Genomic DNA, 55,294 nt, shown 5'->3' with positions numbered 1-55,294 from the left:
AGTCGGCGATCCGGCCGCCCAGCAGCAGCAGCCCGCCGAAGGCCAGCGTGTAGGCGGTGATCACCCACTGTCGGTACTCAGCGCTGAGGCAGCCCGGCGGGCAGACGTACGGGAGGGATCGTCAGAGCTGGTGGCGGTCGTCGGCCGGCAGGCCCGGCGCCTGCGGCGGCTCCGGCGACTGGTCGGGCTGACCGAGCTGCGCGACACGGGTCGGGTCGAGGACCCGGGAGAGGAACGCGCGGGTCCGTTCGTGCTTCGGGTTGCCGAGCACCTCCTGCGGCGGCCCCTGCTCGACCACCACGCCCCCGTCCATGAACACCACCCGGTCGGCGACGTCGCGGGCGAACGCCATCTCGTGCGTGACCACCATCATCGTCATGCCGTCCTCGGCCAGCTTGCGCATGACGGTGAGCACGTCGCCGACCAACTCCGGGTCGAGCGCGGAGGTCGGCTCGTCGAAGAGCATCAGCTTCGGCTCCATCGACAGCGACCGGGCGATCGCCGCCCGCTGCTGCTGCCCGCCGGAGAGCTGCGCCGGGAACGCGTCCGCCTTGTCGGTCAGCCCGACGCGGTCGAGGTTGGCCCGAGCGATGCGCTCGGCCTCCGCCCGGCCGCGCCGCAGCACCCGGCGCTGCGCGATGGTGAGGTTGTTCAGCACGGTCAGGTGCGGGAAGAGGTTGAACGCCTGGAAGACCATGCCGATGCCGCGGCGCACCGCGTCGATCTCGACGTCCGGGTCGGTCATCTCGACCCCGTTGACCCAGATCCTGCCGGCCGTCGGCTCCTCCAGCAGGTCGACGCAGCGCAGCAGCGTCGACTTACCGGAACCGGACGGCCCGATCACGCAGACCACCTCGCCCTGGCCGACCTCGAAGTCGATGCCCTTGAGCACCTCGAGCGACCCGAAGGACTTGTGCAGGTCGCGGATCTCGACGGCCGCTTGGGGTGCAGTGCTCGTCATGCGGGTCACCGGGCCTTGGCGTAGCGGAGTTCGAGGCGGCGTACCACCTGGGACAGGGGCAGGGTGATGATCAGGTAGGCCAGACCGGCCACCAGCAGCGGCGTGGCGTTCACCCGGTCGTTCAGCATGTCCCGACCGAACTTGGTGACCTCGATGGTCTGCGCCGTCACACCCAGCACGTACGCCAGCGACGAGTCCTTGGTGAGGAGGATGAGTTCGTTCGTCAGCGGCGGGATCACGATCCGGAACGCCTGCGGAATGACGATCGTGCGCATGGCGGTGAAGTGCGACATGCCGAGGGTGCGGGCCGCCTCCATCTGCCCCTTCGGCACGGCCTGGATGCCGGCCCGGATGGTCTCCGCCATGTACGCGGCGGCGGTCAGGCCGAGACCGATCGCGATCGAGCCGAACACCCCGCCCGGAATCTCCCGCTCCGGAAAGGCGATCGGGATTCCGTACCCGACGAGGAAGAGCACAAGCAGCGCGGGCAACCCCCGGAACAGCTCGATGTACGCCGTCGCCAGCCAGCGGTACGGAGCCACCCGGGACAGCCGCATCAGCGCGAGGATGGTGCCGAACACGAGGCCGAAGGCGAACGCGCCAAGCGTGTAGAGGATGGTGTTGCGCAGCGCGACGGTGATGATCGTCGGGAACATCGACTTGATGATGTCGACGCGGAAGAACGCGTCGGCCAACCTGTCCCAGTCCGCGGCGAAGAGCACCGCGGCGATGATGGCGATGAAGACCAGGTACTGGAGCCCGAGGGACAGCCGCTCCCGCTGGCGACGTCGCAGCTTCACGTTCGCTCGTTGCCTTCCCGGAGGTTACCGACGCGCAGGGCGCGCGAGACGCGCGCCCTGCTGCTGGGAGCTTCGATCACGCGCTCGGCCGCTTGCCGATCCACTTCTCGTAGATCGTGTCGTAGGTGCCGTCCTGCTTGGCCTTGGCCAGCGCCTCGTTGATCTTCTTGAGCAGTTCCGGGTTGCCGTCCTTCTTCACCGAGAAGCCGTACTGCTCGCCGGTGTCGAACTCGGCGGCCACCTGGAAACCGCCCGGGTTCTTCTTGAGGTACTCGCTCCAGACCGGCAGGTCGTTGATGGCGGCCTCGACCTGGCCGTTGGCGACGGCCTGCTGCTGGGCGGCGAGGTCCTCGAACTCGACGAGCTTGAGGCCCTTCTCCGCCTCGAACCTCTTGGCGTAGTCCCGGCCGGTGGTGGCTGCCTGGACGCCGAGCTTCTTGCCCCGGAGGTCGTCGAGCGTCTTGTACGGCTTGCCGGTCTTCACCAGCATCGCCTGGGTGGCGTCGAAGTACGGGTCGGAGAAGTTCATCACCTTCTGCCGCTCCGCGGTGATCGTCATGCCGGCGGCTGCCGCGTCGCACTTGCCGGTGTTCAGGTCCTGACCGGACTTGATCCCCTCGAACGGGGTGTCGATGATCGTCTGCTGGACGCCCAGGTCCTTGGCCACCAGGTCCATGATCTCGACGTCGAAGCCGGTCACCGTGCCACTGGCGTCCTTGGACTGGAACGGCGGGTACGGCAGGTGGGTGCAGACGGTCAACTTGCCCGCCTCGACCAGCTTGACCCCGCTCGCCTGGACCTCACTGTCGTCCTTCTTGGCGCAACCCGCGGTCACGGCGAGGGCGGCGACCGCCACGACGAGTCCGGCCTGCCGAACAGCGCTTTGGAACCTCACGGCTGTGTCCCTCCGGTTCGGCTCACCGGTCACCGGAAGCCAGGTTGGTGCTGAGACTTGAGACAGGCGACGGTACCTGATTCAGCGCGCCGGTCCCAGATCGCGCCGGATCGCTCGACCGGTGTACCACGCACCAGCCGTTGGAGAATCCGACAGTCGAGCAGCAACAGGGCATCAACCGCCGGTGCCCTCGGCCGCCCCGTCCGGGGTGAAGGCCGCGCCTTCGGGGTCTGTGGTGAGGAACACGTGTTGATGGCCGTGGCCGGCGTCGACGCTCACCTGGTCAAGCTGGGTCGCGGCGACCGACCAGCTCGTCACGGCCTCGGCCGCCTGCCGCGCGGTGATGTCCAACAGGGCCGCACGTTGCGCCGCCGGCACGCTGGCCGCCAGCGCGTAGGAGTCGACGGCCAGGCCGGCCTGCTGGATCGCTCCGCGCAGCCCGCCTCGCGCCACGTTCGTGGCGGTGGTCCCGGAGGGCGGGTCAGCGAAGGGTTTGGCGGCTTCCCGCATGCTCTCCTGCCATCGCTTGGCCTGCTCCGGATCCGGCGCGCGGCCGGCCGACGCATCAGCCTTGAGGGCGGTCAGGATGGGAGCGATCTGGCCGCTGACCCGGCGGGCAGTCTCGGTCAGCTCGACGATCTGCTGAGCGTCCCGCTTCGCCTCGGCCTCTTTGATGGACGCGATGGACGCCTCGGTGGCGTCCGGTCGACCCACCTGGTAGCCGATCAGCCCGCCCACCAGGGCGGTGACCAGTGCGATCGCCCCGGCGACCGCCACGACGCGCGCGGTGCGGCGACGACCCACATCGGCGGAGTCGGACAGGTAGGAAGGCCGGCCGGTGCGACGCGCCATCGCATCTCCTCACATCGATGGGTCCGGGGGCAAAGGGTAACTGTCCGGTCGGACGCCCGTCGAGTGCCGAGCCATCGCCTCCACGACGGCACTCCCACGCGGTGATTCTCGGTCCCGCGAACCCGGCCGGGTAGGTGGCGGCACGCCGACGAGCCCCGGCCGATCCACTAGCGATCGACCGGGGCTCGTCGGTGTCTGACTGTCAGGCGATGTCGAACCGGTCCAGCTCCATGACCTTCGTCCAGGCGGTCACGAAGTCGGCCACGAACTTGTCGCGGGCGTCCTGGCTGGCGTAGACCTCCGCGAGGGCGCGGAGCTGCGAGTTGGACCCGAAGATGAGGTCGACCGCGGTGGCGGTCCACTTCACCTCGTCGGTGGCCAGGTCGCGGATCTCGTACACGTGCTCGTCGGACTTCGACACGCTCCACCGGGTGCCCGGGGAGAGCAGGTTGGCGAAGAAGTCGTTGGTGAGCACGCCCGGCCGGTCGGTGAGGACACCGTGCTGGCTGCCACCGGTGTTCGCGCCGAGCGACCGCAGACCGCCGACGAGGACGGTCATCTCCGGCGCGGTCAGGTTGAGCATGTAGGCGCGGTCGACGAGCAGCACCTCCGGCTGGGTCTTCTCACCCGGACGCAGGTAGTTGCGGAAACCGTCGGCCCGCGGCTCCAGCACCCGGAACGACTCGGTGTCGGTCTGCTCCTGGGTGGCGTCGGTGCGGCCCGGCCGGAACGGCACGGTCACCTCGACGCCGGCGTCACGCGCCGCCTTCTCGACGGCGGCCGACCCGGCCAGCACGATCAGGTCGGCGAGCGAGATCTTCGCGCCGCCGGCCTCGTTGAACTCCCGCTGGATGCCCTCCAGTGCGGTCAGGACGGTCGCCAACTGCTCGGGCTGGTTGACCTCCCAGTTGCGCTGCGGCTCCAGCCGGATCCGCGCCCCGTTGGCACCGCCACGCTTGTCGGTGTGGCGGAAGCTCGCGGCGGACGCCCAGGCGGTGGAGACCAACTGGGCGGTCGTGAGACCAGACTGGAGGACCTTGTCCTTGAGGGCGGCGATGTCGGCGTCACCCACCAGCTCGTGGTCCACGGCCGGCACCGGGTCCTGCCACAACTGCGGCTCGGCCACCCACGGCCCGAGGAAACGCTCGATCGGGCCCATGTCGCGGTGCAGCAGCTTGTACCACGCCTTGGCGAAGGCCAACGCGAACTCGTCGGGGTTCTCCAGGAAACGGCGGGAGATCTTCTCGTACGCCGGGTCGACGCGCAGCGACAGGTCGGTCGTGAGCATCGTCGGCTTGTACTTCTTCGCCGGGTCGAAGGGGTCCGGGATGATCGCCTCGGCGTCCTTGGCGACCCACTGCTTCGCACCACCCGGGCTGGTGGTCAGCTCCCACTCGTAGCCGAACAGGATCTCGAAGAAGCGGTTGCTCCACTGCGTCGGCACGTCGGTCCACGTCACCTCGAGACCGCTGGTGATCGTGTCGGCGCCCTTGCCGCTGCCGTGGGTGCTCAGCCAACCCAGGCCCTGGGCCTCGATCGGGGCACCCTCGGGCTCCGGGCCCACGTGGTTGTCGGCGACGGCGGCACCGTGGGTCTTGCCGAAGGTGTGACCACCGGCGATGAGAGCGACGGTCTCCTCGTCGTTCATCGCCATCCGGCCGAAGGTCTCGCGGATGAAGTGCGCCGCCGCGGCCGGGTCCGCGTTGCCGCGCGGGCCCTCCGGGTTGACGTAGATGAGACCCATCTCGGTCGACCCGACGTCGGGCGTCATCTCCTTCTCGGAGGCGTAGCGCTCATCGCCGAGCCAGGTGTCCTCCGGACCCCAGAAGATCTCCTCGGGCTCCCAGACGTCCTCGCGACCGAAGCCGAAGCCGAAGGTCTTGAAGCCCATCGACTCCAGGGCCACGTTGCCGGCGAGCACGAGCAGGTCGGCCCAGGAGATCTGCTGACCGTACTTCTGCTTGACCGGCCACAGCAGCCGCCGGGCCTTGTCCAGGTTGGCGTTGTCCGGCCAGCTGTTGAGCGGCGCGAAACGCTGACCACCATCGCCGGCCCCACCGCGACCGTCCTGGATGCGGTACGTGCCGGCGGCGTGCCAGCTCATCCGGATCATCAGGCCGCCGTAGTGGCCGAAGTCGGCCGGCCACCACTCCTGCGAGGTGGTGAGCACCTCGACGATGTCCCGCTTGAGGGCCTCGACGTCGAGCTTGGCGAACTCCTTGGCGTAGCTGAAGTTCTCCCCCAACGGGTTGCCCTTGGACGAGTGGGCGTGCAGCACCGAGAGATCGAGCTGGTTGGGCCACCAGTCCCGGTTGGTACGCGGACGACCGCCGGTCTTCGGGGTCGGCGAGTCGATCGCCGGGTTCTCGCTCTCGCTGCCGTGCGCGGTCACCGAGTCGTGCGCGACCGGGCAACCGGCGGCTGCCTTCTGGTCCACGCCCTGCGCGCTGGTGGGGCCGTTGTCCTGGGTGTCGCTCATGTGCTTCCTTCCGAGCTTGCGGATCTCTGGGGCGTGCGTTCGGTCGCGCAGTCGGGACAGATGCCCCAGTAGACGACCTCCGCCTCATCGATCACGAAGCCGTGATCGACAGAGGCGGTGAGACAGGGGGCGTGGCCGACGGCGCACTCGACGTCGGCGATCGCGCCGCAGGAGCGGCACACGACATGGTGGTGGTTGTCCGCGACCCGGGACTCGTAGCGGGCGGTCGCGCCAGCCGGCTGGATACGCCGCACCAGACCAGCGTCGGTGAGCACACGCAGCACGTCGTACACCGCTTGGTGGGAAACCGTGGGATGATCCGCCCGGACCAGCGCGATCACCGCGTCGGTGCCGACGTGCGGATGGTCGCGCAACGCCGCGAGCACCGCCAGTCGGGGCCGGGTCACGCGCAGCGAGGCGGCCCGCAGTTGCGCCTCGAAGTCGGACATCACCCGGCGAACACTAGCTCACTATTCTGGAACCAATCAAGTTTCGGCCGGTTTCCAGGCCGTCGTGTCGACCGGTTTCACCCGCGCTGCGCAGCGAGAGTAAAAATAATCCGGGCGGCCATGTCGAGAACCGGCGACCGGCTCCGTCCCCGGGGTGAACGTGGCCACGAACGGCCGCACCCGCACCGAGGAGAACACCATGGCGAAGTACCTGCTGCTCAAGCACTACCGCGGTGGCCCGACCGCGGTCAACGACGTACCCATGGACCAGTGGACGCCGGAGGAGATCTCGGCGCACGTGGCGTACATGAGAGATTTCGCGGCACGGCTCGAGCAGACCGGTGAGTTCGTCGACGGCCAGGCCCTCGCCCCCGACGGCGCCTGGGTCCGCTACGACGGCGAGGGTCGCCCGCCGGTCACCGACGGCCCGTTCGCCGAGACCAAGGACCTCATCGCCGGCTGGATGACGATCGACGTCGACAGCTACGAACGCGCCGTCGAGCTGGCCGGGGAGCTGTCCGCCGCCCCCGGCAAGGACGGCAGGCCGATCCACGAGTGGCTCGAGCTGCGCCCGTTCCTGACCGAGCCGCCCACCATCACCGAGTGAACGAGGCACTGATCCGGAGCCTCACGCCGAGCGTGCTCGGCGTCCTCGTCCGCCGCGGAGCCGACTTCGCGGCGGCCGAGGACGCCGTACAGGACGCACTGGTCGAGGCGGTCCGCGTCTGGTCGGCCGACCCGCCACGGGACCCGAAGGGCTGGCTGGTCGCCGTGGCCTGGCGCCGGTTCCTCGACGCGACCCGGGCGGACGCGGCCCGCCGCCGACGGGAGGACCTCGTCGACGAGGAACCCCCGCCCGGCCCCGCCCCGGCGGTGGACGACACGCTCCAGCTCTACTTCCTGTGCGCCCACCCGTCGCTGACGCCGTCGTCGGCGGTCGCGCTCACGCTGCGCGCCATCGGCGGGCTGACCACCCGCCAGATCGCCCAGGCCTACCTGGTCCCGGAGGCGACCATGGCGCAGCGCATCAGCCGGGCCAAGCGCACCGTCTCCGGAGTCCGGTTCGACCAACCCGGTGACGTCGCCACCGTGCTGCGTGTCCTCTACCTGGTCTTCAACGAGGGCTACTCCGGCGACGTCGACCTCGCCGCCGAGGCCATCCGGCTCACCCGGCAGCTCGCGGCCGCCATCGACCACCCCGAGGTGGCGGGGTTACTCGCCCTCATGCTGCTGCACCACGCCCGGCGCGCCGCCCGCAAGGGGCCCGACGGCAACCTGGTGCCGCTGGCCGAGCAGGACCGCGGCCGATGGCACACCGCGTCGATCGCCGAGGGCGTCGAGATCCTCCAGGCGGCCCTCGCCCGGGACCGACTTGGCGAGTTCCAGGCCCAGGCCGCCATCGCGGCCCTGCACGCCGACGCGCCCACCGCCGAGGAGACCGACTGGGTGCAGATCGTGGAGTGGTACGACGAACTCGCGCGGCTGACCGACAGCCCGATCGTCCGGCTCAATCGCGCGGTGGCCGTCGGCGAGGCCGACGGTCCGCGCGCCGGTCTCGCGGCGCTCGCGGCGCTTGACGACGCACTGCCCCGCTTCACGGCGGTCGCGGCGTACCTGCACGAGCGCGACGGCAGTGTGGCGACGGCCGCCCGGCTGTACGCCGAGGCGGCCCGGAAGGCGTCCAACCTGGCCGAGCGCGACCACCTGACCCGCCAGGCCTCGCGGCTCAACGGCCTCCGGCGCTGACCGGGCAACCGGCCGGCACGCGTCCTCCGTCCGTCGGGGGAAGCGGTCCGGAAAGTCTCCGGAAGTTTCCGGACGCAGACTTCTGGCCGCCTCGTCGAGCATCCCGATTCCCTCACCTGCGCCACGACTTCTGATCGACTACTGACCTGGCGAGACATCGCCCTGCGGCAGATCGTCGGCCACCGCGAGATTGCGGCCATGTTTCCGAAAATTGTTGACAAGTCGACGACCGGGTTAATACGGTCGCCATCGACGGGGCTCAATCGCCGTCAGCACCAGTCACCGCGACCCACTCCTCCGGTCGTCGCGCAGGACGACCGGCCCACCACCACCGCGCGGCACGACGCCGTGGCCGTTACCCGACCACCGGCAGCCTGCCGAGGCGTACCGCGCCGCTGGCCCCCGCCAGCCGTCACCAGGAGGCACAGTTACATGACCGACACCAGCCACACCAAGCCGAGAAGGCGTGGCCGCATGCGGCTGCTCCTCGGCGCCGCATGCGCCACCGTCCTGGCCGTCGCCGGCACGATGACGGCCACCAACGCGTACGCCGAGGCCGACCGGACGCTCACCTCGAGCCTCACCGGCACGCACAACGGCTACTACTTCTCCTTCTGGAAGGACGGCGGCAACGCCAGCATGACGCTGCGCGCCGACGGCCGCTACTCCAGCAGTTGGGACAGGAGCACCAACAACTGGGTCGGCGGCAAGGGCTGGGCCACCGGCTCGCGACGGACGGTCAGCTACTCGGCCAACTACAACCCGGGCAACAACAACACCTACCTCGCCCTCTACGGATGGACGCGCAACCCGCTCATCGAGTACTACGTGGTGGAGAACTTCGGCAGCTACAACCCGAGCAGCGGCGCCCAGCGGATGGGCACTGTCACCACCGACGGCGGCACCTACGACATCCTCCGCAGCCAGCGGGTCAACGCCCCGTCGATCGACGGCAACCAGACGTTCTACCAGTACTGGAGCGTCCGCCAGCAGAAGCGTTCGAGTGGCACCATCACCACCGCCAACCACTTCGACGCCTGGGCCCGCGCCGGCCTGAACCTCGGCACCAACCACAGCTACCAGATCATGGCCACCGAGGGCTACCAGAGCAGCGGCAGCTCCGACGTCACCGTCCGGGAAGGTAGTGGCGGCAACCCGACCTCCGGGCCCACCACCGGCAACCCTGGTACCGGCAATCCGGGGACCGGTAGCTGCAACGCGACGCTCTCCGCCGGTCAGCAGTGGGGTGACCGGTTCAACCTGAACGTCGCGGTCAGCGGTACCAACAACTGGGTCGTCAGCCTCGGCCTGGGCGGCGGTCAGAGCATCCAGAACAGCTGGAACGCCTCGGTCAGCGGCACCAGCGGCACCGTCACCGCGACACCGAACGGCAACGGCAACAACTTCGGGATAACGGTCATGGCCAACGGCAACTGGAACTGGCCGACGGTCACCTGCCGTACCAGTTGAGGCCGGTCGACGTCTGACGGCCCGGTCGACGTCTGACGGCACCGCACTGGCGTGGCGGCTCCGGCCGCCACGCCAGTGCGCGTCCGCGTACCGCTTGGCCGTCGACAAGGACGCATCGGCCATCCTGTTCGTGGCCGCCGCCTGTCAGCCCTGCGGCACCGTGGTCTCGCCGGCTGCCGACTCCCCCGCCCTCGGTCCCTCGGTCGGGCTCCCCGCCGCGTCCCCGGGCGGGTCCGCCGCTGGCCCCTGCGTCGACTCCTCCGCCGGTCCGCCCGTCGACTCCTCCGTCGGTGCCGCAGTCGTGTCGCCCGTCGGGTCTGCCGTCGGTTCCGCATCGGCGCTCTCCGAGGCAGCGGGCGCGGAGGTGGCGGGCCCGCTGTCGTCAGACGGCGCGGACTGGCCCGCCGGCCCCTCGCCCGCGGGACGGGAGGCCGTCGGGGTCGGGGATCCGGACGCGCGAACCGGCACGCCCCCGGAGCCGCGCGTGGCCGGTTGGCCGCCGCCACCACCGGGGCCGTGGTCCCCCGGTGGCGGCGCCACCGACGGCGACACGGCGGGAGGCGTCGAGGGTCGCCCGGTCGGGCCGGACCTCATGCCTGTGGGATCGGCGAGCACCAGTACGGCAGCCCCCGCGGCCAACGTTCCGAGCAGCACCGCGAGCCCTCGATGCCCCGCACCGGCCGTCCGGCTCGGCGCGGCACCGACACCTGGCCGCCGCCCGGCCGGGTGCTCCGCACCCGCCTCGATCGCCGGCAGCCCGACGGTCCGGACGAGCTGGTCGGACCCGCCGGCGAGGGTCTGCGCCGCGGCGGCCAGGGCCGCCGCCGTCGGGAATCGGCGGGAGGGCTGCTTGTCCATCGCGGTGGCGACCAACCGCCGTACCTCCGCCGGAATGCCGTCGGGCAGCGGCGCGGGTTCCTCTTCGAGGTGCCGCAGCGCCACCGCGACGGCGTTCTCGCCCTGGTGTGGGGGCCGACCGGCGAGGCAGTGGTAGGCGACCGCGCCCAGCGCGTAGATGTCGATCGCCGGTGTCGTCTCGTTCTTCGAGACCTGCTCCGGCGCCATGTACAGGGCCGTGCCGACGACCTGGTTCGTTCCGGTCAGGCTCGCCGCTTCCTGGGTCACCGCAACCCCGAAATCGACGAGTACGACGTGCCCGTCCGGCTCGATGATCAGATTGTTGGGCTTGACGTCGCGATGGACGACGCCGGCGTCGTGGGCGGCCTGCAGGGCACGGGCGGTCTGCGCGACGATCGACATCGTCTCGGCCACGTCCAGCGGGCCGACCTCGGCGATCCGCTCCGACAGGGGTTGCCCCTGCACGCACTCCATCACGATGTAGGCGAGCACCGGCTCTCCGGACCGGGACACCTCACCGTAGTCGTAGACCTGGGCGATTCCGGGGTGACGCAGGGCCGCCATCGCGCGCGCCTCGCGGCGGAACCGCTCGCCGAAGCCGGCGTCACTCACCAGCCGAGCCTGCAGCATCTTGACCGCCACACAGCGGTCCAGGGTTTCGTCGACAGCCCGCCAGACGTCCCCCATGCCGCCGCTGGCGATGCTCTCGACCAGGCGGTAACGGTCCCCGACAAGTTGCCCCATACTCGTCATGAGACCTCCGGTACCCCGGATTCGTTGATCCCAAGCACCCTCTCGCCGCCGCCGGCCCCGCCGCGGCGCGACGGGGCCGGGTCGACCGGTGTCGAGCCGATCAGCTGTTCAGCGTGCTGAGCAGGGCAGTTGCCATGCCCTGCTCACCCCGGGCGTTCGGGTGGAAGGGGGCGGCCGAGTTCTGTGGCACCAGCCCCTCGATCCACCGGGTGCCGCTGCTCTTGCACGCGTCGCGCCCGATGGACGGGGTGTAGACGTCGGCGTAGGTGGCGCCGTTGGCGGTCGCGGTGCTCGCCAGCATCGCGTTCAGCGACTTCTCGATGCCGCGCAGGTACGGCACGTCCTGGTAGGCGATCGGGACGACGGGCCAGCAGCCGTAACCGCTGTCCGGCAGAATCGCCGGGTACCCGAGGACCACGACCCGCGCGCCCGGCGCGGCCTGGCGGACCGCCTGCAACACGGCTGTCACCTTCGGCGTGGCGGCGGCGATCCGCGCCTGCAACTGGTCGACACCTCCGGCGGTGTACCGGTTCTTGCACGGCGACCCGAGCGGGCTGCTGAGGCTCGCCTCCGCACAGTCGCCCATGATGCCGGAGAAGCCGATGTCGTTGCCGCCGATCTGCACCGTGACCAGGGCCGTGTTGGAGGTGACCGCGTTGAGCTGCGGTGGCAGCGCGCTGCCCAACTGGCCGCTGCCACCGTAGAGGATGTCGTCGGTGGTGGCGCCGGAGCAGCTCACGTCGGCGAACGACGACGAGCCCGCTGCGGCGGCCACCAGCGAGGGGTAGTTGCGGTTGGAGCGCAGGCAGTTCAGGTCGACCTGGGTGGGGATGAGCGGACCGGCTGCGTACGAGTCGCCCAGCGCGACGTACCGGCCGGCGGGGACGGCGGCGCTGGCGGGTGTGGCGACGGTGAGCAGCACGCCGGCGGCGGCCAGGGTGAGTGCGGCCAACCGGGTGGCTGCCCGCAGGCGGGGCAGGCGGGGACGGGTCATGACGCCTCCCAGAGGGATCACGGGGGTGGTGCCGCGATCCTGTCCCCGCCGACGCCGGACGTCAATATAGATGGGCCTCACTAAATGGAGTTCCGAGCTGTGGGATGGCGCGGTGGTGCTCAGACCAGAGGCGCGTACCACTGGGCGCCGGTGACCCGGACCCGCCTGGACTGCTCGCGATTCCACTCGACCCGCATGCCGTGCCCGCGCAGCACCGGGAACACGACGTCATCCAGCAGCCGCTCCAGGTCGGCCTGGTAGCGGGCCTCCTTGTCGGTTTCGGTCAGGTCGGCGTAGGCGGCCTCGTCGAAGTCGACAGGCGGGTAGGCACCGTAACCGAGGTAGACCTCCCCGTCGTCGCTCGCGAGCAACGACTCGGTGTCCTGCTGGTGGTACCAGAGATAGCCGAGCCAGTGCCGGGAGTCGTCCCGCTCGTCGTGGATCTCGGCGCTCGCGCAGCTACCACAGCAGCTGAAATTCTCCCGGGCCACCACACCCAGCTCGTTGAGCTCGGCGAAGGCGCGGGTGAGATTGCCGCGCACCTCACCCCACCCCCGCTGCTGCGCCCGCCGAGCAGCCGACGCCTTCTCGTACGCGGCGGTGAGCTCCTCGTCGGTCGCGCCGCACCGCTCCTCGTCGTCGTCGAAGAAGTCGACGAACTCGTCGGCGTCGCTCTCACCACGAACGATCCAGGCCCAGAGCTCGTCCTCGATCGCACCGCGACCCGGCTCGGGGATCCGATCGGTCAGGAACCGGGCGCCCGCGGGGCGATCGTTGTACGTCCATCCAGTCACGACGACGATCGTCACACGGGCCTACGACGTTCCTCGCGACGGCGGCTACTGCCCGGCCGGCACCTGGTCCTTGACGTCGTCGTAGCCGGCCTTCCCGGGTGCCGCACCCGGCGCGTAGATCACGCGGAGCACACCCGTCGGGAACGCCTCGGTCGCCAGCACTCGCAGGTGGTACGCCGTGTCACCCTCGTCGAAGAGCTTGCGGCCCTTACGCGCCGCCACCGGATGCACAAGCAGGCGCAGCTCGTCGACCAGCCCCGCCGCCAGCAGTTGCTGCACGACGGAGATGGACCCGGGGATGAGGATGCCGCGCACTCCGTCATCGGCCTTGAGCGACGTGACGGCACCGACGAGGTCACCGGCGATCAGCTCGGAGTTGCGCCAGGAGAATTCCAGCGGTTGGCGCGAGACGACGACCTTGCGGACGTCCCCGAGTTGCTTGGCGAACGGCGCGTCCTCCCCACCTGCGGCCTCACGCTCGGGCCAGGCGCCGGCGAAGCTGTCGTAGGTCACGCGGCCGATGAGCAGCACGTCGGCGGCTTCATAGTCCTCGGTGACGGCGCGGCCCATGTTCTCGTCGAAGTACGGGAAGTGCCAGTCCGGGTCGATCTCGGCCACACCGTCGGCCGAGATGAACAGCGTGGAGATGACCTTTGCCATCGCGGGAATCCCTTCAGTTCAGGTGATGTCGCGGGTAGACCGGCGCATCATCCCAAACTCTCCCGCCAGCGTCCGCCCCGAGGAGAACTTCGGCGTTTCGCACTTCGTGGCGGGCGGGAGACCGCTGCGCGGCGCGCAGAACCGTGACCTAGAGGCCCTGACCGATCTCCACCAGATAGCCGTCAGGGTCGCGGAGGTAGCACCGGATCTCCGTGCCGTGGTCCTTCGGTTCGGTGATGAAATCCGCACCTCGGGATTTCCATTCCGCGTAGAGCTTCCGGATGTCTCGGACCCGGATATTCATCGCGCAGCTCAACGTGTTGGCGTCGGTCGGGGCCTTCGCCTGCACCATCGGCTTGTCGTCCGTCGGGCCACCCTCGACGTTGATGATGATGTAGCTGTTGAAGAACCTCATGATCAGCGGATTCGCGTCGTGGACGCACGTCGCCCCGAACACCCGCTCGTAATACTCTCGCGACCGGTCTATGTCACGGACGATCAGCAGGGTCGCGAGAAACATTCCGTCTTCGGGCTCGAAATAGTCGGGAGCCGGATTGGCCAGGGTCATGGTCGCCTCTTCGTCACCTGCGTCGACAGCACGGGCGGCGACGGGCTTCCCGCCAGAATTGGGCCGAAACCTCCGAGTCGGTGCCGGGCCGACGCACGGGCGGGCTCGGCGTTCGCCGAGCCCGCCCGTTTCGCGATCAGGCAGTGTTTAGCGCTGCAGGGTCAACAGACCCGGCCGGTACGGCAGGAGGCCGTAGTCGACGCCGTCGGAACTGGGCGAACGACCCTGGTAGAGCAACTGCAGGTTGCAGGCGTTCACCGTCATCGTCTGGTCCGCGCTGGTCCGCAGCAGCTCACCGTGGCTGATGTCGTTGGTCCAGGTGGCACCACTGTTGACCTTGCCCGCGAACGGGTTGCTCTGGGTCGCGGCCTGCGGCGTCCACGAACCGTTCAGGCTGGTCGCCGTGAACGAACGGAAGTAACGACCCGTCGAACCGATCGCCTCGACGATCATCAGGTACTTGTTCAGACCCTGCAGCTTGTAGACCTGCGGGGCCTCGAACAGGTTGTTCGTCGTGTCACTCATGATCGTCGTGTAGCTGCTACCGAAGCTGCCCGGGAAGTTCCCGATCGGCATACTGGCCCGGTAGATCTTGCCGTTGTCACCGGCGAAGAACAGGTACATGTTCGTGCCGTCACCGATCACCGTCTGATCGATCGGACCCGTACCCGAACCCGTGATGCTGCCACTGAACAACGTCTGCGGCGCCGACCAGCCATTCGGGTTGGTCGGATCCGTCGACGTCCGGTACGAGAACGCCGGCCCACCCCACTGGTAGGTCAGCACCCAGATGTTCTTCGGCGCGAAGTAGAACAACGACGGCGCCACAGTCCCCGAACTCATCCCGTTCTGACTCGCCGACGCCATCTGCGACCAGTTCGAGAAGAGACCGAAGTTCATCGAACCCCACGAGCTGCCGAAATCGTGCGTGGTGGCGTAGACCAACTGCTGACCGTTGTACGGGGCCACCGTGAAGTCCTTCAGCGACACCCACCCCGACTTCGGGTTAGCCAACGAGCCGGTCGACGACCAGCGGTACGTCGAGGGAAGGTCGCAGGTGCCACCCGGCGGTGGCGTCGTCGGCGGCGGCGTGGTGGGGTTGCTCCCACCGTCGACGCGCACGAGCTGCCACTGCTGGTTGGTGCCGTTCCAGTCGGCGTACTGCACGATGTTGCCGCCGTCGGCGGTCGAGGCGCCCTGCACCTCCATCACCTTGTTGCTGTTGCGGTTGATCAGCCGGACGTAGCCGCTGTCCGAGTCGGCCAACCGGAACTGCTGGTTGGTGCCGTTGTTGTCGGCCCACTGCACGATCGCCGCGCCGTCGGCGGTGGAGCGGCCCGAGACGTCCAGCACCTTGCCGGACAGCCGCGACTTCACCCGGTAGTTGCCACTCCCGGAGTCGACGAACTGCCACTGCTGCTGGTTGCCGTTGTTACGGGTCCACTGGGTGATCCGGGCACCGTCGTTCGTGGCCAGGTTGTACACGTCCAGGGCCTTGCCGCTGTTGCGGTTGATCAACACGTACCACGCGCTCGTGTCGACAGTCGCCGCGGCGGCGGGTGACGACACCACCGCTACGGCAGCACCGCCGACCAGCACCGCCGCCGCGCCGGCGGCGAGAACGCGGGGCAACCACCAACGCCGCCGCCGCGACGGCGGCGCGATCGATGGAGACCTATCGAGGGCAGACATGATCCTCCTTCAATGACCAGAGCCGAACGGCCTGCCCGAGGGTGGGCGCACCGCGACACGTGCCCGGACGATGCGTCGGGAAAGTTAGCGCTAACAACACGCCGACACGCCCTGGCGCACGACCGATTCGAGGGTCGACGAAGCAGGCTTCCCCGGTAAGCCATAGATGCCGTCGCCCTTAGCCATCGACTGTGAGCGATAACATGCCGTTCGTCAAGACGTAACGTGCTGGGAACATCAGGCGGTGACGGGTCGAGGCCCAGGGACCCACCGCTCCCGGTCAGCCCGCCGCAGGCATCGCCTCGGCACGCCGCCGCGGACCGCAGCGGGCGCTCTTGAGGAGCCGCCGCGTTGGCGCTAACATCGACGTTTGCCCATTGTTCGCGGCAACCCGAGGTGGGCTCAGTCGGGGGTACGCCCGCCTCAGACCGCGCCCCGGTCGACCAGGCTGAAGGTGGTGTCGAGCGGGGCGTCACCCAGAAACTCGACGTAGATCTCCCTCTTGGTCGGGCTCCACTGCACCGGGCCGTACTCGTCGTTGAGGATGGCGTAGGAGGTGCGCCCCTTGTCGTCCCTGCCCTCGCGGGATATCGCGAACAGGGTCGCCTTGGTCGGCCGGCAGTCGGCCCCCACAAGCGACTTGTTCCCCTCCGCATCCCTCTTGACTCCGAGGCACGGCCGGTGGGCGATCTCCGGGTTCACCGATTTGATCATGAAGTCGACGCCGACCGGTTCGAGCACGAAGAGCGCGTCCTTGCCGGTCCCGTCGCCGACCTCAAGCTCACCGTGAGACGGCAGCGACAGGTCACGGTCGATCTCCACCACGTGCAGCAGGATTCGCCGCTGGCCGGCCAGTATGGCGTCGGTAGGGTCCGCGGCGGCCGTCGGCGTAGCCGGTGCCGGCGTGGACGCGGCGACCGACGCCCCGCCCGCTGCCGGGCTGCCAGCCGCCGTCGAGCCGGTCGGGTCCGGTTTGGCCTGGTCGTCGAGCAGATCCGGGCCGAACAGGTAGGCGGGCACCAGCACCGCGATCACCACGGCGAACGACCCCATAGCGATGAGCCGGCCCCGCCGGCCTGAGCCCGCGCGATCGGCCGTGACCCGACCCCGCCCCTGCTCAGCACCAGCGCCGGCCTGCGCCGCACGCGCCGCCGGCAGCTCGGCCAGGCGTTGGGCCGGCCCGGCAGCACCCCCCTGATCCGCTGCGGTCAACAGTCCGTCGAGTAGTTCCCGGGCGGTGGGCCGGGCAGCGGGATCCTTCTCCAACGCCCGGGAGACCAGATCCCGCAGCGCACCGCCGAGGCCGGTCAGGTCCGGCGGTTGGGTGAGGATCCGCATGGCGGTGGCGGTAGCGGAGTCGCCCCCGAACGGGTTGCGGCCGGTCGCGGCGTGCGCGACGAGCGCACCCCAGGCGAAGATGTCCGCGGCCGGGCCCACCGGGTGGCCGGACGTCGCGTCGAACCGCTCCGGGGCCATGTACGAGACGGTCCCGACCAACTGGTTGGTCCGGGTGTGCTGGCTCGTCGCCTCGAAAGCTCGGGCGATGCCGAAGTCGATGACCTTGATCCCACCCGGTGCGACCAGGACGTTGGCCGGCTTCAGGTCCCGGTGGATCACCCCGGCGCCATGGATGGCGGTGAGCGCGGTAGCCACCCCGACCGCGATGCTGTGCAGTTGCGCGGCCCCCAGCGGCCCCTGATCCCTGATCACCTGGGCCAGGCTGGGGCCCTCGACGTACTCCACCACCAGGTACGGCGGGTTGTGGTCCGGGTCGGCGTCCAGCACCTCGGCCGTGCAGAACGGTGGAACCTGGCGGGCACGGTTCACCTCACTACGGAACCGGCCACGGAACTCCTCGTCATGCGAGAGCTCCGGACGGACGACCTTGACGGCCACCCGCCGGCCCTGCGGTGACCGGGCCAGGAAGACAGTGCCCATGCCCCCGTCGCCGAGCCGGTCGAGCACGTCGTACCCACCGAGGTGGGTCGGGTCCCCCGGGCGCAACCCGTTGTTCACGCCGGCTGCCCGCAGACCGCGATCACCGCGCGAACCGATCCGCCTGTCACCCGTTCCCCTTAGGTCACTCGAACGCCGCCCGCAGCCTATCGTCCGCCCACCCACCTCCGTCGATGCCGTCCACGCGTCGGGGTGACCCGTCGGCGCCCTCGGCCATCGGGGACCGTCACCACGCCCCGGTGGACGAGTTCCGTTCCTGGCACTGGTCGCGAGGATCCCCGAAAAGGTGCCGTCCGGTCCGGTTCGGGGTGCCGGCCCGGGGTAGGGCCACATGCTGACAGGGATGGTCGAGACGAGGAGGCGGCGGTGGCGGACACGACCGTGTCGGACCTGGTGGTGGCCCGACTGGCGGACTGGGGCGTGAACCGGGTCTTCGGCTACTCCGGGGACGGCATCGACGGGGTGATGGGCGCGTTGCGGCGGGCCGGGCGGCCGGAGTTCGTGCAGGCCCGCCACGAGGAGACGGCCGCGTTCATGGCGTGCGGACACGCCAAGTACACAGGTGGGCTGGGCATGTGCCTGTCGACTCAGGGGCCGGGCGCGGTGCATCTGCTCAACGGCCTCTACGACGCCCGACTGGACTCCCAACCGGTGCTCGCCCTGGTCGGTCAGCAGGTGACGTCGGTGCTGGGCAGCGGCTACCAGCAGGAGATCGACCTGGTACGCCTCTACGGCGACGTGTGTGCGCAGTTCGTGCAGACCGCGTACACCCCGGAGCAGCTACCGATGCTGCTGGACCGGGCGATCCGCACGGCCCTGGCGACCCGCAGCCCGACCTGCGTGATCCTGCCGCACGACGTGCAGACCGCCCCGGCCCCGGACCTCGGTGCGCACCAGCACGGGATCATGGTGACCAACCCCGGCCTGCCGGTGCCGGAGATGCGACCCCGCGCCGAGGACCTGCGGGCCGCCGCCGACCTGCTCGACGCCGGGCAGCGGGTGGCGATCCTGGTGGGGCAGGGTGCCCGCGCCGCCGCCGACGAGGTGATCGAGTTGGCCGAGGCGCTCGGCGCGGGGGTGACCGCGTCGCTGCTCGGCAAGCCGGTGCTTGACGAGGCGCTGCCCTTCCACACCGGGGTGATGGGTCACCTGGGCAGCACCGCGAGCAGCACGCTGATGAGCGAGTGCGACACCCTGGTGATCGTCGGCAGCAACGATCCCTGGTCGGAGTTCTACCCGCAGCCGGGGCAGGCCCGGGCCGTGCAGATCGACATCGACGGCCGCCGGCTGGGCATGCGCTACCCGGTGGAGGTGCCGCTGCTCGGCGACGCCGCCGAGACCATCCGGGCACTGCTTCCGCTGCTCGCCGACCGGCCCGACCGGAGCTGGCGGCAGCGCGTCGAGGGCGAGGTGACCCGCTGGCGGGACATCGCCCACCAGCGGGCCACCGCCGAGGCCGAGCCGCTCAACCCGCAGTACGCGCTGCACGCGCTCACCGACCGGCTGCCCGCCGACGCACGGGTGTCGGTGGACGTCGGGTCGGTGACCTACTGGTACGCGCGGCACCTGCGGCTGCCCGTCGCCGTCGACGCACACCTGTCGAGCACCCTGGCCTCGATGGGTTCGGCGCTGCCGTACGGGCTGGCCGCGAAACTCGACACGCCGCACCGACCGGTGGTGGCGCTGGCCGGGGACGGGGCGATGCAGATGAACGGGCTGGCCGAGCTGCTCACCGTCGCGCACCGCTGGCGGGGCTGGGCGGACCCCCGGTTCGTGGTGCTGGTGCTGCACAACCGCGACCTGGCCGAGGTGAGCTGGGAACAACGGGAGATGGAGGGTGACCCCCGGTTCGTCGACTCGCAGCGCCTGCCGGACGCGCCGTACGCCCGCTGGGCCGAGCTGCTGGGCCTGCACGGCGTCCGGGTGACCACCCCCGCCGAGGTCGACTCCGCCTGGGACCGGGCCCTGTCGGCGGACCGGCCGACGCTGATCGAGGCGGTGGTGGACCCGGCGATCCCCCTGCTGCCGCCCGCGCAGCCGTACGAGAAGGTCGCCACGATGTACGAGGCGCTGGGCCGGGAGGGCACCGACCTGGGCCGGCGGGCGCTGGCGCACCTGCGCCGGGAGCGGGCCACCGAGGGTTTCGACGACCCGCAGTAACGGCAGGCAGGTTGTACGGACGGGTGCCGGGCGGCACCCGAGCAGTCCTCGGAAGGAGAGCGCGATGGTGGACCGGATCGCCGACCCATGGGGTGAGCGCACCCCGTACGGGCCGGGGCAGGAGTGGCCGGTGCGGGTGGACCGTTTCCTCGACGGTGGCCGCGGCGAGGCGGACGTGGACCGGTGGGTGCAGTCGGCGTCGGTGCTGCACTCCAACGGCGACGCCATGGACATCGCGGTCGCCGACGGCAAGATCGTCGGCGTACGTGGTCGTGCGGTGGACCGGATCAACCGGGGCCGGCTCGACCCCAAGGACCTGTACGGCTGGCAGGCCAACCACAGCCCGGACCGGCTGACCCGACCGCTGGTGCGGGACGGCGGCCGCCTCGTCGAGACGGACTGGGACACCGCGATGGGCCGCATCGTGACCCGTTCCCAGCAGTTGTTGGACGAGCCCGGTGGGTGGGGCCACTTCGGCTTCTACACGACCGGGCAGCTCTTCCTGGAGGAGTACTACACGCTCGGCGTGATCGGCAAGGCCGGGCTGGGCACGCCGCACATGGACGGCAACACCCGACTGTGCACGGCGACCGCGGCGGCGGCGTTGAAGGCCAGCTTCGGCACCGACGGCCAGCCCGGGTCGTACACCGACGTGGACCACTGCGACGCGATCGCGCTGTGGGGCCACAACGTCGCCGAGACCCAGACGGTGCTGTGGATGCGGATGCTCGACCGTCGGCGCGGCCCGAACCCACCGGCGATGCTGGCCGTGGACCCGCGCGCCACCCCGGTCGCCCGGGAGGCCGACCTGCATCTCGCAATCCGCAACGGCACGAACATGGCGCTGCTGAACGGCCTGCTCCGCGAAATCATCAGGCGCGGCTGGTACGACCGCGACTACGTCGACGCACACACCCTCGGCTTCGACGAGCTGTGCCGGATCGTCGACGGCTACCCACCACGGCGGGTCGCCGACATCTGTGACGTGCCGGCCGCCGACGTGGAACGCGCCGCCGAGCTGCTCGGCTCGGCGCAGCGGCTGCTGTCGACCGTCTTGCAGGGCTTCTACCAGTCGAACCAGGCGACCGCCGCCGCCTGCGCGGTCAACAACCTGCACCTGATCCGGGGCATGATCGGCCGCCCCGGCGCCGGGATCTACCAGATGAACGGCCAGCCCACCGCCCAGAACACCCGGGAGGCCGGCGCCGACGGAGACCTGCCCGGCCTGCGCAACTGGGACAACACCGCGCACATCGAGGAACTGGCCCGGCTCTGGAACGTCGAGGTCGACACGATCCCGCACTGGGCGCCACCGACGCACGCCATGCAGATCTTCCGGTACGCGGAGCAGGGCTCGATCAAGCTGCTGTGGATCAGCGCCACCAATCCGGCCGTCTCGTTGCCGGACCTGTCCCGGATCCGGCGGATCCTGGCCAAGCCGGACCTGCTGGTGGTGGTGCAGGATCTCTTCCTCACCGAGACCGCCGAACTGGCGGACGTGGTGCTGCCCGGTGCCACGTGGGGTGAGAAGACCGGCACGTTCACAAGCGTCGACCGGACCGTGCACATCTCCGACAAAGCCGTCGACCCGCCGGGCGAGGCGAAGCCGGACCTGGACATCTTCCTCGACTACGCCCGGCGGATGGACTTCCGCGACCGCGACGGCAACCCGCTGATCCCGTGGACCAGGCCGGAGGAGGTGTTCGAGGCGTGGAAGAAGTGCACGCGGGGTCGGCCCTGCGACTACACCGGTATCAGCTACGACAAGCTGCGCGGCGGCTCCGGCATCCAGTGGCCCTGCACCCCGGAGCATCCGGACGGCACCGAGCGCCTCTACACCGACGGGATCTTCAACACCGACCCGGACTACTGCGAAACCTTCGGTCAGGACCTGGCGACCGGCGCGGAGTTCACCGAGCCCGAATACCGGGCGAAGGAGCCGCGCGGCCGGGCGTTCCTGCACACCGTCGACTACCAACCCTCGCCCGAGGTGCCCGACGACGACCACCCGATGCTGCTCGCCACCGGCCGCACCGTCTACCAGTTCCACACCCGCACCAAGACCGGCCGCGCCCCACAGCTCAACCGGGCGGCCCCGGACGTGTGGGTGGAACTCAACCCGGCCGACGGCGAGCGGCTCGGCATCGCCGAGGGCGACCTGGTCGGCGTCTCCTCGGCGCGCGGCGCCATCCAGGCCCGCGCCCGGCTCTGCGGCATCCGACCCGGCGTGGTGTTCCTGCCCTTCCACTACGGCAGCTTCGACCAGGATCCCGCCGACCGCACCCCCCGGGCGGCGAACGAGCTGACCATCACCGCCTGGGACCCGGTCTCCAAGCAGCCCCTCTTCAAGGTCGCCGCCGTCGCCGTGACGAAACTCGCCGACGGGCGGGGCGAACCCTCGCCGGCACCCACGATCGGCGGCAGCGCGCCGCCGGCGGACGCACACGTGCCGCCCACCGTCGGCGGGCCGGCAGCCGAAGCCACGAGCGGGAAGGAGTGAGCCGTGCACCTCGCGCACTATCTCGGTCTGCTGCACCGCGCGCAGATCAACCTCGCTGACGCGTTCCGCCAGGTGGCCGACGCGCACGCCGAGGAACCTGACGTCCAGCACCTCTGCCAGCAGCAGGCGAAGCGTTGCGACACGTACGCCGAACAGCTGCACCCGTTCATCGCCCGTTACTCCGAGGACGCCCCCGACGAACCCGACCGGCTGCACTCCCAACTGTTCACCGGCACCCGCACCGGCAGCATCGGCCTCCTGCGGGACCTCCAGGATCTGTACCTGATGGCCGCCGAGTGCGACATCACCTGGACCGTCGTCGGCCAGGCCGCCTACGGTGTCCGCGACGAGGACCTGCTCGCGGTCGTGCGGCGCTGCGAGGGCGAGACGGCGATCCAGCTCAAGTGGCTGCGTACCCGGATGAAGGCCGCCGCGCCCCAGGCGCTCGTCGTCGCCGACTGACGGCCGGGAGTATCGTCGGGTACCTGTAGTTCACATCCGTCGTACCGGATGTGGCGAATCGGCGTCGAGCACCCGGCGTTGGTCCCGGCTCCGCCCAATGAGGGTCCGTGCAGCGGTCCGCGACTTTCGCGGGCTGCCATCCGCGCGCCCGCCCGGGCCATTCGTCTGGTTTCCCGACGGGCACGCCGGTCGTGAGGACCCGACGCGATGACCCGCTCACCGATGGACCCGATCGACGCCTTCGCCGAACTCGGCCGCATCAAGCTCGGCGAAACCGGCCTCGACGACGTGCTGCAACACGTCGCGGAACTGGCCCAACGGGTGCTGCCGGTGCCGGTGGAGGTGTCGGTCACGCTGATCCGCGGCGAGACCGGGCAGACCGCGGCGTTCACCGGCGACCTGGCCTTCGACCTGGACGAGCGGCAGTACGCCCAGGGGAGCGGCCCCTGTCTGGACGCCGCCACCGGCGGTGGCGTCCTCTCCGTGCCCGATCTCAGCACCGAGGACCGCTGGCCCGACTGGGTCGAGCGAGGCAGGAGCATCGGAGTGGGCAGCTCGGTGTCGATCGGCATGCCCGTCCGGGAGGCGGTCGTCGGCGCGCTCAACCTCTACGCCCGCACCCCGCACGCCTTCGACGACGACACCGTCACCGTGCTGGAAACCTTCGCCGCGTACGCCGCCGTGGCCCTGGCCAACGCGCGGCTCTCGGACAGCACGATCAGCCTGGCCCGGCAGGTGCACGAGGCGACCGCCAGCCGCGCGTTCATCGCCCAGGCCAGGGAGACGGGCGCCTCCTACTTCCCGTCGGGCAGACCGTACTGAGTTTCCACGGGCACAGCCGGGCTGCCGCTCCCCGGCTCCGACGCCGTCGGTGGGGGTGCTCGCGCTGTTCGGTCAACAAGAGGAACAACCGTGACCGCCGTACTAGTAACGCTCGACCTGGTCCGACACCCGGAACGTGCTACCGCACTGGGTGCAGGTGGCGCGGCCGAACACGTAGGTGACCGCTTCGGCGACGGACTGCTGTCCCGCATCGGTGCTCATGCGATGCAGTCGCAGGCCGACATCGTCAAGATCAACGGGTGTGGCCGGCAGCAACGGCGTCTGCGCGACATTCGGCTTCGTCGCGTAGTCCTCGTGCGTGGCGAAGTGACCTCGATCGCCGAACACTATGAACAGTGAAGCCTCACACTGCGGGCACTCGACTTCGACCTCGTCGTGGATGAGCCGTTCGAGTTCTTCGCCCCAGAGCATGTCGCCCTCCAGAGCCATGACCGCGCGGAGACGGTAGATGAACGACTGCGCGTCGGTCGGCGTCGGCAACCAGTCGGTGGTCAGGTGACGTAGCTGAGCCAGGGCGTCGGCGTGCCGGCGCTGAGATTGCTCATCCATGTCGACAGCCAGTTTCCCGGCGAGTATCAGCACCTCGTCACGATCGGCGGGCACGAACTCAGAAGCGAGTTCCGCCAGCCGCGCGATGAGCAGCGCCTCTTCGGGTTCGTGGAAGCCCTCCTGGCAGGCCTGCTCATACAACACGTTCCACGCTGCGGCACGCGGGTCCGCCGCCGCCTCGGCCAACAACTCCTCAACCTTCGTCACGGCGTGATCTAACCAGCAGGCACTGCTCCGTGGCGCGGTAGCGCTCGGAGCAACGGGCGGCCCGGCCGCGCAGGCCGGACCGCCCGGGTGTCGCCGGAACGACGTCGACGAATGTCAGCAGGATTCGATCCAGCGTGACCGCACGCCCGCGTTCAGCGTCACCTCGTCACCAGTGGCCACGGTGACCCAGTCGGTGTAGCCGTAGTTGGCGCCGCCGGTCTCGTTCCAGTAGTAGATCAAGTCCGAGTCGACGGAGTCGATGAACTCGTGCGGGTCGTACACGTGGAACTGCACCCGGTAGGTGCCCGAGCGGACGTACGCGGTGAAGGTGCCGTCGGGGTTGATGGTGGTCAGCCCGCCGGAGCCAGACTGGCCCGGGGCCGTCGCCACCTCGATGCGGAAGATGCCCTCGGAGCCGACCGGGGCGCCCACCTCGCATGTGTCCCATGCGCGGTTGTTGTTGCCGTCCACCCAGACGGTGCCGCGGATGATGGCCCCCTGTTCGACGGTGACGGTGTGCCGCGCGGTGTTGTTGTCCAGGGTGGTCTCCGGCACGGTCGTCGCGGCGGTCGCCTCCACGGTCACGACGTCGCCGACAGTGGTGGCGCTGAGCATCCCGCCGTAGTACAACTGCTCGCTGGTCTGGCCTGGCTGCAGCGGGCCGTGCACGCAGCGCCAGCCGGTCTGGCCGTCGGCCACGCCGTCGCCGAACGCGCAGTCCCACCCCTCGCTCGATGTCTCCGAGCCCTGCAACCCGGCAGGTACCGGGATGGTGACGGTCACCTCGCCCGAGGGCGAGTTCCCGGTGTTCCGGACCGACGCCGCAACATTCACATACTCGTTCGGGAGCAGTTGCTGACTACCTCCGGCGGGCACGAACTCGAGGTCCACGATGCTGGGCACGTAACGCACGCTCGCCCGGCCGGTGTTGTTGGTGGTCGTCGAGTCCGTACGGGTCGACGCCGTGGCGGTGACGGCCAGCGTGTCGCCGGCGGTACCGGCCGGGAGCCCGAACGGGATGTTCAGCGCGTCGGCGACCTCCCCGGCGGCCAGGGGAGCGTGGGTGCAGGTCGCGGAGCCCGTCAGGTCGCAGTGCCAGCTCGGCGGAATCAGCACCCCGTCGGTGGGGAACCAGGCTCCCGCCGGCAGCGTGAATGCCACCGTCACATCCTGGCTGGCCCTGGTGCCGGAATTGCGCACGTCGAGCGTCAGGGTCGACCAGCCACCGCTGGCCGGCACCTCGACCGGCCCGACGGACGCGGCGACCACCAGGTCCGCCCGGGAGGCGGCAGCGCCGGCCGGAGCGGCGGGAAGCAGACCGGCACCGAGACCGACCAGCGCGCCGACCAGGAGACCGCTACGGAGCAGGTGACGTCGGGTGGAGGGGAAACGAACGGACATCAGGTCCTAACGTCGGAGGGATCGACCGAGCCAGCCGGCCCGGATCGTCGGGATCGTCGGCGTCCCTCGGTTTGAGCGCGAAGATCGTGTTCACCGTTACGTCCGCGCCGTCGTCCGTTCCGGCTCTCGTCCGACACAGGCACACGCCCAGCTCCCGGCCCCCGGTCGGCGGGCCGCACACCGAGACTGGCGTCCCTGCCCCTCCGGGGACTTCTCCAAGCCGCCTGTCGTCCTGAGGGCGGCCGGGTCACGCCGCCGGAGGGGTGGTCGTCACTTCAGGTGGGCGGCGAGCGGGATGTTCTGCGCCCTGAGGGCGGTGGCGATCAGGCCGGCGATCTGTCTGGCGCCGGCGGCCTCGAAGTGGGTGTGGTCGTTGCAGAAGAACGCACCGACCGCGCCCGTCGAATAGTCACCGTTGTTCGGGCACAGCCTGAGCTGGTTGTAGAGCGCCACGCTCTTCGCGTGCAGGTCGATGACCGGTACGCCGTTGGCGGCGGCCGCAGCCGTCGTCTCGGCGACGAAGCCGCGATTGCCGACGGCGGTGCCGCCGCTGCAGGTGATTGCCGCCACCGGGGTGACGAAGATGGGCTTCACGCCCCTGGCTTTGGCAGCCGTCGCCATGACGCCGAGCAGTTCCTTGAAGCGGTTGGTGCCAACGTGTCGCGGACAGGCCGAGTCACCGTCGTTGATGCCGAACTGGATGATCAGATAGTCACCGCTCTTGAAGCCGCTGCCGCTGTCCAGCATTGCCGACCACCGCGCGCTGTAGGCAGTCGAGCTGAGCGTGCACTCGCCGGCCGAGTTCTTGGTGGAGGTCACATTGCCCTCGTACAGCCACGTCTGGATGCTGCGACCGCCGACGGCACTGTTCTGCACGGTGACGTCCGACGTGAGGTAGGACGCGAACTGGCTGCCCCAACCGATCGGACAGGAACTGGCATTCATCATCGTGGAATCGCCGGCCATCCACACCTTGATCGGCGCGGGGGCCGAAGACGCGGAAGGGGTCGCTGACGGCGTGCTCGGGCCGGTGCAGGGCGTCGGCATCGGCGTCGGTGCGGTGGGGGTCGCTGCCGGTGGGCCGGCGCAGGTGGTGCCGTTGAACGTGAACGACGACGGCACCGGGTTGCTGCCGCTCCACGAGCCGGTGAAGCCGAAGCTGACCGAGGCGCCAGAGCCGATAGCACCGTTGTAGCTCACGTTGGTGGCGGTCACCGCCGAACCGGTGACCGTGACTGTGGCATTCCACGCCTGCGTCACGCCCTGCCCGGGGGCGAGGTTCCAACCCACGGCCCAGCTGGTCACCGCGTCACCGAGATTGGTGACGACGACATCGGCTCCGAACCCGCCGGTCCACTGGCTGGTGACCCGGTAGGCGACACCGCACGCCGGGGTGGCGGCCTGGGCGGTGGCGATGCCGAGCCCGCCGGCCACGACGGTCAGGACCGTTGCCGCCAGGACCACGAGACGCGATCGGCGAAGCTTCATCGGGTTACTCCTGCCTTGATCGGAGACGCTCGCCCTCACGTGACGGCGGCGCACGGGGAGCCGTTGAGGGCGAAACCGGTCGCTCCGTCGAGCGGGTTGTCGGTGACAAATCCGAAGCTTGTCGAACCGGCGGCCGGGATCACCGCGTTCCAGGAGGCGTTCACCGCCGTGGCCGCACTGCCGGACTGGGTGACAGTGGAATTCCAGGACTGCGTGATCCGCTGACCGCTTGGCAGGGACCAGGTCAGTGTCCAGCCGTCGACCGGGACGGCGGAGGTGTTGCTGAGCGTCACGTCGAACTGGGCACCCGTACCCCAGTCACCGGTCTTGCGGTAGGTGACGGCGCAGGCCCCGCCCGCGGGAGTCGTCGGCGCGGCAGTGGTCGGCGCGGCCGTGGGGGACGGGGTCGTGGTCAGTGCTGCGCTGAGGAGCGGGGCCAGCCTTTCGGTGATGGCCTGGTGGCCCGCGTCGTTCGGGTGCACCGAGTCGCTCAGGCCGCCGGACGGCAACCAGCCGGTGGTGTCCACGTAGAACACGTTGGCGTCACCCGCGGCGTTGCGTGCCCGCACCGCCGCCTCCGTCTCCGCAGCGTAACGACCGATGAACGTCCGCATGGCGAAGAGCTTGGCGTTCGGAAACCTGGCCCGGACCCTCGTGAGGAAGGTGGTGTACGTCGCCTGGAAGGTCGCGGCGCTCACGCCGTGGCTCTTGTCGTTGGTCCCCAGGTTGATCACCACGCCGTCGGCCGTGTAGCGGGAGAAGTCCCACTGGTCGGTGCCGGCCTGGCCGCCGGACGACATCCAGTAGCGCGTCTCCTGCGCCCAGCATCCATCGGTCGTCTCGGCCAGACACATGCCACCGATCGCGATCTGGGTGTGGTCGTAGCCGAGCCTCTCACCGACCTTGAAGGCGTAGTCGGTCACGGCAAGCTGGCTGCTCGTGGCACCTGCGGTGATCGAGTCACCGACGAACTCGACAAGCTTCGGGCGGGCCGGCGGCCTGAACGTGCCCGCGCCCGACTCCAGGATCAGCCCCTGGAAGACCGCGTCACCGGTGTAGGAGCCGGCCACCTGCCGGTAACTGACGATCAACGTGTGGTTGCCGGCCGCCAGCGCGGTCGGCGTCAGGTTGATCGTGCCGGAGCCGGTGAAGGACGTGAACGCCCTACCGTCGATGCTTGCCCAGAGCTGGATGGTGTTGCGCTGCCTGAGCTTCACCGTCCTGCCGGTGAAGCCGACCCGCAGGTACGCGCCGGCCCAGTAGGGCACGTAGGCCGAGGCGTTCGTCTTGTTCCACCGGCCGACGAAGCTGATGTTCGAGTCGGCAGGTGTGCCGTCACCGACCGCAGCCTGCGCGCTGAGGGCCGGCAGACCTGCGGCGAGCACCCCGGTGGCGACGGCGATGAGGGCCACGGTACGCGTCTTCGCCAATGCGTTCGTGAGTGTCCCGAGTCGGGTGCGCCGGCCCACGAGACGGTGACCTTGTTCGAGGGAACGAATCGTCGTCATCGGATGGGGTTCCAGCCGTCGTTACCCGCCAGGTAGGCGGTGGGTGTGTACTGGGTGGCGGTGGAGGCGCTCATCTGCGGCCGGTTGGCGTTGATGACGGCGCCGGCCCCGGTGCTGCTGTACTCCGCGAACCGGGCGGTCCTCCACGAGAAGCCGGACATGTCGGTCCAGGGATCGGTGCGGATGTGTGCGCCCATCGCGACGCCCCGGTAGAGCACCTGACCGCGGGCGTTGACGTCGCCGCTGGGATGCCAGGGCCGGCCCAGATAGACGGTCCTGGCGGGAGCGTTGCTGGTCAGTGTGGTTCCCCAGAACAGGAAGCCGAACTTGTTGTTGATGTCGGTGGCCGCAGCGGTGATGTAGCCGTTGTTCGACGACGAGCCCCGGGTGAGCGAGTGCACGGTGCCGTTCTGGAAGACCATGGTGCCCCGCCCGAAGATGAAGTCGACGTCACCGTCCACGTAGGAGTTACGGACGTAGAGACGCCGGACCGAGCTGACACTGGGTGCGTTGACGAGCAGAGTGTCCTGGTTGCCGAGGATTCGGACGTTGTCGAATTGCACCCGGTCGCCGGAGGTGTTGACAGCGACGGCCTGCTCGGCGTCGAGGGTGTTGGCGGCCTCGTTGAAGTCGTTCGACATGGTCAGGTTCTTGATCGTGGTGTCGTTGGCGTTGACGAAGACCGCGGCACTGCCGGACGTGCCGTACGTACCGCCACCGGGCTTGGTCTGGCCGGACGCGTGCCCTTCGACGATCACCACCTGGGCGGCCGAGCCGCCGGCGCCGGCCAACGTGAGGTGGGGCTTGTTGGCGGGAATGGTGACCACGCCCCGGTAGGTGCCGGGTTTGATGGTGATGGTGACCGGAACGCCGTTGTCCGCCGCGACACTGTCGATCGCGGCCTGCACGGTCGTGTAGGTGCCGCTGCCGTCTGCGGCCACGGTGATGGTCGCGGACGCGGACGCGGCAGAAGCCATCGAGACCGCGGCGGCGAGAGCGCACACCGTCACCAGCGCCACCGAGCGCACACGAAGAGTCCCGCCGGATGTGGTCACAAGCGTTCTCCGATCCCACAGGGCCTCCACCGAAGATCATCTCGATCGGCAGACGGCAACGCGGAGTTAACGCTAACATCGACAAACTGAAATATAAAGAGGTGCAACCACGGGGGTGAGCCGCAGATCTCGACCCCACCGCTGCCATGGTCGGTGACCAGGGCGCTCGCGGAGCGAGTCTCAGTCGTAGTCAGGGCGGGTCGAACCGGCGCCGATTGCCCGCAGGTGTGCAAGTCCCTGCGCCCAGGACTGGATCAGAGTGGTTTCGTGATAGGCGATGCCGTGTTCGGTGCAGAACTGGCGGATCAGCGGCTGGGCGTGGCGCAGGTTCGGTTGGGGCATGCTGGGGAAGAGGTGGTGTTCGATCTGATAGTTGAGTCCGCCGAGGAGTGCGTCGAGGAGCCGGCCGCCTCGCACGTTGCGAGAGGTGAGGACCTGTCGGCGTAGGTAGTCGAGGTCGTCGGCCTCGGTCAGGATGGGCATCCCCTTGTGGTTCGGGGCGAAGGAGCAGCCCAGGTAGAGGCCGAAGAGAGCCTGGTTGACCAGGATGAATACGATCGCCTGCGGCACTCTCAGGACCAGGAACACGGCCGTGAGGTAACCGGCGAAGTGCAGGACGAGCAGACCGGCCTCCACTGGTCGATGCCTGAGTCCGCTGCGGACGGCGACCGCCCGGACGCTGGCGGCATGCAGATGCAGACCCTCCATCAGCAGCAGGGGGAAGAACAGCGCCGCCTGGTGCCGGACGAACAGGGCGCGCAGACCGCGCCGTGTCGCGGCCTGACCCGGGGTGAAGGACAGCGGAGCCACCGCGATGTCGGGGTCGCGGCCTTCGGTGTTTGGGTGCGCGTGGTGGCGGTTGTGCTTGTCAACCCACCAGCCGTAACTGATGCCGGTCAGCAGGTTTCCGCAGACCAGGCCGACCACGTCGTTCGCCCGGCGGGAGCGGAAGATCTGCCGATGCCCGGCGTCATGACCGAGAAACGCTAGTTGCGCGAACAGCACCGCGACGGCGGCGGCGGCGGCCGTCTGCCACCACGACGGCCCGAGCCGGACGAACACCACGCCCATCACCGCGAGGCCGCCCAGCACCGCCGTGACCCGTATCGCGTAGTGGCGGGACCGGCGGTCGAGAAGACCCGCGCCTCGGACCAGGCGGGACAGGTCGGCGTACTCACTGCCCCGGTCACTGCGGGCGCCAAGATCCGTATCACTCACCGTCGCCACTCCTCGTCAGCCACGCCGGTCCGCTCACCTGCTCCGCCGTCAGCCATGACCAGGCAGGGCGCGATCCATCCGCGGTGCCATAGAGCCCGAAGAGGCGAGCCGCCGCTTATGGTTCCAGTCTTCCTCACGGCCGGGCCCCCGCAGGAAGAAAACGTCACCTCACGAAGACCACCACGCAAAGGTGTTCGCCTTCATGCAAGTCCGCCGATTAGATGCATGACCTCGACCGCCGAGTCCGACAATCAGGACTATGCAGACACGTTGGATTCAGAGGGCAGCGATGGCACGCAAGAGGAAGTCCACCGCGCGGCAAGCGCTCATCCTTGCCTTCGCGGCTGGGGCGGTTGCCGGAGCGGCGGGCACGCTCACGCTGCGACGTGGCCGCCATGATGGCGGCTTCTCGACGGGTGACGCCGCCGGCCAGCTCGACGAAAGCGCTGCTCCGCGGCTCGGCGGGCGCATCGACGCCTCGCCTCAGGGGCCTGTGAGCATGCCCGCGGCGCAGCACCGGTGACCCCGGGCAGCGCCCCGAGCCACTCCCCTGTGCGAAAGGATTGAGAGTACTGATGCCAGAACAATCCAGCGGCGGCGCCGGTGCTGCGTCTGCTGACACGCCGGTCGCTGAGTTGGTGCAGCGCGCCAGTGAGCAGATCACCCGGCTGGTGCGCGACGAGTTGACGATGGCGCGGGCGGAGATGACCGCGAAGGGCAAGCGCGCGGGCGTCGGCGCGGGACTGCTCGGCGGCGGTGCCATGCTCGGGCTCTTCGCCGGCGCGACCGCCGTTGCCACGATCGTGCTAGCCCTGGCTGCGATCATGCCCGACGCCGTGGCCGCCCTTATCGTCACGGTGATCCTTGCCATCGCCGCCGCGATCGCGGCCCAACGCGGTAAGAAGCAGGTCAGCAAGGCCATGCCCGTCACACCCACAGCGACCAGGGACAGTGTGCTGGCCGACGCCGAGACGATCCGTAGCGCAGCGAGTCGGAGGCAGCCATGAGCACGCCATCCGGAAGCAGCAACCCGGACCAGACCCGACGCGACATCCAGCAGACACGCGCCGACCTCGGCGAAACCGTAGCCGCACTGACCGCCAAGACCGACGTCAAGACCCGGGCACGCACCAAAACGACCTCCGCCGTCGGCGGACTCCGACAACGGATCACCCAGGCCGCCCAGCCGGCGAAGACCAGAGTGACCCAGCTGGCGCACACAGTGACCCAGAAGGCCTCCCAGCGCACCAAGCCGGTCGTTCAGAAAGCCCAACAGGCCACCACGGCGGTACGCGACTCGGCGAAAGCCGGCGCGCAGACCACCGGCAAGGCCGAGTCGACCCTGGTCAGCTCCGCCCGTGCCGCGACTACCAATATCGGAAGCTCGGTGCGCACGAAACCGTTACCGATCCTCGCTGCCACCGGCACCGCGGTCGCCCTCGCGATCATGACCTACCGACGCCGCCGGTCCCGATAGGCACTCCGCAGCCGTTCGGCAACGTCCGCGCATCCCCGGTCGCCGCTCGCTCGGCAGTTGGATCGGTCCGGGCTCGTCCGGCTCCGTTCGCCCCGATGGCTCCCATGTATGGCTGCCAAGCCAGAGCATCTGATCCGTAGCTTCGGCGAGGCCGTCCGAGCTCGTGCGTTGCACTGTCGGCACCGGCCTTTCCTCGTCTAGGGCTGGACGTCGTTGGAAAGGTTGATCCGGATCTCCGTGTTGCGGTATCCGGCGCGACCGAAAGCGGCCGCCATGGGCGCGTTGCCCATGTCGGTGGTGGCGGTGATGCGCGATTCCCCGTTGGTCGCGTGAAGGCGGGTGATCTCGGCGAGCACCTCGTCCACGTAGCCGCGCCCGCGGAACTCCGGCACCACCCCGAGATAGCCCACGTTCACGTTGTACGGAGTCGCGGAGGGAATCGCCATGCCCGCCACCTCGCCCTCGCGCGTGTAGGCGATCCGCCACCACTCCCGCTTGCCCGGCGCCCTCAGATAGAAGTCCATGTCTTCGCGCGCGGTCGCGTCCACGCCCTTGGCGGCCAGGTTCGCACGTGTCTGGGCATCCAGGCTGCCCTCGGCGATTCTCCTGAACACCGCGAGGAACTCCTCGTCGGAGGCCTCGGTGAACCGCAGCCTGCCGGCCGCGGGGGGCACCCCGTCGGCGGGTTCCCACTCGAACTGCAGCCGCTCCACCTCCCGGGTGAGGCCCGCCGCATGCGCCGCCGCCCGCCGCCACTCCACGGCCGCCAAGGTGGCCGGATCGTCACGCCAGCCACCGGCGACCTTGATCATGTACTGCACCGGCTCCGGGAACCCGGCCAGCGCGGCCCTGATCAGCTCGGCGGCGACGGCGGCACGGTCGCCCACGGCTGGATCCACGTCGAGGCAGTCGAGCGCGACCGGATGCGGGCTGCCCTTCGGCCCCCACCACAATGCCCGTCCCACGACCTCGCCGTCGTGCTCGGCGATCCATGTCCATTCCGGCCGGTACATGTCGTCGGCCAGTTCGGCCAGGTAACGGTCGGCGGGGATCCACCCAACGGGCTCGGTCACGATCCACGGAGTCACGCGGTCGAGGTCCGCGGGGGCGGTAGCGCGGTAGGAGATCACGTGCCGAGGCTAGCGAAGCTCAGCACCATGATTCGCGCGTGCCGAGGGGCTCCTCTCGCTCGACTACAGCAAGAATCCAGTGCCTGCGGCTCAAGTCCCTGCGGACTCGAACTTCGGCATTCTGGGGCATCGCTCATGCTCGCCCAGGGCACCCCGCCGCATGTGGTGTCGGAAGTCCTTGGGCATTCCCACCGCCGCTCGAAGCCTGATTCCGGCGGACATGAAAGAACCCCCGACCTTGCCGTTTTGGCTGGTCGGGGGCTTTCCTTGCTCTGTGCGCCCGAAGGGACTCGAACCCCTAACCTTCTGATCCGTAGTCAGATGCTCTATCCATTGAGCTACGGGCGCTCGTGCTCAGCCAGTCTACACACCCGGCTTTCGCGCGGAGACTCCGGGATTCGAACCCGGGAGGGGCTTTAAGACCCCAACCGCATTAGCAGTGCGGCGCCATAGACCAGACTAGGCGAAGTCTCCCCGGTGATCCGCAGACCACCGCGCCCGAGAATACAGGTCGCGACCCGCCGGGAGCAAAACGACTTCCGGGGTACGCCCACCAGGGCCGCCCGCCCCCGTGTTTCAGCGCTGTGCGGCGGCGTGATCCGGACTACGCTCCATCGATATGCAGGAGCAGCCGCCCAGCGAGTCGACCCGTCGAGAGCCTGCTGAAAGAGCGCGCCGGCGCTCCCCGCGGCCCACCTTCACACCGCCGACCGCCGCCGAGCAGCCCGGGGAGACGGTGCCACCGCCGGCAGCCGCTCCGGCGAGCCCGCGTCCGCGACGGGCCAAGCCCGCCCCGGCGGTGATCTTCCAGCCTCCGGAGCCGGACCGCCCCCTGCCTCGGCAGCCGGTCCGCTCGTCCCCCGCACCGAGCGCCCCACCCGAGGACGCCGCACCCGAGGACGCCGCACCCGCCCCAGACCTGGCCGGCCCGGAGAAGGCCCGACCTGCCGCGGACCAGGCCGGCTCGCCGGTAAAGGCCGCACCCGCCGCAGACCTGGCCGGCCCACCCGAGAAAGCCGCACTCGCCACTGACCAGGCCGGCCCACCCGAGAAAGCCGCACTCGCCACTGACCAGGCCGACCCACCCAGGGAAGCCACAACCGCCGCAGACCAGGCCGGCCCGCCGACGGAGCCCAGGCCCGCAGCCAACCGAACCGGCCCGCCCGAGGAGTCCGCACCGGCCGCCGACCAGCCCGACCGACCCGCAGGCGGCCGGCAACCCTCCGCCGCGAAGTCGGCACGCACGCCGACGGCCCGTAGCACCCCCCGGAAGGCCACCGCCCCGAAGGCCACCGCCCGGAAGGCCACGAAGTCGTCAGCCACAGCCCCGGCCGTGCCCGCTGCGACCAGCACGACGGACAGCCCGACCAGCCAGACACCGACCCCGGCCAGCCCGACCAGCCAGGCGTCGACCCCGGCCAGCACGACCGCGCCGACCAGGAAAGCCGCCGCGACCAAGAAGGCCGCTCCTGCTGAGAAGGCGGCCAACCCGACCACGCAAGCCACCACCCCGGCCAGGCGCACTGCCTCCCCGGCCAAGGACGCGGCGACCCCGCGCCGGGCCACGGAAATCGCCCCGGCACCGCAGCCCGTTGCGGTAGGAGCGCAGGTCAGCAACACGGCGCCGGCTCTGGGGCGTACCCCGGAATCGGAGCTGCGGGCGGTCGCCGCGCGCGTGCTCGATCACCCGGGCTTCGCGCCCGAGTTGTTGGCGCTGGCGGCGGTGCGGTCGCTCGGGCCCGGCGCGGCCGACTGGGCCGCGCGGCTGCGCGACAGGTATCCGGACGCTCCGGCGGACGGTCTGGCCCGGCTGGTGACCCGGCGGTACGTGCGGGCGGCGGGCGCGGGTGGGGCGACCGCGGCGCTTGCTGGTTTCTTCGCGCCGCTGGCCGAGTTGGCCTCGGTGTTGTGGACGCAGGCGAACCTCGTGTTGCACCTGGCGGCGGTGTACGGCAAGGACCCGGCGCATTTCGACCGGGCCGTCGAGCTGCTGGTGCTGACCCAGGTACACCCGGATTCGGCGAGCGCGCGGGAGGCCCTGACTGCGGCGCAGACGGCGGGTGATCCGGTCGAGGGCGCCTGGCCTCGGGCGGCGGAGGCGGCCTGGCGGTTGGCCGCGCCGCTCACCGCGCAGGCCGGCGGTTGGGTGGCGTTGCGGCTGGTGGCCCGGCTGCTGCCGGGCGCGGCGGTGCTGGCGGCGGCGCTTGGTGACGCGGCGGCGGCCGACCGGCTCGCCGCTCGGACGGTGGCCGCCTACCGGCGCTGACCCGTCAGAGCCAGTCGAACCATTCCTTGGGCAGCGACGCGTAGCCGACGAAGGCGACCACGTCGAGCAGGGTGTGGGCGATGATCAGCGGCAGCACCCGCCGGGTACGCAGGTAGAAGAGGCTGAAGATCACGCCCATCACCGCGTTGCCGACGAACGCGCCAAAGCCCTGGTAGAGGTGGTACGAGCCGCGCAGCAGCGCACTGGCCGCGATGATCGCGGCGAGCCGCCACTGGAGCTGGCGCAGCCGGGTGACCAGGTAGCCGACCACGATCACCTCTTCCAGCACGGCGTTCTGCACGGCGGCGAGGATCAGCACCGGGACCGCCCACCAGACCGGCGGCAGCGCGGCCGGCACCAGCGTGGCGTTGAGGCCGAGCTGGGCCGCGACGAAGAACAGGGCCAGTCCGGGCAGGCCGATCAGCGCGGCCAGACCGGCGCCGCGGGCCAGGTCCTGGCCGGGCCGCCGGGCGTCCACGCCGAGGGTCCGCGCCGGGTCGCCGGGGTCACGGCTGAGCAGGTGTACGGCGAGCAGCACCGGTAGCAGCGCGAAAACGATGCCGAGGAGCTGGTAGGTGAGGTCCAGCCAGGGCCGGGGCGATGCCGACGTGTTCAGCGAGGCGGTCTGTTTGGAGAGCGGACCCTCGGCGGTCAGCTTCGCGATGATCGAGACCACGGCGTAGACCGCCGACTGGCCGAGGGACAGGCCGAGGACCAGCAGCGTTTCGGTGCCCAGCAGGCGGCGGGACACCGGGCGGGTCAGCTCAACGGTCACCGCACCACTCTGCCCGACGGGCGACGTCGGTGGCACGGCCGACCGGCCAGCATGAGCCGATCGCACATTCTGTGCGACCAGTCGACACTCTCCGTGGAGATTCTATGGGCGCCCGATCCGCTGCCGACTGGAGGAGGAGCGCCCCGTGGACAACCTGGCACGGTTGCTGAAGGAGAGCTGGACCTTGGTCGAGGACGATCGGGCCCGCCTGACCGGGCACTTCTACGCGCGGATGTTCCTGCTCGACCCCGCCCTGCGGCACCTCTTCCCGGTGCAGATGACCGGCCAGGGCGACCGGCTGCTGGAAGCGATCATCACGGCGATCCACACGGTCGACGACCCGGAGAGCTTCGCCGAGTTCCTGCGGTCGCTGGGTCGCGACCACCGGAAGTACCACGTCGACGATCGGCACTACGCGACGATGGGCACGGCGCTGCTGGACGCGCTGCGCCGCGTCGCCGGCGAAGGCTGGAACCTGGAGTACGACCAGGCGTGGCGGGAGGCGTACGAGGCGGTCGCCGCCCTGATGGTGGCCGGGGCGGCGGACGACGACGGCCCGCCGTTCTGGCACGCCGAGGTGCTGACCCACAAGCGCTACGGCCCGGACACCGCCGTGTTGACCTGCCAGGCGTTGCAGCATCCACTGCGTTGGCAGGCTGGGCAGTACGTCAGCCTGGAGGTGCCGCGCCACCGCCCCCGGGAGTGGCGGAACTACTCGGTGGCGAACGCGCCGAACGACGACAACGTGCTGGAGTTCCACGTCCGGTCGCCGGGAGCCGGTTGGGTGTCCGGTGCGCTGGTGCGTCGGGTGCGCCCGGGTGACCTGCTCCGCCTGGCGGCGCCGATGGGGTCGATGACCCTGGACCGCTCCTCGGAACGGGACATCCTCTGCGTGGCCGGCGGGGTCGGCCTGGCACCGATCAAGGCGCTGGTCGAGGAGTTGACCACCTTCAACCGCACCCGGTGGGTGCATGTCTTCTACGGTGCCCGGCAGGCGGCGGACCTGTACGGCCTGGCCGGGTTGCAGGAGTTGGTCGCCGCACACCCCTGGTTGTCGGTCACCGCGGCGTGCAGCGACGAGCCGGACTTCGACGGTGAGCTGGGCGACATCCCGGAGGTGGTGGCCCGGTACGGCCCGTGGACCGGGCACGACTGCTACGTCTCCGGCTCGGCCCGGATGGTCCGGTCCACGCTGCGGGTGCTCGCCGCGGACGAGGTGCCGCCGCCGCACATCCGCTACGACACCTTCGGTGACCTCTAGACGTTCCTCCCCCCACACCGGGGCGCGTGCCCCTGCCCCCTGGGGCACGCGCCCCGGTCCCTCGCCTGTCAGTAGCGCCAGGGGTGGCCGGTCTCGCGGTATTCCTCGACCGGCACCAGCGGCACGCCGGGTGCCATCCGGTCGACGTAGAGCCGGCCCTCCAGGTGGTCGATCTCGTGCGCGACGAGCCGAGCCATGCCGAACTCGAACGAGGTGATGATCCGGCTGCCGTCCCACTGGGCGTGCTCCACGTCCAGCCGCAGCGGCCGGGGCACCAGACCTCGGTGATCGAAGAAAGACAGGCAGCCCTCGTACTGCTCGTCGGTGTCCGGGTCGGCGTCGACGACTCGGGGGTTGAGCAGCACTACCGGTTCCGCCGACCGGTCGGGGGGCCGCACCACGGCAGCCGCCCGGCCGATGCCGAGTTGCGGGGCGGCGACGCCCACCCCCTTGCTGAACGGGTGCAGTTCGTCGAGTCGGGCCAGCGTCGTGGTGAGCCGGTCGACCAGGTCGCGCGCGACCTGCTCCTCCGCCGGCAGGTCGAACGGGCGGACGCGCTGACGGAGCAGGTCGTCGCCGCGCTGCACGATGCCGAGGCCGCGCATGCGGTCGCTGGGTCGCACCCGGACAGCGCCGGGCGCGTTGTCCGGTTCGGTTTCCGGTCGGGCGCGAAAGCGCCACTGCATCCGGTAGCGGGCGTTCAGCGGCGGGTCGTCGGTCTGCCACTCGTAGATCGCCCGGTCACCCTCGTCGTGGCGCTGCGGTGCCGTCCGCAGCGGGCCCTCCTCCGCGGAGAGCGAGGTTTCCTCGCCCCAGACCTGCGGGTCGAGCGCCACGGGCAGGTCCAGCCGTACGGCGAGTTGTCGGGTGGGTAGCCGGACGGCCCGCTGGAACCAGGGGCCCCACTTCTCGTGCCCGACGCTGTACGCGTACTCGATGGTGGCCCGGTCGCCCGGATAGAGCGGGAAGCGCCGTTCCCCGTTCTCGAAGAGCAGCCAGATTTCCTTGAACGCGTCCCGGTCGTGTTTGGCCCGCCAGTGCATCGGCTCCGGGTCGCCGCTGCCGTCGTCTCGGCGGCCCTGTAGTTGCAGCTCGGCGAAGGTGAGTTGGTGCTCGCGGTGGTGCCGGTTGGAGCGGCCGGGATCGTTCGGGTAGCGGTCGACGGCGACCCGGATCAGGTAACGGGTAACCGGCTCGGTCCCGGCGTTGTACAGCTCACGGTGGATCATGCAGCGGTAACCCTCGTCGGTGTGGGTGAGGGTGGCGAGTTCCCGTTCCACGACGAGGCCGGTGCCGGGCGGCAGCCACTGTCCGGGCAGGTGCTGCTCGCGGTGCGGCTGGCCGGCGCGGGCGTGCCGCAGGTCGTCGTACTCCCGGAAGCGCTGCCAGATCGCGCCGTTGGCCTCCAGGACCGCCTCGGCCCGGCGGGCGAAGTCCTCGGTGGGGCGGTGCCGGCGCCCTTCGACGTGGCTCACGTACGACGGGTCGAACCCCATGAGGACGGCCAGTTGTTTCTTGGACAGCCCGCGCCCGGTCCGTTGCCTGGCGAGTTCGGCCGCGAAGGAGTCGGCAGCCCGTTCGAGGGGTGAGGTCGTCATCAGCTTCCTCGCGGCCGGGGTATTAAGTTTCACGTTCTGTGCGTGAGCACACACGCAAGTGGCATCTTTTCGACACACTGCTTGACAATCCACCGACCACCGTCAATCGTGCGGCGCTGTTTCTCGGCACTCACGGCGGGTAGTAGGCGGAACGCGGAGCGCCCGCGCACCGATAGCCGGTGACCTGGGCCTCCCCGGTCAGACCAAGGTGAGGCTTCCCTTAGACCTGCGACTCTGGTTAGGCTAGCCTTAGCTCAGGACGGCGCTGGCCGTCCGCCGGGGTACGTTCCCGGTCACGCGGACGGGGGATGACTCAGGTGACAGCGGTGATGCCGAGGCGCGATGCCGTCACCACGCCGCTCGCCCCCGTCACCGCGGCGCTCCGGGCCATGTTCGGCACCGACGACGTTCCCGGGCTCGCCCGGGGCCTGGTGGTCGACGACGAGTTCGGCTGGGCGCCGGCCACCACCCTGATCGACGGCAGTCGGCTGCCGGAGTTGCTGCGCGGCGCCGCCGTCCGCTGGGGTGGCACCCCGCACGCGTGCGCGGCGCTTGCCTGGAAGTCGTACAGCTACTGGACGTCGCTGCCGGTCGTGCTCGGCTGGGCCTCCGCCCGACGGGTGCCGCTTGTCGATCCGTCCGACGTGCTGATCCACTTCGAGGACCACCGGCCGTTGCTCACCATGGGCCTGCGTCGCGGGACCACCGTCGCGGTGCTGCCCAACGACCCGTTGGCGCTCGCCGGCCTGCCGGAGGTGCGGGTCGTCGCCGACGAGGCGGAGCTGCTGGCCGCGCTGCGCGCCGCACTGCTCGACGCGCACCTCGCACCGCTCATCACGGCGATCCAGTCGGAGGTCCGGGTGGGCACCCGGACGCTGCTCGGCTCGGTCGCCTCCGGCATCGCGCACGGCATCCTGCGGGCCGCCGACGGCCTGCCCGGCTCGACGGTGCAGAGCATCGACACGCTGCTCGGCGCGCTCGACCTGGCCGACCTGGTCGAGCTGGTGCCGGGGCCGACGGGTGAGCCGAGCGTGCAGCGGCGCACCTGCTGCCTGGCCTTCACCCTGCCCCGCCCGAAGGTCTGCCAGGGCTGCTGCGTCCGTTAGAGCTTCGTCGGCTCAGTCGGTGAACGACCGGACGTCCCACACCCACACACCCCCGGTCAGGACCGGCTGGATCCCGGTCAGCTCGGTCATCCCCCGACGCAACGCGGTCTCGTGCTCGTGCGGCCCGAGGATGACCACCCCCGCCCGCCAGAAGCGCAGGTCGTCGACAGCGCGGACCCGCGCCTGCGGGGTGATCGGCGGCACGGCCCCGGTACGCCTGATGGTGGCGAAGAAGCTGCTGGTGGGCCGGGGCGGCGCACCGAACAACGCGACGCGCGGGGGATCGGCGCTCGGGCGGGTGTCCGGACCGAGGAAGTAGCCACGGGCCAGCGGCATGTCCAGCCGGGTCTCCGCCGCCCACCGCAGCGGCTCGGCGTACGTGGTGTCCGGCAACGGCAGGGTCACCACGCTGCGCCCACCTGCCACGTACGGACGCCAGGCCCCACTCGTCACGAAGGTGGGGACCGGATCGAGGTGGGCCACGGGCAGCGGAGTGGGGACGATCGGCAACAGGGCCATCGTGAGCACTGTCGCGGTGACGAAACGGACCTGCCCCCTGGCGCCCGGGTGGGAGCCGGCCAGTTCGCGGGCACGTTCGGCGCCGTAGGCGAGGAGCAACCCGATGATCGGGGTGATCGCCAACGCCCACCGGGTCGGCACCACCGAGTGCAGGATCGGCAGGTTCTCCAGCGCCGCCCAGGGGCCCGGCACCCCCGTACCCCGGTTGTCGAAGCGGACCTCCCGGCCCAGCGAGAGCACCGCGAAGAGCAGCCCGAGCGCCGCCAGCGCGAGCACCACGACCGAGCGCCGCAACCACCAGACCAGGGCGACCACCAGCACCACCAACGCCCAGCCGAAGAAGCTGTTCTCCTCGGTCGGGTTCTTGGCCAGGCCCGCGGCGGTGCGCGGGCTACCGGCGAGTGACTCCCGGGAGTACGCGACGAACGACGCCAGGTCGCTTGAGTAGCCGCGGATCAGCCGGGACAGCCCGGAGTACGCGTCCGGTCCGAAGAACTGCACGTACAGGGGGTACGCCAGCAGCAGCGCGGCGACGCCGGCGGCGACGGCGAGGCCGGCGAGGAAGGACCGGGCCCGCGAGCGTAGCTCGGCACGACCGAGGGCGAGCACGCCGACGACCACGCCGAGCCCGATCGCGGTCATCAGCAGGATCTCCAGGTTGAGGAACGCCTGCCAGACGATCACGAGCGCGAGGAGCACCCCGTTGCGCAGCCAGCGGCCCGGTTCGCCGAGCCGCAGGGTCCGCCAGATGATCAACGGGACGACGAACTGCGACACGATGTTCGGGTGCCCGTTGGCGTGCGACACCATGGCCGGCGCGAACGCGCAGAAGCCACCACCCAGCCACGCCGGCCCGCGGCTGCCGATCAGGACCCGGGAGAGCACGAAATACCAGGCGGTGGCGGTGGCAATCATGCCGGCGGTGAGAAAGACCAGGAACGCCACTCTCGGCCCCAGGAGCAGGGTGACGGGCGTCAGTGGCAACGAAATGGATAATACGGACGTATTAGCCATCAGATTGACGCCGTCCGGGACGTTCATCTGATTGGAATGGAACGGATACGCAAACTGTGTGACGACTCGCGCACCGTGCGCCATCATCCATTCGAACTGCGACTGATCGGACCGGTTGTCCCGTACGCCACTGCCCGGGTCCAACCAGAGGCGAGCGGTAACCCACAGGCCGACAACCACGAAGCTCGACACGGCAACCAGATCGGCCCACTTCCCCCAACGGGAAGACTGAACACGACCCTGCTCCTCCTGCGCCGACGGCGCGACAGCCGGACCGTCGCTGCCGCTGGGCGGATCCGGCTCAGGAGTAGTCATGACAATTCACAGGGTAGTCAGGGCATGGCGCTGCCGTGACATGTTTCGGGGTACTGCCGTACTATGTGCCGGGTTCGCCGACCGCCGATCACGAACCTACCCCCGACCACAATTCGGCCACCCCCGATGCCCCGATTCTTCTGCCGTCCCAGCGGATGATTCACTCTGTCGGTCCAGGCACGGGTCGAGTTCATATCGTGAGGAATCGACGCATGGCAGAAATCACTGGGGATCAGCGCGTTCAGTCCGAGGTGTTGGAAGGCCTGGCGACCGCTGTCAACCACCGTCGCTGGTTCATCGAGCTGGCCGTGCCGTACCTCGGCGACGACCCGATCGAGATCGGCAGCGGCCTCGGTGACTACGCGCTGGAGTGGTCCGAGCTGCTGCCCCGGTTCACCGCGACCGAGGCCGACCCGGACCGGCTGGTGCAGCTCAAGGAGCGCCTCGCCGACCGGCCGAACATCGACGTCCGGCAGATGCTGCTGCCGCACAACGACCGGGGCGACTACAGCGCCGCGGTCTCGTACAACGTCCTGGAGCACATCGAGGACCACGTGGGCGCGCTGAGCAGCATGCGCGACCTGGTCCGACCCGGCGGTGCCGTGGTCATCATCGTGCCGGCGTTCCAGTTCGCGATGGGCCCGGCCGACATCGCCACCGGGCACGTGCGCCGCTACACGAAGAAGACCCTGCACGCGGCGATGACCGAGGCCGGCCTGACCGTCGAGAAGATGCACTACGCCAACGCGCTGGGGCTGATCGGCTACTTCATGGCGACCAAGGTCTTCCGGCTGATGCCGAAGGAGGGCCCGATGGTCAAGGTGTACGACACCGTCGTCCTGCCCGCCACCAAGGCCGCCGAGCAGCTCGTCCGCCCCCCGTTCGGCCAGTCGGTCTTCGCCGTGGCCCGCGTCCCGTCCTGACCCGACCACCCCGCGATCTTGCACTCACCCTCATGGTCAAGCGCAAGATCGCGGGGTACGGATCACTCCTTGATCTGGTAGGTCGGGCGGATCACCGCTCGGGCCAGGGTGTGGAACGTGAGGTTGAAGCCGACGTAGGCGGGGCTGGCGTCCGGGGTGAGGTCCAGCCGGTCGACGTCCACCGCGTGTACCGCGAAGACGTACCGGTGCGGGCGGTCGCCGGGCGGCGGAGCCGCCCCGCCGTAACCCTGCTCGCCGTAGTCGTTGCGGACCGAGAACGCCCCACCGAGGTCCGTGCCGGCCGCGCCACCGGCACCGCTCGGCAACTGCGTGACCTCGACCGGCACGTTCACGAGCACCCAGTGCCAGAAACCGCTGCCGGTCGGTGCGTCGGGGTCGTAACAGGTCACCGCGAAGCTCTTCGTCTCGGCGGGGAAATCCGACCAGGTGAGCTGCGGCGAGACGTTGTCACCCCCGGTGCTGCCATGCGCGTGCCGGGCGTCCATCGGCTCACCGTTCTGCACGTCGTCACTCGTCAGCGTGAACGAGGGCAACGTCGGCAGCAGCTCGTACGGGTCCGGGGCGATCGGTCGTTCCAGGGTCATCAGAACGCGTCCTTCCGGTGTGCGGAGATATCAGCCCCTTCTTACCCCGTTCCGGGGCTGCCGACGACCGGTTGGGGCACTGTCCGGAGTCGCCCGCGCGGATATGATCATCGCCGCGACGTCCACGGGGGAAATTCTTGAACATCTGGCGCGACTTCCTGGTCGCCGTCGTCACCGCGCTCCGCAAGCCGGACGAGCAGTCGCTCGCCCGGGAACGCCGACGCGCGGTCGAGCGACTGGCCGAAGAGACGATCCGCGAGGACCGGCGGGCCGCAGACCCGCCGGAGTGACCGGGGCGCTCAACGCGCCCACCGTACAAAGCGCTCGAACAGTTCGGCCGCAGGGACGGCGGGCAATTCGGTCACCGCCACCACGTGCAAACTGCCCAGGTACATGGACAGGCCAACCCGGTCACCGCCGTACGCCTCGGACAGCCGCACTCGGGCGGGAGCGCAGGGCCACGGCGTGTCCTGCTCGCAACTACGACATGTCCACTCGGGCCGACGCGGGATGTGTTGGTCGGCGAGGCGGCTCGCCAAGACGGCGGCAGCCCGTTGGCACTGCACTGATCGGGCATCCACGGCCGCTCTGACAGTGGTGGGGACCTCGCCCATCATCGACCAGTACCGCCGTCGCGATTGCCGGCGGAGTGACGCCGAGCTTGAGCCAACAACCGGTCCCGGGCAGCTTCCTGCTCCGCGCGTTGGATCGCCGGGCCGGTAGCACCGAGCGGTACGGAAGCCGCCAGTCGCCTAGCTTGCCGACGGAGCAGGTTGAACGGCCAGATCATTGCTGCGCCCTCCCGTCTCGCGGCGGCTAGCGCCCCAACCGGAGGCGATAGCCGCACACTTACTGCGATCGTGGGAACACGCTAGGCAGCGATGGGGGGCGTGCAGGGTACGCGGCGTACCCAGCGACAGGAGGTACCCCTACAGCTCTGGCACCGCGATCCTGCTCTCCAGTTGGATCGCCTCGGCGCGGATGGCGGCCGGCGCCTCCCTGGACAGCCGGCCCGCCAACTCCTGAGCCGCTGGTGAGTATCGGACCGTCTCGGGAGAGGTGGACTCCGCGAGGCCCAAAAGGTGAAGCGTCGCCTCCGGTGCCCCTTCCAGGTCGGCAGAGCGAGCCAACTCCACGTAGTGCCGGCCCCGCCGTTCAGTCGACGGGATCGACGCCGGGTCGAGCGAGTGCGCCCGCCGTTGCGCCTCGTCAGGATCGCCCAGGTCGACCGCGCACATGACCGCGTACACGTCGACCAACGGCCGCGACACCCGGGTACGAAGACCGACGAAACCGGTCGGTAGGGCCTGCTCCACCACTCGACGGGCGGTATCCCAGTCGGACCAGGCGCCCTGGTCGCCGGTACGAGCCCGCGTCAGTGCCATACACAGATGCAGGTCGGCCAGCATCTCGGCCCACTCGCTGCCACCATCGGCGACTCGGGGCTCGATCAGGCCGCGAGCCTCCCGCAGACGCTCCAACGCCTCGTCGCCCCGGCCGACGGCGCGCAGCAGGTGCGCCGCGTACCAGGTGGACTGGGCGATGGCGAGGGGGTCGTCAGCGTCGAGGGCCGCTGCCATACCGCGGTCGACGGTCAGCCAACACAGCTCGCGGTCACCGTGCCAGGCAAGGTAAGCCTGCGCGAGGTGATGCGCCTGGGCGAGCAGAGCGAGGCTGTCACGCCGGTCGTCGCCGGTATGCAGCCGGGCCGCTCGCTGAGTGGCTTCGAGCAGCCCGGGCAGGATGACGCTGACCTCGGTGCGCTGATGCCGAGAGGTGTGCCAGGTCTGCCACGCGGAGTCGACAGCGCCGCGCAGATAGTCGGGGGATTCCGGCTCACCAGAGACGGAGATGTGCCAGGAGGTCAACGCCCGACGGACATCGCCGATCGCGGGGTGGCTGGGTCGGCCATCGAGGGAGAGGGTCACCTGCGGCCCGAACAAATCACCAAGGTCACGTACGCCGAGGTGCGGAGCGACCTGCTGGGCGGCCCGCAGCGTCAAGCTCCGACGCCCGTTCTCCACGAACTTGATGGTGGTTGGCGACAGTCCGGCAAGGCCGGCGAGCTGTTCGCGAGACAGGCCGGCGGCTCGACGAAGCCGCTCGACGCGCTGGCCGGGAGTGAGTTGCTGATCCGCCATGAGGCACCTCGCCGTGTCGGGTACATCGTGTACCCCGACCGTACGCCGCAATGAGGCACCCGTCGATGCCCGCGCCGCCCGCCGCGCAGCCTCGACGCAGATGATCGACTCGCGTTCAGTGATATCGGGGCATCCCTGAACACAGGACACCCCGACTTCCGGGAAGCCGAGCGGATTACGCTCGGCGTCGCTCGTAGCCGCTTGACCAGCACGAACGGTCATCCTGCTTGGCCGGATGCCGCTGATTTGCCGAAACGGCCTGCGGAGCAGCAGAGATCTACCCTGGCGGCTCTGCGGACCCGCACTGTCAGCTTAGGAACCGTACAAGATCAGCTCGCAGTCAGCACTGTTACCAGCCCGGCAACCGTTCTCGTAGCCTGGAGTGACCTGGCCCGGCCGCGCGTAATGGCCCGCTAATGGCGCACCGGCGCAGGGCGGGTGCACCGGGCCGCGCACGTCCTGCTCAAGGTCTACGCCTTATCCATCAACGGTCGAGACGAGGCGGCCTGGAGGTGGTTCAGGATGCGAAAGCGACTCCCGACCCACCAAGAACGCCTGACCGATCCGGCGAGGGCTGGCGCGACGAGGGCGGTAGTCGCCCTAGACCCTCCGCCTACTTATTGCGCTCCTGCCGGCCGCACTGCACTGTAAAGCAGTGACTAGATCCGTGACATGGAGTAGCTCAGACAATGCGCTGGTTACCCCACATGGCGTTATTGAACCGTTCAACAAGAAAAATCACGAGTTCGAGTGCGGATTTGACGCTGCCAAGGATATTGTGATGAGCGATCTTGCCGAGGCATTCGCCGAGATCAACCAAACCCTCTCCTACGCTCCACAAGGGGAGGTCAGCCTGACGGTCCAATCTGAATACGATCAGCCGAACGCTTGGCGGCCCTTTTCGACCCGGTATGACACCTTCGCGTATTGGGAAAAGTGGGGCTTGATCTTTGACCCGCAATACCAGTATCCGGCGTCGACTGACAGGGCGAAATCGCTCACAGCGATCGAACCTCTTCTGAAATCCCATGGCGGCAAACTGCTAGAGATTGCGTACCACGGAGGCGTTGGCGACGAACCACCCTGGCTGGACTTCAGGGCGACCTTCCCGAATGACAACAGAGTTGGTCAACTTATCGCACTTAGCCGCATATTCGAAAACCTGATCGCCAACGACGCAATCACACCAAGCTCACCTGCCGGCGCATTTGCGCTCGTGGTATCCGGCATGCCTGACGCCTTGCTTGGTCAACCGGAGTCGCAGTGGCTTGAGGTGAAGCAGAAGGGATACGGACTCGAAAATGATCGCCAAAAACATGAGCTCGCACTTGATCTTGCAGCTTTTGCGAACTCTGAAACTGGAGGCTTGCTGGTTGTTGGTCTCTCAACACGCAAGGACAGCGGGGGGCAGGATACGATTTCCGCGTGCCATGGCTGCACTCCTGGCTCCCTGAATGTCGACTCATACACGGAAGTAGTCAAGCACCGAGTAGTACCCGCCATCGAGGGCCTTGATATTCGTGTTGTAGCCCATAAGGACCGTCATTTGCTCGCAGCGCTCGTGCCACCTCAACCACAACAGTTTCAGCCATTTCTAGTCCGAGGTGGTCTTATTAGTGGAGATCGAGTGAGCGGGGCAGCATTCACGATTCCGCGCAGAATGGGCAGTGAGAAGTGGAACATGTCGGCCGAGGCCGTACATTCGCAGCTCGTCGCAGCACGCATCGCACTCCGTGGAGAGGGCGGCTAAGAAAGCGCAGAGGGCGAGCACATGGCTGGCTTATAACCATCGGCATCGGCGGTAGCGCCAAGATTCAGCTCGGCGGCTGCGGTGTCGCTCTGGCTGAACGCTGGTGTACCGGCTACCCAGGTCGCCGAGTGGGCAGGGCACAGCGTGCACGTCCTGCTCAAGGTCTACGCCTCGTGCATCTGGTCAGGACGAGGCGGCACGGAAGCGGATCGAGGCGGCGCTAGCCACTCCCGACCAGCAGGAGAGCGGTCGACCGGCCGACGAAACTTTGCCGCCCATTTGCCACGACGAGTGAGACGCGGCGGCCCCGAACGGGACGAAGTGAGACTGACTCGCCATTCGCAGAAGCGCCCCCCGCCAGCGTTCGCGCTGGTCAGGGGGCGTTTTTGCTGTCCAGAGGGCGGAGGGTGTGGGATTCGAACCCACGAAGACATCGCTGCCTTACCGGTTTTCAAGACCAGCGCCATCGGCCACTAGGCGAACCCTCCTGGGCCGCCACCCGCGGGCGTACGGCCACGCATAGTCTGCCACGGCTCCCGTCGGACGGCCCGGCGTCCCTCCCCGAACGCGGCGACCAGGCCATTCGGGCTGTCCACTGTGGGCTGCCGGGTGCGCCTGCGACAGCCGACGAGATCGGGAAGACTGGGCCCATGCGAGCCATCACCATTCCCGAGCCCGGTGGACCCGACGCGCTGGTGTGGGCCGAGGTGCCCGACCCCGAGCCGGGCCCCGACGAGGTGATCGTGGATGTGCGGGCCAGCGGGGTCAACCGCGCCGACCTGCTGCAACGGCAGGGGCACTACCCGCCGCCGCCGGGCGCACCCGCGTACCCCGGGTTGGAGTGCTCCGGGGTGATCACCGAGGTCGGGTCGGAGGTCGCCGGGTGGGCGGTCGGCCAGCAGGTGTGCGCGCTGCTGGCCGGCGGGGGGTACGCCGAGCGGGTCGCGGTCCCGGCCGGGCAGTTGCTGCCGGTGCCGGCCTGCGACCCGGTGGACGCCGGGGCGCTGCCGGAAGTGGCCTGCACGGTCTGGTCGAACCTGATCCAGGTGGGTCGGCTCGGCGCGGGTGACACGCTGCTGGTGCACGGCGGGGGCAGTGGGATCGGCACCTTCGCGGTCCAGTTCGGGGCGGCCCTCGGCGCGACGGTCCTGACCACCGCCCGGGAGGCCAAGCACTCCCGGCTACGTGAGCTGGGCGCGTCCCTCACGATCGACTACCGGGAGCAGGACTTCGTCGAGGAGGTCCGACGGGCCACCGACGGTCGGGGCGCGGACGTCATCCTGGACATCATGGGCGCGTCCTACCTGGGCCGGAACGTCTCCGCGCTGGGCACCGGCGGCCGTCTGGTGGTGATCGGGATGCAGGGTGGGCGGAAGGCCGAGTTGGATCTCGGCGCGCTGCTGACCAAGCGGGCGAGTGTCGCTGCGACGTCGCTCCGCTCCCGGCCGATCGCCGAGAAGGCGGAGATCGTCCAGGGCGTACGGGACGAGGTGTGGCCGTTGATCGAGGCCGGCACGGTGCGGCCGATCGTGGACCGGCGGGTGCCGATGAGCGAGGCGCCGACGGCGCACCGGCTCGTCGAGTCGAACGACCACTTCGGCAAGGTGCTGCTCACGCGCGGGTGAGAGGGCGGGCCGCCGGCCGAGCGCGCCGACAGTCAGACGAGCGTGTCGTCCGTCGGCCGGGGCAGCATCAGGCGCGCGCCCGGCCCCTCGCCGGCCAGCGCGTCACCCGGGTTGTTGAGCGTGCAGCGTTGCAGGGACAGGCAGCCACAGCCGATGCAGCCGTCCAGGTCGTCGCGGAGGTTGGTGAGCAGCCGGATCTTCTCGTTTAACCGGGCACGCCAGGTCGCGGAGAGCCGCGCCCAGTCCTGCGGGCTGGGCGTGCGGGCCTCGGGGAGCGACTCCAACGCCGCCCGGATCTCGTCGAGCGAGACGCCGACCTGCTGGGCGATGCGGATGAAGGCGACCCGGCGCAGCTCGGCGCGGGCGTACCGGCGCTGGTTGCCGCCGGTACGGTCGGCGCGGATCAGCCCGAGTCGCTCGTAGTAGCGCAGCGCCGACGGTGCCACGCCGGAGCGGGCGGACAGCTCGCCGATCGTCAGTAGATCCTGCATCACCAGGTCCTTGAGTTGAAGTGCACTTCAAGTCACACAGTAGTGGCATGACCACCACACTGCGCACCGACACGGGGTCCCGGCTCCCCGGGCTGATCCGACGACTGACCGGCGACGAGAAACACGCACCGAGCGCGCACTCCACCATCGACGTGCTCCAGGTGCTCTACGACCGGGTGCTGCGGGTCACCCCCGACACCGTCGACGACCCGGAGCGGGACCGGTTCCTGCTCTCCAAGGGCCACGGGCCGGCCGCCTACTACGCGGTGCTCGCCGCGCACGGCTTCATCCCGGACGCCTGGCTCGACGACCTGGCCGGGCCGGACAGCCGGCTCGGCCACCACCCGGACCGGCGGCTGGTGCCCGGGGTCGAGATCGGCTCCGGTTCGCTCGGTCACGGGCTCGGACTGGCCGTCGGCACCGCCCTCGGCCTGCGGGCCCAGGGGCTGCTCACACCCCGGGTGTACGTGCTGCTCGGCGACGCCGAACTGGACGAGGGATCCAACCACGAGGCGATCGCGTACGCCGGGGCGACCGGCCTGGAGAGCCTCACCGCGGTCGTGGTCGACAACTCCTCGGCCACCCACGGCTGGTCCGGTGGCATCGCCAGCCGTTTCACTGTCAACGGCTGGACCGCCGACACCGTCGACGGCCGGGACCACACCGCCCTGCACCGGGCGCTGACCGGGCACCGCCCACGGCGGCCACACCTGGTGGTCGCCCGCATCGAGAGCGAGGGATGACCGCCATGCGTGCCGCCTTCACCGACAGCACCACGGCGCTTCTCGACGAGGACCCGCGTACCGCACTTGTCGTGGCCGACATCTCGGCCAGGCAGTTCGCTCCGGCGAGTCGACGGCACCCGGACCGGGTGCTCAACGTCGGTATCCGGGAACAACTGATGATCGGTGTGGCCGGTGGGCTCGCCCTGACCGGCCTGCGCCCGATCGTGCACTCGTACGCGACGTTCCTGGTGGACCGGGCGTACGAGCAGATCAAGTTGGATCTCGGCCATCAGGGCGTGGGCGCGGTCCTGGTGAGCATCGGCGCGTCGTACGACGGGTCGGCGGAGGGTCGGACCCACCAGTCACCCGGGGACGTGGCGCTCTTCGACTCTCTCGGCGACGGCTGGACGGTGCGGGTGCCCGGCCACCCGGACGAGGTCGCGCCGCTGCTCCGGCACGCCGCGACAAGTGACGACCGGGTCTACCTGCGACTCAGTGAGCAGCGCAACGCCGAGGCGCACCCGGACGCGGGCCGGCTACGGGTGCTGCGGCAGGGCGGGATCAACGCGCCACTTGTGGTGGCCGTCGGGCCGATGCTCGACGCCACGTTGGCGGCGACCGAGGCGATGGACGTGACCGTCGCGTACACCCACACGCCCCGGCCGTTCGACACCGCAGGGCTACGGGCGCTCGCCGGGACCGAGGTGGTGCTCGTCGAGCCGTACCTGGCGGGCACGTCGAGCGCCGTCGTCTGCCGGGCGATGGCGGACCTGCCGCACCGGCTGCTCGCGCTCGGAGTGGGTCAGACGGACCTGCGACGGTACGGCAGCCCGGCCGACCACACCCGGTGGCACGGCCTGGACGCCGCCGGTCTGCGGCTGTCGATCAGCGCGTTCCTGGGCTCAACGCGCGGATGAGGTGGCGGGACGGCGACGTGCGCGCTCGCGACCGAGGATCCAGATCGCCTCGACGCCGTCCTTCCAGGTGATCTTCTTGCCCTCTTCCCGGCCACGTGCCCGGTAGCTGATCGGCACTTCGTACGGCCGGATCCGGCGGCGCAGCAGCTTGCCGGTCACCTCGGCCTCCATGCCGAAGCCGCGCGAGCGCACCTCGAGCGACCGGTAGAGCGCCACCGGCATCAGCTTGAAGCAGGTCTCCAGGTCACCGATGTACGAGTTGAACAGCACGTTGGCCGCCATCGTGACGCCCTTGTTGCCCATCACGTACCAGAAGCTGTAGGCGCTGTGGCTGCCGAAGGTGCGATTGCCGTAGACGACCGTGGCGCGCCCGTCGAGCACCGGGTCGAGCAGCTTGGGTATGTCCTGCGGGTCGTACTCCAGGTCGGCGTCGAGGATGACCATGTAGTCGCCCTCCGCGCTGTCGACGGCCGTCTTGATGGCGGCACCCTTACCGGCGTTGCGCTGGTGGGTGATGACCCGGAGGCGTGCGTCGTCGGCGCGACCGAGGACCTCGCCGGTGCCGTCCCGGCTCCCGTCGTCGACGACGACAAGCTCGATCTCGCAGGGATAGTCCACCGCCAATGCCTGCTTGAGGGCATCCGCGATGCGTTCTTCCTCGTTGAAGACCGGCATCAGGATCGAGAGCTTCACGGGAATCTCCACGGTGGCGACGACACGTCGGGCATAGCCTAGCCTGGCTGGTCAGCCCGACGTATGCCGCCACCGACGGGCAGTCGGCGTGGCGGTCCCAGACCAATGGTGTTTACTTCCCGCCATGTCGGCTGCCGGCTCCCTGCTCGCGGTGGTACCCGCCGCCGCGGTGCTCCTGCTCACCGTCGTGACGAGGCCGCGCAGGGCCGCCGGGGTGGCGCCGCTGCGGCTCGCCGTGGTGCGCGCCGCCCTGCTCAGCGGGGCGTACGCGGTGCTCGTCGTCGAGGTGCTCGGCGCGGCGCACGCGCTGACCCGGCCGGCGTTCGTCACCGCCTGGCTGCTCTTCCTGCTCGCGTGCGCGGCGGCGGCGTGGCTGCGCCGGCGCCGCGACGCCGCTCCCGCGCACCAGGCCGCGGCGGCGCCCCGGCCGGTGCCGGTCGGCGCGGCGGTGCCCGCCGGCGTCGGCCCGGAGCCGTCCGCGCCGACCGCCGTCGTCGGCCGGGCCGGGCCCGACCCGGACCAGGTCGGTCGGGTACGCGGCGGCCTGCTCGCCAGGGCGGTCGACGCCTGGCGTACGGCGGGTCGGGGTGAACGCCTGCTCGCCGGCACGGTCGGCGGGCTGGTCCTGGTGGAGTTGCTTGTCGCGCTGCTGGCCGAGCCGAACAACTTCGACTCGCAGACGTACCACCTGCCGAAGGTGGAGCACTGGGTGGCCCAGGGCGACCTGGACTTCTGGCCGACCGCCATCCACCGGCAGGTGACCATCCCGCCCGGTGCCGAGTATCTGCTGCTGCACCTACGCCTCCTGACCGGCGGGGACCACCTGTACAACCTGGTGCAGTGGGCCGCCGGGGTGCTCTGCCTGCTGGTGGCCGCACGGATCACCGCACAGCTCGGCGGCGGCCGGCGGGCCCAGTTGATCACCGCGTTCGTGCTGGCGACCACGCCGATGGTGGTGCTGCAGGCGACAAGCACGCAGACCGATCTGGTCTGTGCGGCATGGGTGGCCTGCGCGGCGACACTGGTGCTCGACGGGCTGCGCCAGCGGACCGGTTGGGGTGCCCTGCTCGGGTTGGGTGCGGCTACCGGGCTGACCGCGGTGACGAAGACCAGTGGCCTGATCGCGGTGGGTCCGTTGCTTGTGCTCTGGGGGTTGGCGCAGCTTCGGCTGGCCCTGACCACCAGGGCACCGGCCGGCGAGGTGCCGACTGTTCACCCCGACCCGGCCGGCGAGGTGCGCACGTCCCGACCGGTCGCCCAGGTGGGGCGCGTTCTCTGCGGTTCGGTGCTGATCATGCTGGTGGCGGCCGTGGTGGTCGGCCCGTTCCTGGCTCGGGTGACCGCCGAGTTCGGGCATCCGCTGGGCCCGCCCCGGTTGCGTGAGTCGATCCCGATGGAGCGGCACGATCCGCCGTCGATCCTGGTCAATGCGCTGCGGATCGGGCACACCGCGTTCGACACGCCGCTGGCGCCGCTGCGTCAGCTCGGCGGGAAGGCGATCATCGGCGGGGCGGACGCGATAGGCGTCGACCCCCAGGACCGGGCGATCACCTTCGGCCGGGAGAACTTCCCGGAACCGGCCTGGTACCCCGACGAGGACCGGGTGGCGTTCCCGGTCGCCGGGGCGCTGGCGTTGATCGGTGCGGTGGTCGCGTTGGCCCGGCCACGCCGGATCGACAGCGATCAGGCGGGGCCGCTGCGCGCGTACGCGGTGGTGGTGCTGGCTACCGTCCTGCTGCACGCCTCGATGATCAAGTGGCAGCCGTGGGGCAACCGGCTGCTGCTCTACGCCCTGGTGCTTGCCGTGCCGCTCGCCGGGCTGTGGCTGGACGCGCTCCTGCGCCGCCACGCCAGCCGCACAACGGGCACGGCTGGCCCTCGGCGACGGTCGGTGGCTGCTGGGGCGGTGGTCGTCGTGTTGGCCACCTCGGCGTTGGCCGGGGTGCTCGCGCTGTCGTACGGCTTCCCGCGCCGGCTCGTCGGCTCCGGCTCGGTCTTCACCACCTCGGACTGGGACACCCGGTTCCTGCGCCGCCCGCAGTGGGCGGACGAGTTCCGGTGGGCCGCGGCGGCGGTCCGTGACAGCGGTGCCCGGCGGATCGGGCTGGTGGAGCAGAACGACAACTGGGAGTACCCGTGGTGGCTGGTGCTGCGCCAGCCGGACGGCGGCTCGCCGGAGCTGGTGTCGTTGCAGTCGGTCCTGCCCGAACGGCCGCCGGCCGATCCCACCTCGGTGGACGCGATCGTCTGCACCGGTAGTCGGCCCGCCTGCGCCAAGCTGGTGCCGGCCGGCTGGCGGTTGGAGTTCCGCGGCTACGTGGGCTACGCCCTGCCGCCCGGCCGCTGACCTCGCGCCCGGATCGTCCGATCCGGGCGGTTCTGCAGCCCGCGCGCAAGGATCCGAGGCGCATTCACATCCATTGATCCGCACGTTACCGTCTGGTAACTCAGTCGACGTCCCGCGGCTGAGCCGAAAGGAGTGCGTCGATGCCTGCAATCCCCGCCAGGCCCGAACGCGCGACCCGACGACGGGCCAGCACCGTCGCCGTCGCCGTCGCCGCTCTCGTCCTACCGATGCTCGCCGGACCGGCCACCCCCGCCACCGCCGCCGACCGGCCGGCCATCCAGCCGCTCCCCGCCAACCT

General features: G+C 69.8%; 48 protein-coding genes, 3 tRNA genes and 1 pseudogene (1 of these 52 only partly in view). 22 read left to right on the top strand and 30 right to left on the bottom strand.

Annotated elements, in window-relative coordinates; translation table 11 throughout:
- Positions 1-121: 121 nt before the first annotated feature.
- From AB0F61_RS14840 to AB0F61_RS14815, 6 genes are all read right to left on the bottom strand, one after another.
- A complete protein-coding gene (locus AB0F61_RS14840) occupies positions 122-961 on the bottom strand; it encodes an amino acid ABC transporter ATP-binding protein (protein ID WP_357808965.1) in 840 nt (279 codons plus the stop codon).
- Between the two features lie 5 nt (positions 962-966).
- Positions 967-1,761, bottom strand: coding sequence for an amino acid ABC transporter permease (locus AB0F61_RS14835; RefSeq protein ID WP_355031342.1), 795 nt, complete (start codon positions 1,759-1,761; stop codon positions 967-969).
- A gap of 76 nt (positions 1,762-1,837) precedes the next feature.
- Positions 1,838-2,656 (bottom strand): basic amino acid ABC transporter substrate-binding protein, encoded by an 819-nt coding sequence (locus AB0F61_RS14830; protein ID WP_357808962.1) that lies wholly within the window; start codon positions 2,654-2,656, stop codon positions 1,838-1,840.
- 174 nt (positions 2,657-2,830) lie between these two features.
- A complete protein-coding gene (locus tag AB0F61_RS14825) occupies positions 2,831-3,508 on the bottom strand; it encodes a hypothetical protein (RefSeq protein WP_357808959.1) in 678 nt (225 codons plus the stop codon).
- A gap of 202 nt (positions 3,509-3,710) precedes the next feature.
- The gene (katG, locus tag AB0F61_RS14820; RefSeq protein ID WP_357808956.1) at positions 3,711-5,987 is read right to left on the bottom strand and encodes a catalase/peroxidase HPI; all 2,277 of its coding nucleotides are present in this window, start codon (positions 5,985-5,987) and stop codon (positions 3,711-3,713) included.
- Positions 5,984-6,439, bottom strand: coding sequence for a Fur family transcriptional regulator (locus AB0F61_RS14815; RefSeq protein WP_357808953.1), 456 nt, complete (start codon positions 6,437-6,439; stop codon positions 5,984-5,986). Before AB0F61_RS14815 ends, katG begins: the two co-directional genes overlap by 4 nt.
- Before the next feature lie 196 nt (positions 6,440-6,635).
- Between AB0F61_RS14815 and AB0F61_RS14810 the strand changes: the two genes are divergently transcribed.
- From AB0F61_RS14810 to AB0F61_RS14800, 3 genes are all read left to right on the top strand, one after another.
- Positions 6,636-7,043, top strand: a complete 408-nt coding sequence (locus tag AB0F61_RS14810) for a YciI family protein (RefSeq protein ID WP_357809003.1) — start codon at positions 6,636-6,638, stop codon at positions 7,041-7,043.
- A complete protein-coding gene (locus tag AB0F61_RS14805; RefSeq protein ID WP_357808951.1) occupies positions 7,040-8,182 on the top strand; it encodes a sigma-70 family RNA polymerase sigma factor in 1,143 nt (380 codons plus the stop codon). The genes AB0F61_RS14810 and AB0F61_RS14805 overlap by 4 nt, the downstream gene beginning before the upstream one ends.
- Positions 8,183-8,614: 432 nt before the next feature.
- The gene (locus tag AB0F61_RS14800) at positions 8,615-9,652 is read left to right on the top strand and encodes a glycoside hydrolase family 11 protein (RefSeq protein ID WP_357808948.1); all 1,038 of its coding nucleotides are present in this window, start codon (positions 8,615-8,617) and stop codon (positions 9,650-9,652) included.
- A gap of 144 nt (positions 9,653-9,796) precedes the next feature.
- On the opposite strand, the gene AB0F61_RS14795 is transcribed toward AB0F61_RS14800, so the two are convergent.
- The 7 genes from AB0F61_RS14795 to AB0F61_RS14765 form a co-directional block, all read right to left on the bottom strand.
- A complete protein-coding gene (locus AB0F61_RS14795) occupies positions 9,797-11,263 on the bottom strand; it encodes a protein kinase (RefSeq protein WP_357808946.1) in 1,467 nt (488 codons plus the stop codon).
- A gap of 100 nt (positions 11,264-11,363) precedes the next feature.
- Positions 11,364-12,257: an SGNH/GDSL hydrolase family protein gene (locus tag AB0F61_RS14790; RefSeq protein ID WP_357808944.1), complete on the bottom strand. Its 894-nt coding sequence runs from the start codon at positions 12,255-12,257 to the stop codon at positions 11,364-11,366.
- Positions 12,258-12,376: 119 nt separating this feature from the next.
- Positions 12,377-13,051 (bottom strand): hypothetical protein, encoded by a 675-nt coding sequence (locus AB0F61_RS14785; protein ID WP_357808941.1) that lies wholly within the window; start codon positions 13,049-13,051, stop codon positions 12,377-12,379.
- 45 nt (positions 13,052-13,096) lie between these two features.
- Positions 13,097-13,711: a dihydrofolate reductase family protein gene (locus AB0F61_RS14780; protein WP_357808938.1), complete on the bottom strand. Its 615-nt coding sequence runs from the start codon at positions 13,709-13,711 to the stop codon at positions 13,097-13,099.
- A 148-nt stretch (positions 13,712-13,859) separates the two neighbouring features.
- Entirely contained in the window at positions 13,860-14,279 is a 420-nt protein-coding gene (locus AB0F61_RS14775; RefSeq protein WP_357808935.1) for a VOC family protein, read from the bottom strand.
- 147 nt (positions 14,280-14,426) lie between these two features.
- Positions 14,427-15,971 (bottom strand): non-reducing end alpha-L-arabinofuranosidase family hydrolase, encoded by a 1,545-nt coding sequence (locus AB0F61_RS14770; protein WP_357808932.1) that lies wholly within the window; start codon positions 15,969-15,971, stop codon positions 14,427-14,429.
- Positions 15,972-16,394: 423 nt separating this feature from the next.
- The gene (locus tag AB0F61_RS14765; protein WP_357808929.1) at positions 16,395-17,987 is read right to left on the bottom strand and encodes a serine/threonine-protein kinase; all 1,593 of its coding nucleotides are present in this window, start codon (positions 17,985-17,987) and stop codon (positions 16,395-16,397) included.
- Positions 17,988-18,293: 306 nt separating this feature from the next.
- On the opposite strand from AB0F61_RS14765, the gene AB0F61_RS14760 reads away from it, so the two are divergent.
- From AB0F61_RS14760 to AB0F61_RS14745, 4 genes are all read left to right on the top strand, one after another.
- Positions 18,294-20,087, top strand: a complete 1,794-nt coding sequence (locus tag AB0F61_RS14760) for a thiamine pyrophosphate-requiring protein (RefSeq protein ID WP_357808926.1) — start codon at positions 18,294-18,296, stop codon at positions 20,085-20,087.
- A 64-nt stretch (positions 20,088-20,151) separates the two neighbouring features.
- Positions 20,152-22,587 carry a nitrate reductase gene (locus tag AB0F61_RS14755; RefSeq protein WP_357808923.1) on the top strand — a complete coding sequence of 812 codons (2,436 nt, stop codon included), beginning with the start codon at positions 20,152-20,154 and terminating at the stop codon, positions 22,585-22,587.
- A gap of 3 nt (positions 22,588-22,590) precedes the next feature.
- The gene (locus AB0F61_RS14750; protein ID WP_357808920.1) at positions 22,591-23,049 is read left to right on the top strand and encodes a hypothetical protein; all 459 of its coding nucleotides are present in this window, start codon (positions 22,591-22,593) and stop codon (positions 23,047-23,049) included.
- Positions 23,050-23,256: 207 nt separating this feature from the next.
- On the top strand, positions 23,257-23,871 hold the full coding sequence (locus tag AB0F61_RS14745; protein WP_357808917.1) for a GAF domain-containing protein: 615 nt from the start codon (positions 23,257-23,259) through the stop codon (positions 23,869-23,871).
- Positions 23,872-23,973: 102 nt separating this feature from the next.
- On the opposite strand, the gene AB0F61_RS14740 is transcribed toward AB0F61_RS14745, so the two are convergent.
- The 6 genes from AB0F61_RS14740 to AB0F61_RS14715 form a co-directional block, all read right to left on the bottom strand.
- Positions 23,974-24,648 carry a hypothetical protein gene (locus AB0F61_RS14740; protein WP_357808915.1) on the bottom strand — a complete coding sequence of 225 codons (675 nt, stop codon included), beginning with the start codon at positions 24,646-24,648 and terminating at the stop codon, positions 23,974-23,976.
- Between the two features lie 114 nt (positions 24,649-24,762).
- Positions 24,763-26,049: a hypothetical protein gene (locus AB0F61_RS14735; protein ID WP_357808912.1), complete on the bottom strand. Its 1,287-nt coding sequence runs from the start codon at positions 26,047-26,049 to the stop codon at positions 24,763-24,765.
- Positions 26,050-26,319: 270 nt separating this feature from the next.
- Positions 26,320-27,537 carry a cellulose binding domain-containing protein gene (locus AB0F61_RS14730; RefSeq protein WP_357808909.1) on the bottom strand — a complete coding sequence of 406 codons (1,218 nt, stop codon included), beginning with the start codon at positions 27,535-27,537 and terminating at the stop codon, positions 26,320-26,322.
- A gap of 35 nt (positions 27,538-27,572) precedes the next feature.
- Positions 27,573-28,949 (bottom strand): cellulose binding domain-containing protein, encoded by a 1,377-nt coding sequence (locus tag AB0F61_RS14725; RefSeq protein ID WP_357808906.1) that lies wholly within the window; start codon positions 28,947-28,949, stop codon positions 27,573-27,575.
- Positions 28,950-29,041: 92 nt separating this feature from the next.
- A complete protein-coding gene (locus AB0F61_RS14720; RefSeq protein ID WP_357808903.1) occupies positions 29,042-30,100 on the bottom strand; it encodes a pectinesterase family protein in 1,059 nt (352 codons plus the stop codon).
- A gap of 180 nt (positions 30,101-30,280) precedes the next feature.
- Positions 30,281-31,192: an acyl-CoA desaturase gene (locus AB0F61_RS14715; protein ID WP_357808901.1), complete on the bottom strand. Its 912-nt coding sequence runs from the start codon at positions 31,190-31,192 to the stop codon at positions 30,281-30,283.
- A 415-nt stretch (positions 31,193-31,607) separates the two neighbouring features.
- On the opposite strand from AB0F61_RS14715, the gene AB0F61_RS14710 reads away from it, so the two are divergent.
- The 3 genes from AB0F61_RS14710 to AB0F61_RS14700 are packed head-to-tail and all read left to right on the top strand — an operon-like array spanning position 31,608 to position 32,795.
- Positions 31,608-31,841, top strand: a complete 234-nt coding sequence (locus AB0F61_RS14710) for a hypothetical protein (RefSeq protein WP_357808898.1) — start codon at positions 31,608-31,610, stop codon at positions 31,839-31,841.
- A 52-nt stretch (positions 31,842-31,893) separates the two neighbouring features.
- Positions 31,894-32,325 carry a phage holin family protein gene (locus tag AB0F61_RS14705; protein WP_357808895.1) on the top strand — a complete coding sequence of 144 codons (432 nt, stop codon included), beginning with the start codon at positions 31,894-31,896 and terminating at the stop codon, positions 32,323-32,325.
- Complete coding sequence (locus tag AB0F61_RS14700; protein WP_357808892.1) at positions 32,322-32,795, top strand: DUF3618 domain-containing protein; 474 nt, start codon at positions 32,322-32,324, stop codon at positions 32,793-32,795. Before AB0F61_RS14705 ends, AB0F61_RS14700 begins: the two co-directional genes overlap by 4 nt.
- 197 nt (positions 32,796-32,992) lie before the next feature.
- Here AB0F61_RS14700 and AB0F61_RS14695 read toward each other — a convergent pair whose 3' ends face one another.
- From AB0F61_RS14695 to AB0F61_RS14685, 3 genes are all read right to left on the bottom strand, one after another.
- On the bottom strand, positions 32,993-33,925 hold the full coding sequence (locus AB0F61_RS14695; protein WP_357808889.1) for a GNAT family N-acetyltransferase: 933 nt from the start codon (positions 33,923-33,925) through the stop codon (positions 32,993-32,995).
- A gap of 275 nt (positions 33,926-34,200) precedes the next feature.
- Positions 34,201-34,273: transfer RNA gene (locus AB0F61_RS14690), tRNA-Arg, on the bottom strand.
- 35 nt (positions 34,274-34,308) lie between these two features.
- Positions 34,309-34,399, bottom strand: a tRNA-Ser gene (locus tag AB0F61_RS14685).
- 145 nt (positions 34,400-34,544) lie between these two features.
- Between AB0F61_RS14685 and AB0F61_RS14680 the strand changes: the two genes are divergently transcribed.
- On the top strand, positions 34,545-36,191 hold the full coding sequence (locus AB0F61_RS14680) for a hypothetical protein (RefSeq protein WP_357808886.1): 1,647 nt from the start codon (positions 34,545-34,547) through the stop codon (positions 36,189-36,191).
- A 4-nt stretch (positions 36,192-36,195) separates the two neighbouring features.
- On the opposite strand, the gene AB0F61_RS14675 is transcribed toward AB0F61_RS14680, so the two are convergent.
- Positions 36,196-36,966, bottom strand: coding sequence for a CPBP family intramembrane glutamic endopeptidase (locus AB0F61_RS14675; RefSeq protein WP_357808883.1), 771 nt, complete (start codon positions 36,964-36,966; stop codon positions 36,196-36,198).
- Between the two features lie 145 nt (positions 36,967-37,111).
- Between AB0F61_RS14675 and AB0F61_RS14670 the strand changes: the two genes are divergently transcribed.
- Positions 37,112-38,227, top strand: a complete 1,116-nt coding sequence (locus AB0F61_RS14670; protein WP_357808879.1) for a globin domain-containing protein — start codon at positions 37,112-37,114, stop codon at positions 38,225-38,227.
- 68 nt (positions 38,228-38,295) lie between these two features.
- Here AB0F61_RS14670 and AB0F61_RS14665 read toward each other — a convergent pair whose 3' ends face one another.
- Positions 38,296-39,825, bottom strand: a complete 1,530-nt coding sequence (locus AB0F61_RS14665; RefSeq protein ID WP_357808876.1) for a peptide deformylase — start codon at positions 39,823-39,825, stop codon at positions 38,296-38,298.
- Positions 39,826-40,154: 329 nt separating this feature from the next.
- Between AB0F61_RS14665 and AB0F61_RS14660 the strand changes: the two genes are divergently transcribed.
- A complete protein-coding gene (locus tag AB0F61_RS14660; protein WP_357809000.1) occupies positions 40,155-40,931 on the top strand; it encodes an IucA/IucC family C-terminal-domain containing protein in 777 nt (258 codons plus the stop codon).
- Between the two features lie 12 nt (positions 40,932-40,943).
- On the opposite strand, the gene AB0F61_RS14655 is transcribed toward AB0F61_RS14660, so the two are convergent.
- Complete coding sequence (locus tag AB0F61_RS14655; RefSeq protein WP_357808873.1) at positions 40,944-42,779, bottom strand: hypothetical protein; 1,836 nt, start codon at positions 42,777-42,779, stop codon at positions 40,944-40,946.
- Between the two features lie 212 nt (positions 42,780-42,991).
- Between AB0F61_RS14655 and AB0F61_RS14650 the strand changes: the two genes are divergently transcribed.
- The gene (locus tag AB0F61_RS14650; protein ID WP_357808870.1) at positions 42,992-43,702 is read left to right on the top strand and encodes a class I SAM-dependent methyltransferase; all 711 of its coding nucleotides are present in this window, start codon (positions 42,992-42,994) and stop codon (positions 43,700-43,702) included.
- A gap of 62 nt (positions 43,703-43,764) precedes the next feature.
- Here the strand turns inward: AB0F61_RS14650 and AB0F61_RS14645 are convergent, their stop codons facing one another.
- The gene (locus AB0F61_RS14645) at positions 43,765-44,307 is read right to left on the bottom strand and encodes a YbhB/YbcL family Raf kinase inhibitor-like protein (RefSeq protein ID WP_357808867.1); all 543 of its coding nucleotides are present in this window, start codon (positions 44,305-44,307) and stop codon (positions 43,765-43,767) included.
- A gap of 137 nt (positions 44,308-44,444) precedes the next feature.
- Between AB0F61_RS14645 and AB0F61_RS14640 the strand changes: the two genes are divergently transcribed.
- Complete coding sequence (locus AB0F61_RS14640; RefSeq protein ID WP_357808864.1) at positions 44,445-44,597, top strand: hypothetical protein; 153 nt, start codon at positions 44,445-44,447, stop codon at positions 44,595-44,597.
- A gap of 639 nt (positions 44,598-45,236) precedes the next feature.
- Here AB0F61_RS14640 and AB0F61_RS14635 read toward each other — a convergent pair.
- Positions 45,237-46,448, bottom strand: coding sequence for a helix-turn-helix transcriptional regulator (locus AB0F61_RS14635; RefSeq protein ID WP_357808861.1), 1,212 nt, complete (start codon positions 46,446-46,448; stop codon positions 45,237-45,239).
- A 667-nt stretch (positions 46,449-47,115) separates the two neighbouring features.
- Between AB0F61_RS14635 and AB0F61_RS14630 the strand changes: the two genes are divergently transcribed.
- On the top strand, positions 47,116-48,198 hold the full coding sequence (locus AB0F61_RS14630) for a hypothetical protein (protein WP_357808858.1): 1,083 nt from the start codon (positions 47,116-47,118) through the stop codon (positions 48,196-48,198).
- A gap of 75 nt (positions 48,199-48,273) precedes the next feature.
- Positions 48,274-48,493, top strand: a pseudogene (locus AB0F61_RS14625) (integrase); the annotation flags it as partial.
- 106 nt (positions 48,494-48,599) lie between these two features.
- Here the strand turns inward: AB0F61_RS14625 and AB0F61_RS14620 are convergent.
- Positions 48,600-48,686: transfer RNA gene (locus AB0F61_RS14620), tRNA-Ser, on the bottom strand.
- A 162-nt stretch (positions 48,687-48,848) separates the two neighbouring features.
- Here AB0F61_RS14620 and AB0F61_RS14615 point away from each other — a divergent pair.
- Positions 48,849-49,823, top strand: a complete 975-nt coding sequence (locus AB0F61_RS14615) for an NAD(P)H-quinone oxidoreductase (protein WP_357808855.1) — start codon at positions 48,849-48,851, stop codon at positions 49,821-49,823.
- A 32-nt stretch (positions 49,824-49,855) separates the two neighbouring features.
- Here the strand turns inward: AB0F61_RS14615 and soxR are convergent, their stop codons facing one another.
- Positions 49,856-50,314, bottom strand: coding sequence for a redox-sensitive transcriptional activator SoxR (gene soxR / locus AB0F61_RS14610; RefSeq protein ID WP_357808852.1), 459 nt, complete (start codon positions 50,312-50,314; stop codon positions 49,856-49,858).
- Between the two features lie 47 nt (positions 50,315-50,361).
- Here soxR and AB0F61_RS14605 point away from each other — a divergent pair, with 47 nt between their 5' ends.
- Positions 50,362-51,057: a transketolase gene (locus AB0F61_RS14605; protein WP_357808849.1), complete on the top strand. Its 696-nt coding sequence runs from the start codon at positions 50,362-50,364 to the stop codon at positions 51,055-51,057.
- Between the two features lie 5 nt (positions 51,058-51,062).
- On the top strand, positions 51,063-51,956 hold the full coding sequence (locus AB0F61_RS14600; RefSeq protein WP_357808997.1) for a transketolase: 894 nt from the start codon (positions 51,063-51,065) through the stop codon (positions 51,954-51,956).
- Here the strand turns inward: AB0F61_RS14600 and AB0F61_RS14595 are convergent.
- Positions 51,942-52,649, bottom strand: coding sequence for a glycosyltransferase family 2 protein (locus AB0F61_RS14595; protein ID WP_357808846.1), 708 nt, complete (start codon positions 52,647-52,649; stop codon positions 51,942-51,944). The genes AB0F61_RS14600 and AB0F61_RS14595 overlap by 15 nt on opposite strands.
- A 124-nt stretch (positions 52,650-52,773) precedes the next feature.
- On the opposite strand from AB0F61_RS14595, the gene AB0F61_RS14590 reads away from it, so the two are divergent.
- Positions 52,774-54,996, top strand: a complete 2,223-nt coding sequence (locus AB0F61_RS14590) for a glycosyltransferase family 39 protein (protein WP_357808843.1) — start codon at positions 52,774-52,776, stop codon at positions 54,994-54,996.
- Positions 54,997-55,136: 140 nt separating this feature from the next.
- Positions 55,137-55,294, top strand: partial view of a ricin-type beta-trefoil lectin domain protein gene (locus AB0F61_RS14585; RefSeq protein WP_357808840.1) — the 5' portion only. Its footprint extends 1,444 nt past the window's final position; the window shows 158 of its 1,602 coding nt (coding positions 1-158); its start codon is at positions 55,137-55,139; the stop codon falls past the right edge of the window.

The sequence above is a fragment of the Micromonospora sp. NPDC023888 genome (genome assembly GCF_040639415.1).
In the GTDB taxonomy this organism is placed as follows: Bacteria; Actinomycetota; Actinomycetes; order Mycobacteriales; family Micromonosporaceae; genus Micromonospora.
This window is presented reverse-complemented; position numbering and strand designations above follow the sequence as displayed.

What these genes read in the sequence shown, in the direction of transcription:
- AB0F61_RS14840 (WP_357808965.1), bottom strand. Translation starts at nt 961, where the DNA reads ATGACGAGCACTGCACCCCAAGCGGCCGTCGAGATCCGCGACCTGCAC.
- AB0F61_RS14825 (WP_357808959.1), bottom strand. Translation starts at nt 3,508, where the DNA reads ATGGCGCGTCGCACCGGCCGGCCTTCCTACCTGTCCGACTCCGCCGAT.
- katG (WP_357808956.1), bottom strand. Translation starts at nt 5,987, where the DNA reads ATGAGCGACACCCAGGACAACGGCCCCACCAGCGCGCAGGGCGTGGAC.
- AB0F61_RS14810 (WP_357809003.1), top strand. Translation starts at nt 6,636, where the DNA reads ATGGCGAAGTACCTGCTGCTCAAGCACTACCGCGGTGGCCCGACCGCG.
- AB0F61_RS14800 (WP_357808948.1), top strand. Translation starts at nt 8,615, where the DNA reads ATGACCGACACCAGCCACACCAAGCCGAGAAGGCGTGGCCGCATGCGG.
- AB0F61_RS14795 (WP_357808946.1), bottom strand. Translation starts at nt 11,263, where the DNA reads ATGACGAGTATGGGGCAACTTGTCGGGGACCGTTACCGCCTGGTCGAG.
- AB0F61_RS14790 (WP_357808944.1), bottom strand. Translation starts at nt 12,257, where the DNA reads ATGACCCGTCCCCGCCTGCCCCGCCTGCGGGCAGCCACCCGGTTGGCC.
- AB0F61_RS14780 (WP_357808938.1), bottom strand. Translation starts at nt 13,711, where the DNA reads ATGGCAAAGGTCATCTCCACGCTGTTCATCTCGGCCGACGGTGTGGCC.
- AB0F61_RS14775 (WP_357808935.1), bottom strand. Translation starts at nt 14,279, where the DNA reads ATGACCCTGGCCAATCCGGCTCCCGACTATTTCGAGCCCGAAGACGGA.
- AB0F61_RS14770 (WP_357808932.1), bottom strand. Translation starts at nt 15,971, where the DNA reads ATGTCTGCCCTCGATAGGTCTCCATCGATCGCGCCGCCGTCGCGGCGG.
- AB0F61_RS14755 (WP_357808923.1), top strand. Translation starts at nt 20,152, where the DNA reads ATGGTGGACCGGATCGCCGACCCATGGGGTGAGCGCACCCCGTACGGG.
- AB0F61_RS14745 (WP_357808917.1), top strand. Translation starts at nt 23,257, where the DNA reads ATGACCCGCTCACCGATGGACCCGATCGACGCCTTCGCCGAACTCGGC.
- AB0F61_RS14735 (WP_357808912.1), bottom strand. Translation starts at nt 26,049, where the DNA reads ATGTCCGTTCGTTTCCCCTCCACCCGACGTCACCTGCTCCGTAGCGGT.
- AB0F61_RS14730 (WP_357808909.1), bottom strand. Translation starts at nt 27,537, where the DNA reads ATGAAGCTTCGCCGATCGCGTCTCGTGGTCCTGGCGGCAACGGTCCTG.
- AB0F61_RS14710 (WP_357808898.1), top strand. Translation starts at nt 31,608, where the DNA reads ATGGCACGCAAGAGGAAGTCCACCGCGCGGCAAGCGCTCATCCTTGCC.
- AB0F61_RS14705 (WP_357808895.1), top strand. Translation starts at nt 31,894, where the DNA reads ATGCCAGAACAATCCAGCGGCGGCGCCGGTGCTGCGTCTGCTGACACG.
- AB0F61_RS14700 (WP_357808892.1), top strand. Translation starts at nt 32,322, where the DNA reads ATGAGCACGCCATCCGGAAGCAGCAACCCGGACCAGACCCGACGCGAC.
- AB0F61_RS14680 (WP_357808886.1), top strand. Translation starts at nt 34,545, where the DNA reads ATGCAGGAGCAGCCGCCCAGCGAGTCGACCCGTCGAGAGCCTGCTGAA.
- AB0F61_RS14665 (WP_357808876.1), bottom strand. Translation starts at nt 39,825, where the DNA reads ATGACGACCTCACCCCTCGAACGGGCTGCCGACTCCTTCGCGGCCGAA.
- AB0F61_RS14660 (WP_357809000.1), top strand. Translation starts at nt 40,155, where the DNA reads ATGCCGAGGCGCGATGCCGTCACCACGCCGCTCGCCCCCGTCACCGCG.
- AB0F61_RS14655 (WP_357808873.1), bottom strand. Translation starts at nt 42,779, where the DNA reads ATGACTACTCCTGAGCCGGATCCGCCCAGCGGCAGCGACGGTCCGGCT.
- AB0F61_RS14650 (WP_357808870.1), top strand. Translation starts at nt 42,992, where the DNA reads ATGGCAGAAATCACTGGGGATCAGCGCGTTCAGTCCGAGGTGTTGGAA.
- AB0F61_RS14645 (WP_357808867.1), bottom strand. Translation starts at nt 44,307, where the DNA reads ATGACCCTGGAACGACCGATCGCCCCGGACCCGTACGAGCTGCTGCCG.
- AB0F61_RS14635 (WP_357808861.1), bottom strand. Translation starts at nt 46,448, where the DNA reads ATGGCGGATCAGCAACTCACTCCCGGCCAGCGCGTCGAGCGGCTTCGT.
- AB0F61_RS14615 (WP_357808855.1), top strand. Translation starts at nt 48,849, where the DNA reads ATGCGAGCCATCACCATTCCCGAGCCCGGTGGACCCGACGCGCTGGTG.
- soxR (WP_357808852.1), bottom strand. Translation starts at nt 50,314, where the DNA reads ATGCAGGATCTACTGACGATCGGCGAGCTGTCCGCCCGCTCCGGCGTG.
- AB0F61_RS14605 (WP_357808849.1), top strand. Translation starts at nt 50,362, where the DNA reads ATGACCACCACACTGCGCACCGACACGGGGTCCCGGCTCCCCGGGCTG.
- AB0F61_RS14600 (WP_357808997.1), top strand. Translation starts at nt 51,063, where the DNA reads ATGCGTGCCGCCTTCACCGACAGCACCACGGCGCTTCTCGACGAGGAC.
- AB0F61_RS14590 (WP_357808843.1), top strand. Translation starts at nt 52,774, where the DNA reads ATGTCGGCTGCCGGCTCCCTGCTCGCGGTGGTACCCGCCGCCGCGGTG.